Here is a 57,671-nt window from a genome sequence, read left to right as displayed (position 1 = left end):
CAATTTGGGAGGTTCCGGCATTGCCGGGCGCTACAAACAGTTTGGATGTTTTGGGGCTTTGTGAAATTTTAAGGGAAATGGCGTGTTCGCGACCGCCGGCACCCAGGACCAGGATGTTCATGATTTAAGTTTTGGCAAAAATAACGCAATTCAAATTTAATTTGGGTCTTATTTGCAAATGATCTGTGTTTACTGCTCGACACCGATTGCGCAATTTCCCACTAAGCCATTATGGAGTGTAGTTGTTATTTCGAGCGTATGCGAGAAATATGAAATTCAGATAGATTTTTCAGTCGCTTTAGTGTTTCAAAATTGACAACAAGCTTAAGGCAGGAACTCCCTGTGCGCCTCCCATAACTGTTCTTCCGAAAGCGATTTGAAATATTCGAACACCTTTTTGAGTCCTTCGGAGCGATGTACCTTTGGTTCCCAATCCAAGATTTCTTTGGCTCGGGAAATATCCGGCTGTCGTTGCATGGGATCATCTTGTGGCAATGGCTTGAAGATTATTTTTTGGTCGGTTCCCGTTAGCTTGATGATTTCTTCGGCAAATTCCAAAATGGTGGTTTCGTCCGGATTTCCAATATTGATGGGTTCTACATAATCGCTCATCAATAGGCGGTAGATTCCTTCGATTTGGTCGTCAATATACGTGAATGACCGTGACTGCGAACCGTCTCCAAACACAGTTAAGTCTTCTCCTCTTAAGGCTTGTCCCATAAAAGCGGGCACTACACGACCATCGTTAAGCCGCATACGGGAACCATAGGTGTTAAAAATTCGAACTATGCGTGTATCCAATCCATGATGCCTATGGTAGGCCATGGTAATGGATTCCATAAAACGTTTGGCCTCGTCATAAACTCCTCGCGGCCCGATTGGGCTGACATTTCCGAAATAATCCTCGTTTTGTGGGTGCACGAGTGGGTCTCCATACACCTCGGAAGTGGAAGCCACTAGAATACGTGCTCCATGATCTCTGGCCAATCCCAATAAGTTTAGTGTGCCCAATGAGCCCACCTTTAGCGTATCAATAGGGATTTTTAAATAATCTATGGGGCTTGCGGGTGAGGCAAAGTGAAGTATATAATCCATTCGCCCCGGTACGTGCACAAACTTCGTAACATCGTGGTGAAAGAACTCGAATCGTTTTAGATGAAACAAGTGTTCAATATTCTTAATATCGCCAGTGATGAGGTTGTCCATACCTATGACATGGTGTCCTTCGGCAATGAACCGGTCACAAAGGTGGGAACCTAAAAACCCTGCTGCTCCGGTAATGAGTGTTTTTTTCATTTTTTCTTATTCTTCTCCGGAGCGGTCTCTTTTTTCCCTTTTAAGGCATCTAATTTTCGCTTCAACAAGATTTTTTGTTTGAGGGTCGTGAAGTTATAATTATACCTGAAAAATATATAGGCCAGAAAAATAACAACACTGACCAACATAATTACCATTCCAGTATTTTTTGCTTTACTTCCAAGAATAATAAACAGCACTACAAAAATGATATTAAAACAGCCTATAATAAAACTTGCTTGCTTATGGGATAGACCCCAAAAGTCTATCAGAATATGATGAACATGATTACGGTCTGGGGAAAATGGCCCTTTTTTATTGGCAATTCTAATCGTAAATACTCGAGCTGTATCAAACAAAGGCACTATTAGAATACTGATTGCAATTAGCGGTGCGTTCTCCAGCAAGAATGGGAGCTCACCTTTACCATAAGCCGAAGGCTCTAAAGCTAAAAACTTCAACGTTAAAATACTTATCACAAACCCAACAATCAACGAACCAGTATCTCCCATGAATATTTTTTTGTTCGAGGAAACGTTAAACCCAAAAAAGGCCATTAAACAGGCATTCATGGTAATGGCAATCAATGCAAAAAAATACTCTTTGGACAAATAGAATATAGTGGTATAAATAACCATTATCACAATACCCACTATTGATGCTAGACCATCAATTCCATCAATTAAGTTATATGAATTGATAATAGTAAGCATTAAAAAGCCTCCAATTACTAAATAGAGGTAATATGGGATTTCGTATATGTTCAGAAAACCGTTTAAAGATTCAATCCCAAAGCTATCATTGACTAAAATAAAGGCAATAGCAATGACTTGAGCAATTAATTTGGAACCTGGAGAAAGCACTACCATATCGTCCTTTAGACCAACAATAAACAAGATTGTCAAACCTGGGATTATATATATAAACTCTAGATTTTCCGCTCTGTCTTTAATAAAGAAAAGGGAAAAGATAAGACAATAAAAAAATGCAATACCTCCTAAGGTAGGTGTTCTGGACTTGTGTGAACTTCGATGATCGGGATCGTCCATCAGACGTTTATGTTCAACAACCCCAATTATTTTTGGAATTGTCAAATATGTCAGAATAAATGAGCCGACAAACAATAATATAGCCGTTTCTAAAAAAAACACTTGATTTATTTTAGCCTGTTATTTTTGAGATATAATACTTAAACACACCATTGTAAGCCCACCAAAAGGTGTAATAAATTGTTTTAAAAAAGCCTAAATTTTGTGTCTGGTACAAAAATTTAATATGCTTCCATACAAGTTTATATTTTTTGTTGGTGTTTGAATTTTTTCTTTGTCTATAAAACGCCAACTCTTCATCTAATGGCATTGAAACAAAGCCCTTTTTAAGAATAGAAAGCCATAGGGCATAGTCCTGTTTTACCCTTAGGTCGGGCATATACATTTTACCAACCTTGTTAACATCATACATGGCTGTAAGGCAGCTGATTTCAGTTCTCTTAAGTAAATCTTTATATTCTATCGGAAAGTCACTAACATGAAATGTTTTGTTAATTACTTTCCCTGTTTCATTTATGAAACCATATGATGTGTGGGAAAATGCCGCATCCTCCCTAAGCATAAAATTCACATGCTTTTCCAGTTTATCTCTTAGCCAAATGTCATCGCTGTCCAAAAAAGCAATAATCTGGCCCGTTGAAAACTCTATTGCCTTGTTCCTAGTCGGTCCAGCACCTAAATTTTCTTTGTTCTGCAATAGAACTATCCTTCTGTCCTGATTTGCAAATTCCTCAACAATTTTGACAGAAGAGTCGCTGCTACAATCATCAACAACAATCATTTCCCAGTTTGAATACGTTTGCTGTAATACAGATCTAATGGCTTCTGCAATATATTTTTCAGAATTAAATGAAGGTGTTATGATAGAAATTTTTGGATCCAAAATAAAGTTATATATTATGAGTGTTTAAATTTAATAGAATCATGTTCCACAGAACTTGCCAAATATCCAAAATCTTTAACTAAGAAAATAAATAAATGAATATAGATTAGATCTGAGACTTTTTAATGTTGCATTTATATTCCAAATATTGATTAATAGTGAAAGCAGATAAGATACTGAAGAATACAATTCCTCTATGGCGATTAAGGATGTTTTCTGTAAGCAATAAAATGGCCATAAAGCACCAGAACAAGAACGCCGAAACATCTACTTTTCCAAAGTAAATATTACCTGCGATAATACTTGTAAACAGCAATAGCCCTATAAACCCCCAGCAAACCAGAGCGTTTAAATATTGATTGTGTGTGTTCAATGTATCAATAAAATACTTGAAATCATCGGAGTGGTTTATATTGTAATAGTGCCTATTAACAAGTTGCCAGTTTTTAGTACCTATACCTGTCCAAAAATTATCTTTAACGACGTCTTTACCAATTAGATATATCTGTGCACGTTTTCCAGTGGAATTTGAGATGTTGGCAATTTCCACCAAGCTCTTTCCATAGACATTTTTTAATTTACTAACCCTATTAAACGTTCCAGTGTTTGAATAAATGCCTGCCCCAATTAAAATTATTATCGCCAAATAAATAATCCCTTTAAACTGACCCTTGAATATTCGAGTTATTTGATAAAGGACAAAAACCATGAACAAAGATAAAAGTGCACCCCTGGATGATAACAGCAGTGTCGTGATTGTTAGAACCGCCATGATAAAGTAGTCAAGTGCCCTTCTCAGACCAAACTTTATATTATTAATCCGTTTCCATTGTCCATTAATGCAATAAACAATAAACATGGATAAAAATGTAGGATGTACGTCTGGGCTTAATCGTCCAGTAGTATAGAAATAATATTTCCATGTTGGATGAACCGGGTCGAGCTCATACCACCTACCTAACTCTATGAATTTTAGAAAAACCACAAAATACAGGTAGCACACATAAATAAAAATCCCGTAAAAAAAAATAATGTTTACTGTATTAAGATTCTTTTGTTCTATATCTCTGTGGTTTAATATTATTGGGAAAACAAGAATTGTTGCCTGTTTTAATAATAAATCCAAAGCCTTTGTTGGCTCCAAGGAATCGAAGTTTCTTATAAAGATCCAAACCAAATAAACCGAAACAGACAAAAAGTAAAACCATATTCTTTGGAGATTCTTGAGTTCTATCTTCTTTAAGTTTCCTTTTATTAGCCAAAAAAACAGGTAAAGAATTAAAAAAATACTATTAACGGATTCTTTGAAAAGAAGAGTAACCATCACTAGCCCTAGAAGAACACCTTCCAAATTTTTTGCCCACAATAAATCTAAAATATTACGCTTCTTTAAGAGAATCATTGGTCTTACAAAAATTTGGGTTTTGGGTCATAAATAAAAAGGAGAAAAAGAAAAGATCAACAAAAGATATTCCCCAAAAAACTGCATACTGGAATAAAGAAATAATTAAAATAGGAATTATATAATTAATGTTATATCTATTTATGTTAATTAAAACCATAAGAAAATACATTGACCCAATCAAGACACCATTTGTGGTCATTATTTGCATGAAAACATTGTGTGCATGAAAAACCTTTCCATTAATTTCAATCCACAATTTGTAGGAACCATTTCCAAGCCATGGGTTATCCCAAAAAAATTCTGAAAACCTTTGGAATACACTGTCCCTGCTGGACAAGTCCACTTTTTTCATTCCTCTGTTCATCTGCTGTAAAAGAACATCTACCTTACTAATCAGAAAAATGATTCCTGATATAAAAATTGAAATCACCGCAAAATATATCCATTTTGCCTTTCCCCTTAAAAACCTGATAACAGCTCTTATTATCCTTCTATAGTTTATCATCAAAAAGAATGCTGCCAAGGCCACGTAAACCGACCTTGTAAATGTTAAAAGTAGCCCTACTCCCAAAAAGCCATACAGGAAAAAGCCTTCTTTTTTATTTCTCGGACCCAAAAATTGTAGCATCATTAGAGACACCATAATTTTTATAGCAAACACACTAGAATTGCTACTTAGTCCCGAAACCCTGCTATAATATAATAGTCCGTTAAACCCGAAAGGATTTTGTCCTGCGACCGCTTCCCTAACGCTGGGTATAAAAGACCTTACCCCAATAAAATATTCCAAAACTCCTATAAAAACTTCAAAAACCACAAGATATATTACTATATAAAGAGTCCTTTTTCTTGTTTTCAAGGCAAAGAAATAGGAGACCAGCATAAAAATCGAATAGGGAATCAGTTCTTTATTTGCTAGGTTGTTTTCGAGAAACACATTGAATTTAATGGTTTGGTTCAAAAAACTTAACACGGGAATCAAAATCAAGATTCCGAACGAATAATTCAACCTAATTCGTTTGGGAAGAACAAAAAATAAGATAAGCAAATGAACAAATAATGGTACCGGAACAAGCGAGGGCAAAAAAACGAATAGAGCAATTAAAATGTCGACAATTAAAGGGTTACTTACCTTCATTACTCATCATGTTCAGAATTCCTAATTAAATCTTCCTTGTTTTTTAAGCCTTTCGTAATGCTCTATATTTCTTTGTGAAAACACCTTTGCAGGATGCCCGCCGGCAATGCTATATTTTGGAATACTTTTAACAACCACGCTCCCCGCCTGAATTATGGCGCCCTCTCCAATTTCCACTCCTCCTAGGATCAATACATTATACCCTAACCAAACATTATCCTCTATTCTGACATTCTTTACTATATGATTCTTTCCGTATGGAATTGATTCGCCATTATCATAATCATGGTTTATAGTAATAATCCTGCACTTTGGCCCGGAATGGAAATTGTTTCCAAAATAACACTTTCCACGACCCTGAATAACCATACCATTGAAATGAACATTCTTACCAACTTTAGTATTTTTTGTAAGTCTTGTGTAGCCATTAGCTTTTATAGGAGCATGAAAGTCACCCAAAAAGTATTTTGCCAATACCGTAAAGAAAAATGACCTTAACGCTTTGATAAAATTTTTCATTCGCCTACCCTTAAATTCCAAGGCATTTTGTACACTTTTAATACCTTAATTAAAATTATAATAAATAATAGTAAAAATGAAATAGCGGTCGCCTGAGCAGCTCCGAGAATTCCATTTTCTAAAATCAAATAATAATTTAAAATCATATTAACCAATGCTACACCTATCGTTAATTTGGCAACCACTTTGGTTTTTTTTAAATAGAACAAATAGTTAACAATCATTTTATACATTCCATTAAAAGCATATCCGAGAAGTACCCAAAAAACAATGGAAGCACCGGATCTAAATTCACGTCCAATAAAATAGTCATAAAACAATGGTGTTAATGCGCTTATAATCAAAATCATGAGAATCATTCCAAAACCATATAAATACGTGATAAAAACAATTTTTCTTTTGGTTTTATAGCTGCCTTTGTTTAAGCTTTCAAAAAAAAAGGGGACCCATGCTTGATTAAAGGAATTCTGGAAAAGGCCTATTACCATCCCTATCTGATAAGCTACCGCATAAATGCCTGTACTTTCCGCCCCTTCAATAAACAAAACAAAAAACCTATCGGAAACTGCAATGACGTATCCTCCGATTGAATGGAAAATCAACGGCAAACTGTATGATAGTGCCCTTCGCAAATAAGTATGGTCATACTCAAGCTTTTTCCCAATGTAACCTATTTTTTTTAAATAATATATAGCTACAAACCCAAAAATAATCATAACGAATATTTGGGGGCCTATCCTTCCAATCCATCCATACCCCAGAGATACCACTAAGTAAATGGACAATGCAACATCGATGAACGTTTTTGAAACCCTGAAGATTCCGTAATAGACTGTTTTGAAAGAAACTCTCCAAAGTGTCAAAAGAACTTCACTTATTTGACTAAAAAAAACAAATAGTGCAGATATAACTAGCAACACAGGTGGAAACGCAAGCTCTGTCTTTATCACAAACAGAAGCACTCCACTTATCAAAATGCTCAACAAAACAAAGATTATCCCGTATTTCACTGTGGCTCTGAAAATTGTCTTAACAAACACAGGCAGCCTTATACTTTCCTCAAAATAAAACCTGCTTATCGAGTTTACTACACTTAAGGCAACTAATGGAGTAAATAGCATATTAAGGCTATTGAAAATGTCTATGATTCCATAGTCCGCCTTGGAAAGGTAAACCGTTAAAACCGGCAGCAATAAAAATGGGATAGCAGCGTTTAACAAATTGAAAAAAGTAAAAAAAGAAATGTTCTTGGCCAGTTTCATACAATAGTTGTTAAGACACTCAGTCAAATCCTAATTACCCAATATCGTTTTTGATATCGTCGATAATATTATTTAATCTTTCTTTACAATTGTCAAGTTCTCCAATAAAAAAAACAAGCTTGTCTTTATTAAATTCAATTTTTCCCTTTTGAATTGCATCTACCAAGGTTTCGACCGAAAAATGTTGGTTTAACAGAAGCTTTTGAGCCAAATACCCATAGTTGTCAAAAGAGTCCGAAAAAAATGCTGCCTTATATACTTTCCTATCCAAATAGATTGCCTCCAAGACTACAGATGATTCATTGGCTACCACTATACCATTGTCACCAACATCCTCCCAAATTGATGCGTTTTCAGACTTCAAAGTATTTAACTGACCCCAAACTTTTCGCTTGTCTGCGGGATGTGGCCTTATGGTAACCGTATAACCTAAATCAATTAATGAATCGGTCAATTCCCCAACTTTATTAGGGTCATCGAGCATATTTGTGCAAATCAGAACTCTTTTTGCCGTGCCCTCATTTTTATAATCAGAAGGGTCTAATGTAGAGAATCTAGTATCAAAAAGCATATATGATTTTACTCCTAAATCGTTTTTGTACTTGTTAAAACTGTCGCGGCTAAACAATATATTGTAGTCGTGATATAATGATGGAAAATTTATGGAAACAGACGCATGTTGTATATACACCGTTTTTACACGCTTTTCCTTTGCCATTTCTTGTAGAATCACATTATATGGAGTGTGGTCGTTAAAATTGATTAGACAATCGCATTGATCCAATAACTTATCGTACAAATTACAGCACCCTATTAGTTTAAAAACACGTACAAGGTTTTTACCCATGACAGGGTCGTTAAGTGAATTATGCAAAATATTTGCGGTTTCGGGGACTTTAAGTGCCTCAATAAACAGCCTTCGGTTTGATACAAAAACATCTACATCCCTTTCCCTTGTTTTATTTCCTATGTGCACGGCCTTGCTATCGACCCCATTAACCCAAAGACTACGGAGTACTGTCATATGGTTCTTGGAAAATACGAAAGCAAGAAAATATTCCTTGTTGGTCAATTGTATTGGCGGAAAAAATAGAGTTATCAGTTTATGGGCCTTTAGGAAATAAAATATCTTTAACAGATAAATTACTGTGATACTAGCCGGATAATTAGAAGGTTTATCAAACTTTTGAATCAAGTAATACAATGACCTGTAATATCTATATGAATTGCTGATTTTTGCAAAATCAATATTTCTCACCATTTTTTACAGTATTACTTTTAGCATTAAATGTTTTTAAAGCGTTAAGGGCTTGCCTTGGTCAAAGAATCCTTTTGCTTGCAATTTATTTTTCTTCGTCTGTTGGTTGAATTTGATTTTTTCTCCCTCTTCCAACAAATGTACAATGTCTCTTTTGTTAACTGTTATAATCTTTTCCATAAATTCTCGAAAAAGGCCTCACCTCTTATTTAAATACTTCTTACTGTGTCAGGGGCCCTCAGGAAGCAATCTCTTGGGCCAACTTTGAAAAAGACCCGTATAACTTATTTCGTCACTTAAATAAGCAATTTCGCTCCATTACGTTTTAAGGCTGTATATTATTTCTTGTGCTAAAAGAGTTTTAATTTTTTATTGCTGAATTTTATAAGACTTAAGAGCCAATCTCTGCAACTCCAGTCAAGGTTTCGCCTATAAACCATCCTAGTTTATTCTTTCACCATTGTGAAGTCTAAGGGTGTGCCCCTTTCAATATCTTGAGAAAATGTCTTGCCTAAAATTTTATTGAGATATTTTGGGTGCATCCCATAACCTGGCCTAATAGATTTGACATTGTTTTCTGTAATTCTTTCGCCCGCTTTTACATCACTGACCAAAAATAAAGAACGTGCGAATTTTCTATTTTTTTTTACTTTTTCAGAAATTTCATATGAAACCGTACCTAATAACCTTTCCGTATCCCGAACCTTGTCAACCATATCTTTGAACTCATTCACGTCCAATGAAAAGTCTGCATCCGGACCTCCAATGGATTTGTCAAGAATGAAATGTTTTTCAATGACCCGTGCTCCTAAGGTAACAGCTACCGTAGGGGCCAAGCTGCCATACGTGTGGTCACTAAATCCAACCTTAACATTGAATCTTTCCTTTAAATTGGGTATTGTCTTAAGGTTTGCTAGCTCTAACGGAGCAGGATATGAGGAAGTGCATTTTAATAAGATTATTTCACGGTTACCCATTCTATGGCATGCGTCAATTGCCAATTGTATGTCTTCTAAATTTGCAATTCCTGTGGACATAATCATTGGTTTGTTCTTTGACGCCGCATACTCTATTAGGGGGATGTCTTGGATCTCAAACGAAGCAATTTTGTATGCAGGAACATTTAATTCTTCCAAAAAGTCAACCGCAGATTTATCAAAAGGAGACGAGAAGCAAATCATTCCTTCACTCTTTGCCAATTTAAAAAGTTCTTCATGCCACTCCCAAGGTGTATAGGCCTCTCCATACAGCTCATAAAGCGTCTTTCCATCCCATAAAGTTCCCTCATGAATTTGAAAGTACTCGTTGTCACAATCGATGGTTAATGTGTCAGGAGTATATGTTTGGAGCTTTATCGCGTTAGCTCCGGCCTCTTTTGCCGCAATTATTGTTTTCTTGGCTATCTCAATATTGCCATTATGGTTAGCCGATAATTCAGCAATGATAAAGCAAGGGGACGTTTCATTTATTTCAAATTTATCTATTTTCATGTTTTTTGTGTTATCATTCAAATTGCTGATTCACTTTAAGAATTTGAGCATCTGATTTCTGATGTAAATGTAATTCTAATGCGCCATTGGGCGTTTTAACAATCAAAGGCGATACTGATAAAATAGTGCCGTTTTTTGTTTCATAATGAAACCCAAGGTTACTATAGGCACTTGATTCAAAAACTATTCTCGTTTGGTTGACGATACTAAAGGCCCCAGGATAAGGCGGTGACTGTGCGCGAATCCAATTATGGATTCTCTTTCTATGCCAATCCCAGTTTATCAATCCATCTTCTGGAGTTCTTTTTCCAAAATAAGTACCCTCCTCAACCTTCTGAGGTTTTGGTTTTAAATTGTTCTTACTAATGCTCTCTAAAACCGAGTTAAGCAAAACTGGATATGCCTTAGCGTATTTTTCCAAAATGGTTGTACCTGTATCATTTGGTTCAATTCTTATTCTATGTTGTTCAAGAATGTCTCCCGTATCACATCCCTCGTCAATAACGTGGGCCGTAATTCCAGTCCACTTCTCATCGTTTATTATGGCCCAAACATGTGGTGTTCTGCCCCTATACTTTGGTAATAGAGACCCATGTATGTTGAATGCACATTTTTTAGGTAAATTAATTAAGTCCGCTTCTATAAGAAATAAATAATTTACGGATATCAAAACGTCGATGTCGACATTTCGAATAAACTCTGAACAATTTCCACGTCTTGGGTTTCCTGTGTAGGTTCTTATGCCAGATTTTTCGCAAACGTTGATAATCTCAGAAGACCTTTTATCTGTCATAACAAAAATCAATTGGTGTGACCTTTGCAATTGGCTCAATGCAATTCTTCCCAAACCTCCACTAATCAAAAGCCCTAACCTCATTGCCCCGATAATTTTGAATATATAATAACATCCTTAAAACCACCATCAAAATAGCAGTGATCAATTAATCTTGCGTCCAAAAAATAATTACTCTTTTTTAAAGTTTCGTACAAATGTGGCCGCAAATCAAATGCATAAACAAAAATCTTATGAAGAAATAATTCTTTAAATGCCACTTCCTCAATCAAAGACAAAAAGATAGACCAGTTTTTGTGAAAACCGATTTTCTCCAAACTTGTATCCATTATAAATGAAATCTCTGCATGTTTATCTATCCAACTAATGTGAACTAGCCCACCATAACCAATACAAATATCATCTTTAAGAAACGAGAAAAGTATTTGATTAGGTTTTTCTTGTATAAACAGTTTAGCGACAACGAATTTAAAATACTTATCTTGATTTTCTTTGGTTAGTGGTTCAGATTGTCTTAAATGGTAAATCTGTTCATTTCGCCACTTCATGATATCAAACCTGTCTTCGTATCTAATCGGCACTAATGCAAAGTCTTCAAAGAAGATGCTACTTTTTTCTAGAAATGGGTATACTTTAGGAAATTTCATTCTGACTAAGCTGATATTTTAATTCAGCCAATTTCCAATCCATCTCTGTATCAATGTCCTGGACATGGAGTTCATCCAGTTCAATAAAAGTTGTGTTTGTTGGCATCAAGGTTTTCTGATTTAAAATGGCTTGGGGTTTAAAAAAATAGTATTGACCTGCGTCATGGTAGGTTACTTCTAAATCTTGGCTTCTTGATTTTTCAAATTCAGGATAAATATACTTTAAGTATGTTCCTCTTATCTTAAAGGCCCTCTGAACAGGAAATGAAAATCTCACAATCGGAATAACGGCCTGACTTTCGTCATTTAATTTTAAAAGAGCATTTTTTAAGCTGACGGAGGTCACAAAAGGGGCGCACGGGTAAAGACAACATACATGCTCAAAAAGCTTACCTTGTCTATTATAATTGTCTAAACTTTCTTTTATAACATCGAATGTAGTTGCAAAATCATCCGAATTCTCTTTGCTTCGTAAAAAAGGAACTTTTGCTCCATATTTGACAGCAATCGAAGCAATTTCTTTATCATCCGTTGAAACCATAACCTCATCGAACAGATTACTCATTAATGCAGCCTCAATAGAATATGCAATGATGGGCTTTCCCAAAAAGGACTTTATGTTTTTACGTGGAATTCTTTTACTTCCACCCCTCGCTGGTATGATACATAGGTTACTCATTACAAAAAATCAAGTACCTTTTCAATCACAAATTCTTGCTCTTCTTCATTCAAAGTAGGATACATAGGCAAACTTATACATCTTGAATAGTAAGCTTCTGCGTTTGACAAATCAGCGTCACTATAGCCAATTCGATCATAGTAGGGCAGCTTATGCACTGGAATGTAATGAATCTGCGCGAATATGTTGTACTGCCTTAAATAGTCATAGAGACCTTTTCGGTTTTCTACCTCAATTACAAATAGATGATGCGCATTGTAACGGTTTTGAGGAACTTTCTGGTATTTTATCTTTCCTTCAAAGGCCTTTTTATACCGCTCCGCAATTTCATTTCTTTTATGCACGCCAACTTGGTTTTTTCTCAATTGCGTTATGCCTAAGGCAGACTGAATATCCGTTAATCTGTAGTTGAATCCCAATTCTTGCATTTCATAAAACCATCCACCATGATTTTCTTCCATTTTCTCTTTGGTTATTCCATGGGTTCTCAACAAAGAAAGCTTATTGTAAATCTCTTCATTGTTAGTCGTAACCATTCCTCCTTCACCACAAGCTATATGTTTAACAGGGTGAAAAGAGAATACACATATATCTGAAAAGATTGAGTTACCACACATTTGCTCATTACCCGACGAATCTATAAAATACCCTCCAGGAGCATGACATGCATCTTCAATGATCCAAAGACCAAACTCATCCGCAAGTTCTCTAAATTCCTCCAAATTAACTGGTAATCCTGCGAAATCTACAGGAATTATTCCTTGAAAAAAACCCTTAGGCTTACTTTCCAAAAGCTTTCTTGTTTTATCTAAAGACAATAGATATGTATCAGGATCAATGTCCGCAAACCATACTTCCGCTCCTACATATCTGGCACAGTTAGCGGAAGCAGCAAAAGTTATTGGAGTAGTTATGATTCGGTCGCCTTTTTTAAGGCCCATGGAAAGTACCGCAAGGTGAAGCCCTGCAGTGGCATTGCTTACTGCAACCGCATATTTGGAGCCCACATATTCTGCAAATGCTCTCTCAAACTCTTGAACTTTTGGTCCTTGCGTTAAAAAATCCGCTTTTAAGGTGGAGACAACCGCTTCAATATCATCATCGGATATGTCCTGTCTTCCGTAAGGTATTGGATCCATCGGTTTCATCTATACAGAAAATGTTGGGTCTACATGGTTTTTTATTAGCTCTCTTAGAGTTTCCACACTTTCCCACACCTCATTGTTACCTGAGTTGTAGCTGAAACCTTTTGGCACTTTCTTGGCGTTGAATGATTTAATGAAGTCATCCATCTGCCAATTTGGAGTCGAAGGTAAAATAGCATAATACTTACCTAAATCGTAAGTATAAAATGAATCAGATGGAGTTATCATTTCCTCGTGGACCTTTTCACCTGGTCTTATTCCCACAATAGGTTTATCACAATCGGGCCCTATCGCCTGTGCAACGTCCATTATTCTATATGAAGGTATTTTTGGGACGAATAGTTCTCCTCCCCAAGCATGCTCCAAGGCATGCATGACCATTTCAACACCTCCTCGCAAGGAAATATTAAACCGTGTCATCTCAGGGTCTGTAATTGGCAAAATGCCATCCGAATCTTTCCTTTTGATGAAGAAAGGTATCACCGAGCCATTAGACCCCATTACATTACCATATCTTACAACAGAGAACTTTATTGGATTATGCCCTTTAATGTTATTTGCTGCGATAAATAGTTTGTCCGAAGTAAGTTTCGTTGCTCCATATAAATTAATTGGAGCACAAGCTTTATCGGTAGACAAAGCAACTACTCGTTGGACATTTGTCTCAAAACAAGCATCCACAACGTTTTGTGCCCCACCTATATTCGTTTTGATACATTCTTCAGGATTGTATTCAGCCAAGTGCACATGTTTCATTGCTGCCGCATGTATGACAAAATCAACTCCTTTGAACGCCCTTATCAATCTATCTTTATCTCTTACGTCTCCTATAAAAAATCGAATTTGTGGGTATTTCTCTTGAGGATATTCCTGAGCCATTTGAAATTGCTTTTGCTCATCTCTAGAGAAAATAATTACTCTACGAACATCAGGGTGTTTTTCAAAAATATGTTGGGTTAAAGCTTTGCCCAGTGAACCCGTTCCACCAGTAATTAAAATTGATTTTCCTTCAAAAGTCATTCTGTTGTAGTTTTATTATAATCCTGCTTAAGTTTAATCCCCTTTTCTTTTTCTATTGTCCTTCAAACCCTTGCACATTTCAAAACATTGACAAAACTAGAATAAATATTCTGTTTATCTTGAATCAATATGATTGAAGTTTCTTTCCCGCATCAAAGTTGAATCCTTTTTTGAAAGAACTATTTCTTTTTTATTCAGCTTCCATTTTATATTCAAGTCAGGGCAATCAAAATGAAGTCCTCCCTCCGCTTTGTGGTTATAGTAATTATCACACTTGTACATTACTTTTGCCGTATCGCTCAACGTTAAAAACCCATGGGCGAAACCTCTAGGTACAAATAACTGTTTTTTGTTCTTGTCGCTCAACTCCATGGAGAAATGCCGCGCAAAGGTAGGAGAATCTTTACGAAAGTCAACTACAACGTCTTGGATTGCCCCTTCAAGAACTTGTATTAGCTTAGCTTGGGCGTGCTCCCCTTTTTGAAAATGGAGCCCTCTTAACACCCCTTGTTTGGAAAAAGATTGGTTATCCTGTACAAAATTTACTTCCCTGCCAATAGCTTCACAAAAATCCCTGTGGTTGTAGCTCTCAAAAAAATAGCCCCGCTCATCTTCAAAAATCTCGGGTTCCAAAATAAAACACCCCTTCAGCTTTGTCTCAGTCGCTTTTATCATGCTCCTTTGTTCAATACACCCAACAATCTTTCACCATAACCGCTCTTCATCAGGGGCTCGGCCAAATCTTTCAGTTGCTTTTCAGTGATATATCCCATTTCATAGGCGGCCACCTCAATAGATCCTGTAATCAATCCTTGACGCTCTTCAATGACTTCCACAAATTGAGATGCCTGCATCAAAGCCTGAAATGTTCCTGTATCCAGCCAAGCTGTGCCCCTATCCAATATGCTTACGTTGAGCTTACCTCTTTTTAAATATTCTCTGTTCACATCGGTAATCTCCAATTCGCCTCGTGTGCTTGGTTTGATTTTTTTGGCTATGGAGATAACTTCATTGTCATAAAAATAAATCCCTGGCACTACATAATTGGATTTGGGTTCCTTTGGCTTTTCTTCAATACTAATGGCTTTTCCTGCTTCATCAAACTCTACCACACCATATCGCTGTGGGTCGTTGACCCTGTACGCATAAATGATTCCTCCGTCGGGGTCATTATTTGCTTGCAACAGTTTGGACAAGCCTGCACCGTAAAAAATATTGTCCCCCAAAATAAGGGCTACCTTGTCCTTTCCAATAAAGTCTTCCCCTATGATGAAGGCTTCCGCCAATCCGTTGGGAGATTCTTGCACCGCATAGGAAAAGGAACAGCCGTACTTTTGTCCGTCACCCAACAGTTCTTGGAACAATGGGAGGTCCTTTGTTGTGGATATAATCATTATATCCTTGATGCCCGCATACATTAAGGTGGACAATGGGTAATAAATCATTGGCTTGTCGTAAATAGGCATCAACTGCTTGCTCACCGAAAGGGTAAGTGGGTGCAGCCTACTGCCGGTTCCTCCTGCCAAGATGATTCCCTTCATTGTGTTTTATGCTTGATATTGCCTTTTATAATATTCCAAATAGTCTCCCGAGGTAACATGATCCAGCCATTCCTGATTGTCAAAATACCAATCTATGGTCTTTTCAAGACCTTCCTCAAATGTTACGGATGGCTCCCACCCCAATTTTTGGTTTATTTTGGTGGCATCAATGGCGTACCTTAAATCGTGTCCCGGGCGATCCTTTACAAAGGTTATCAGTTTTTCTGAGAAGCCTTCTTGCCTTTTGAGTTTTTTATCCATCAATCGGCATAACAGTTTGGTCAAATCAATGTTCTTCCACTCGTTAAATCCCCCAATGTTGTAGGTCTCTCCCTTTTTTCCTCTATGGAATACCAAATCAATTGCCTTGGCATGGTCTTTTACATACAACCAATCACGGGTATAATTTCCATCACCATAAATGGGCAACGGCTTATTTTGTATGATATTGTTAATGAACAAAGGAATCAATTTTTCTGGAAATTGATTGGGACCGTAGTTGTTGGAACAATTGGAAATAACATACGGTAATCTATAGGTCGCTCCATAAGCTCGCACAAAATGGTCGGAGCCTGCTTTTGAGGCGGAGTAAGGCGAGTTTGGATCATACGCTGTGCTTTCGGTGAAAAATCCCTCTTTGCCCAAGCTGCCATACACCTCATCGGTGCTTATGTGATAAAACAAGAAATCTGGATTGTCCTTCGCCATTTGTAATGAGGCATTCAATAAATTGACGGTACCCAAAATATTGGTCCGCACAAAAGATACTGGGTCCGAAATGGAACGGTCCACATGGGATTCTGCGGCCAGATGGATTACACCGTCAAATTTATGTTTAGAGAAAAGTTCATTGATAAAATCGGAATGGGCGATGTCCCCTTTAACAAATGAGTAGTTCGGGGCTTCCTCAACATCTTTTAAATTTTCCAGGTTTCCCGCATAGGTCAGCGCATCCAGATTAATGATGTTGTAGTGATCATAATACTTGGTCACGAACCGTCGAACTACATGGGAACCGATAAACCCGGCTCCACCAGTGATTAAAATATTTTTTGGAATACCCTTGTCCATGTAAGCTCCTTTATAACCCTATGTGCCTGTTTCCTAAAAAAGAAAACTCTTTGTTAATCATGAAAGAACACTATTCCTTGGCCGCTTTGCAAAAGTACGATAATTCGTGTCCAAAACAAGCTTGACCTTGCCCGTTAGCGCGTTTTCATCCAGTATTTGCTTGGCAAATTCATACCACGTCATTGGTTTCCCATCTGTAAAATGATATATTCCGAAGGGCTTTTTTTCCAACACGATTTCATTTAAAATAAATTTTGCCAATGCCTCCGCGTCGGTCGGACAACCCGTCTGGGCATCTGTAATGTACAAATCTTCTCCCGCCAGCGCTTTTTTCAAAATTGTACGATAGAAATTATGACCGTATTTTTTGCTGTACAGCCAAGATGTTCGAATAATAAAATGGTTGGGTAAAATCTCTTGAATAAACTCCTCTCCCTTTAGTTTGGACCTACCATATTCGTTGATTGGGTTGGTTTTATCATCAACAGTATATGGGCCTTCTTTCTCCCCATCAAAAACATAATCAGTTGATATATGAATCAAAGTAGTTTTATAATCTTTACAAGCCTCGGCCAAATTTTTCACCCCTTCCGCATTGACCTCAAAAGCCTTTTCGGGGTACTTCTCTGCATCCTCTACATGGGTATATGCGGCGCAATTGATACAGAAATCATAGTTTTCTTTTGAGAAAAGTTTCTCCAGTTCTTTTGGTTTGGTGATGTCCAGTTTTTTGAGTGTTTTGAAATCAAAAGAAGCCTCTGGAAAATCATGGGCCAGTTCTTGAAATGTGAGGCCCAATTGACCCCCGGATCCTGTTACCAAGATTCGCCTCATTACATTTTCTTTTATTTTCCCAACCTTAAAAACTACTTAACGCTCTAAATACTGGTCTATTTTTGGTTATATGTTTTGAGGTACCTGTTCAACTCAAGTAAGGCCAAAACTCCAAAGACCAAGATCAACAACAATAGGGGAAGTTTAAACTTATAACTGTTCCAAATTCCCTTTAGTTCCACCCCTCTTGTGGGAAAATCACTTATTACATTGATAATCGTGGATTTATTGGCCCGTTCTTTGTTCAAGGCGACCAATCTCTCTTTGAGTACATCTTTTTCTTGTACCAACTCCAACTCCCTGCCTTGTGACTGTGAACTTTCCGCAAGATTAATGTTGGTTCCCTGCATAGGTTTGTCCGCCTCCTTGACCATTACTGTCTTGTACAGACTCTGTAGCGAATCAATCTCGGCAAGCTGGTTTTTGTAGATTTCTTCCTGAAGGTCCAAGTTCTCATCGTTGATTCTTTTCTGAAGCTTAAAGTATTGATTGACCGCAATCGAATTGATCATGGCCGGTTGCGCTTTTTTGGCCACCTTATTGTCCGTACTTATTACAGAGATTTGATGGAACCGAGCATCCATCGAATTGAAGTTTTCCAGATAATTTTCAAAGTCTATAGCTTTAACCGTTGTGGTGTCCAACTCCCGGATAAACTCATCAAAGAGTTTTATCTTCTGGTTCTCATCAGAGTACGAGTCGGTAAAAATTTCCTTAATACTGGCCGCTTCGTGCTCGGTAATGTTCAATGCCGTCGCCAGGGCTACGGAATCCTGCGCCTCTGCCAAATCATTATAAAAGGCTATATTGTTATACAGTTGTTGAACACTGTTAAAATTGGGCTCCACAACCATTCTGGAAATATACTTTTCCGGGGTCACTTTGTCCAAAATAAATCCTCCAACCCCTCCAATGATAAGGGCTGCCCCTAAGACGATGATGTTTTTCTGTACAAAAATGAGGAACAGCATTGCCAAGTGGAAAATTCCCTTAAAAATGCCACCGATGAAATTGAAGAACTTCTGAAAACCCCTCCCGATCATCTGGAACAATTGTCCCAAATCTATTTCATCTGAATTATTCTGATTTACTGGTTGGTCTGCCATTTCCTATGAATTGAATATTTGTTTTAAAATCCTGTCCGTAATTAAATATGTGGGCTTGACCCCTGTTGTTCCCAGTCCACCAGAAGCCAAGGTGCTTCCAGTTTCCAAAGGATTGTCCGATGCATAATAGGCGTAACGTACCTTAACATCCTTTTTTATGCTTTTTCGTATTTGGGATGCCGATTGAATCGCTTTTTGATAGTGGACCCCCTCCATTTCCAAACCTATCACGTTCCATGTGGATTCATGGAAAAATTGGAGGATGTCCCTATTCTGCAAGGATGTCCCCAAAACGGTAACCATGGTGCCTTCCATTACTTTTAGGCCATGACCCTCAAAATCCGAGCCGTTAAGCTCGTTTTTAAAGGGGTAATTGTCAGCCGTTCCTTCAAAAATATGTGCCGAGGGAATCATTAAATCGCCTTTACCGCCTTCCAAAATACCAGCCTTTCCCATTATGGAAACCGAATCAACATTCAGGAAAATCTTTTCATCATCTTCTTCCATGGGCTTTAAAAGTTCATCTATGGTTTCATAGGCTTGTTCCCCAAAGGCATAGTCCATCACAAATATAACGGGTTTTTCTTCCTCCGAAATATCCTCTGGCAACTTATAGCAGCAACTCTGCTTTCCGAACTTGGCCGTATCAAAGATTTGAACGTCAATGTTTGCTCCCGATTCGTCGTCCAAGAAGATCATGCCGTTCTTTTCGGCAAGATCTTTTACTTTTTTATTGAGGTTTTTATGCTTCTCGGAGCCCAATGCCTCATAAATATCCAAGGATTCGTTATCTGGAAATTCTTGTGTCAATGCCTTTTTGGCAAAAAGCGAGTTCATAACACTGTGCATGTTGGCACTGATGATATGCAGCGGCCTATCCAATAAGTTGTGCTTTTGTAAGGTGCGCTTGATTTTATCGGCCCACTTTTCCCCATGGATGTGGTGCCCCAAACGCTCCCGCAACAAAGGGCTGAAGGTAATCGTCCTTTTATTGCCCGTAGTCTCTTCTTCAATGGCGAGTTTTCCCAACCAATACATCACATTTAAGAAACGATCGGGATCCTTCGCGGTCTTTAATTTGTTTTGGATATCGACCACCTCATCAAAGGTCCTGCCCAAAATATTGGCGCAATGGATCAGGGCCACCTCCCGTTGATCATTATCCTTTTCCTCGCTCAGCACAAATTCGGTAAGCTTGTCCCAATCTCGGATGGTGGCATTGCCATCATCCACCAGTACCCTTTTGGAAATTTTGCCCGATTCCACGAACAAAAAGGTAAGGTGGGTCAAAATATCATAGATATCGCTTCTGCCGCGTGTGATCTCGATGTTCATCTGCTCATCGTCTATGCGGTAGCAGTTTCTTCGCCTTTTGGGCGGTACAATGGGTTTTAAGTGTGATTTGGCAAAGCCTTCATCGGAAGTCAGATTGATGAAACGGCACTCCTCAATGCCTTCAGGCAAGCGTTCCAGGACATAGATCAGTCCGTTGAGTTCCGCCTTGTCCTCCGCAATGGTGCCGTAAATTTCGGGCCTGAGCAACAAAAGTGCATTTCGAAGTGCGTTGCCCGAAACGCCCGATGGTTTGTAAAACCCACGGTTGAGCAAATGGCGCATAGTGATGTACAAACGCTCGATCGCGTTGGTGGACTCCTGTGCCCTGGTTGTCTGTTTTACTTCTGTTGCCATCATAACTTCTGGCAAAATAAGTGATTTCCTATAAAAATTAAACAGTTCTGGGTCAACTAATTTTAAAGGGATGCAATCCATCGGCCACTTTACGGTCGTTGGCAAGGCGCTGCACCTTGTTCTGTCCGCCCAATTTACCTATGGATTTCATATAGTCTTGAAACCCATTTGGTTTGATGCTGCTGATCTTTAGGGGTTGAAGGATGTGCCCCTCGATCAGATCAAAATAGTAGCTGTTCTGCTTTTTCATGCTTTCTTCGATGATCTCGGAAAACCTTGCCCGATCTGATGGTTCCCTCTGAAATTCGATAAACCATTCGTGATAGGGAAGTTCTCCCGCTTTCGGGTTGGTCTGGGGTGCTACGGTAAATTCGTTTACCACCGCATCCGTTTGTTTTACGGCCAATTGCAGTGCCTCTTCAACTTCTTTTGCAATTACGTGTTCCCCGAAAGCGGAAATAAAGTGCTTGATTCTCCCCGACACCACAATTTTGTATGGGGCTTTGGAAACAAACCGAACGGTATCGCCTAGATCATAGCCCCACAGTCCCGCATTAGTGGAGATTACCATCGCATAATCCACATCCAATTCCACATCCGCTATGGTCAATCGTTTGGGGTTTTCATCAAAAAATTCATCTGCCTTTACAAACTCATAAAAGATTCCTGCATCCAAAAGCAGCAACATTCCCTTTTGCTCTTGGGAATTTTGATAGGCGAAAAAGCCTTCACTCGCGGGAAAAAGCTCGATACTGTCCACTTTTCTTCCGATCAGGTCCTCGAACTTGGCCCGGTATGGTTCGTAGTTGACCCCGCCATAAATGAACAATTGGAACCCTTTGAAGAGATCGCCCACCTTTTTGCCCGTCCTGGCGTTGAGCCTTTCAAAATACATCTGCACCCAAGAGGGTATTCCCGCAATAACGGTCATGTTCTCCCTTTCGGTCTCCTCGACGATTTTGTCCACCTTGGTCTCCCAATCCTCAATGCAATTGGTCTCCCAGCTTGGCAACCGGTTTTTTTGGAGATAGTTGGGCACATAATGGGCGGATATTCCGGAGAGCCTGCCTAATTTAATGCCGTTCTTTTCTTCCAAAACGGGGCTGCCCTGTAAAAAAATCATTTTTCCATCCACAAAATCGGCCTTTCCGGTTTCGTGGATGTAGTTGAGGATGGCATTCCTTGAGGCCTCGACCTGGTTTTTTATGGATGGTTTGGTAATGGGGATATACTTCGCTCCCGAAGTGGTGCCCGAGGTTTTGGCAAAATAAATGGGTTTTCCCGGCCAGAGCACATCACTCTTGCCATCAATGATTTGTTGGATATATCCTTTTAGTTCCTCATAATCCCGAATGGGAACCCTTTCCACAAAATCCTGATGGGAACGGATCGAATTAAACTGATGGTCCTTGCCAAAAACGGTATCCTTGGCTTGGGCGACCAGTTGGTCAAACACCTTTTGTTGGGTTTTTACGGGCCGGTTTACCCATTTATCGGTTTTTTTGGCTATCCGATTCGCAAATATTTTTGCTGCAAACGCTTTTAGGGACATTTAGTTGAAATCAATATAGTTTTGTGGATCAACAGGCTTTCCTTTTCTCCAAAGCTCAAAATGCAAGTGGGGCCCTGTTGTGAGCTCTCCCGTATTTCCAATGGATGCGATTACTTCCCCGGCCCTTACCAAATCGCCTTGGGATTTGCTCAGGGAACCATTGTGTTTATATACGGAGGTTATTCCCTCTTGATGCTCGATAATGATTACATATCCTGTTTCCGTGGTCCATTCGGCAAATAAAACCGTGCCATCTGCAATGGATTTTACCGGTGTTTCCCTTGGAGCGACCAAATCAACGGCATAGTGTTTGGATTTTTGGTCAAATCCTTGTGAAACAGTCCCGTTGACGGGCGAAAAGAACAGGGTTCCCAAGTTCTCCACATCCCTTTCAAAAAGGTTGTACTTGTCTTCCAGTTCCACTTCTTCCCTCAATAAAAGGTCCTGCTTGATCGGGCTAAGGTCCACTGAGGCCGGATCCAATTTATACTGGTCAAACAAGGAATCGCGATTTACTTGATTGTTCTCGATATCCCCCCGTAGCACCTTTCTCACATTGTCCAAATACCGGTTGGTATAATTAAGGACGGTAACCAATGAGTCCGTTTTATAGGTAAGCTCGGTGGCCTGTCGTTTTAACTTTGTGGAAGAATAGCCCGGAATATATTCCCTTAGCGGGGTAAAGGCTATGATCAAGGTGGTGACCCCTATCAAAACGATAATAAACAAAGTTCCGGTAACAAAAACGTTAAGCCTGTTGAGCTTAAAGGATATCTTTTCCTCAAAGGTGCTTTCGTTAAGAATTACCAAGCGATACTTGTGCAGCAGCTTGCGCTTTATCTCTTTTCTTTTCTTTTTGTCCTTTGCCATGGTGAACAAAGATAGGCTTAGATTTTAATATGCGTGTTAAGCTTTTTTAAAAAGCTGACGGGGATAAGTTCCTAAAAATCATTTTCAAATGCTAATTTTCGTTAATCGAATGTGCTCTTCAACATCTTTTTAGTACTTTTACATTTCTAATTAAAGCATTTGAAGATATGATTGCTCAAACTATATTTCTTGGTATGTTAGGTCCCTGGCAGATTGTTTTGATCGTTGCCGTGGTAGTTTTGCTTTTTGGAGGTAGAAAGATTCCAGAACTTATGAAGGGCCTTGGAAGCGGAATCAAAGAATTCAAAAACGCTACCAAGGATGACGAAAAACTGGAAGGTGAAACAAACGAGTCGAAATCCTAAATTGATTCTTGTGGTCTGGAATGCACTGTGTTTTTAATGGTTTTTCAACCATCGACAACATCTTTTCAGCATTCAACGCCACATATTACCCCTTTCACAACAAAAAATTACCACCCCACTTACCATATTCTATTTTAGCGGTTGAAAATAAACTGTTAAGCCCCCTATGCTTAACCTCCAAATGAACCCGATCGTTCATTTGTGCAGATGGAGTGGTAATGAAAAGACTTATCTCACTTTTATTCTTCCTATGCCCTTTTGGGATATTTTCCCAAGAATTTGCCTTGTCCCATATTGATGGGACCTCCTCCTCTTTCCATAGGTTTGCCCCTTCACAAAGCAGCGGCTCCATTTTAGTAAACCATCAAGGTGGTCTGGGCCAAAAAAAACCGGTCGGGTATCCGGGTGAAAAAGCAAAGACCGAAAAACTTATTGCCAAAGGCAACGATTACTTTGATAAAATGTGGTATGCCGGAGCAGCCCGCGTTTTCGACATTGTTCTTGAAAAAACAGAAGCGGGGCACACCCCGGCTTTGCTGTCAAAGGCAGGTGATTCACATTACTACACGGGAAATCTTGAAAAGGCTTACGAATGGTACCACGAGCTTTACGGGCAACATCAAGAGGAAATGCATGGGGATACCTATTTGAAATATGCCCAAAGCTCAAAGGGGGCAGGAAAGTATCGCAGGGCCGCAACCTTGACAAAGATCTTGCGGCAAAAAAGGGACGAGCCCTTAAATGAGCTCAATACAATAGACCCTCGTACATGGGAAGGCAGTTACACTGTTACAATCAAGAATCTGGGCATTAACTCCCGGTATTCTGATTTTTCCCCCATGTTCCACAACGGTTCCGATATTGTCTATGCCTCTGCAAAGGACACCTTGTTTTTGACAAGTCGCCGTTACCGTCGTACCAATCAACCTTTCCTCGACCTTTACATTGCAAAAAGCAAGAACAAGGAAGGGGACCTTACCTCCCCACAAAAATTCTCCAAAAAAATAAACACCAAATATCATGAGGCCTCCATGGCATTTTCTCCTGACCAAAAAACCATTTATTTTACAAGGAACAACTATGGCAAACGTTTAAAAATGGGAAAAAACGGTATAAATCACCTAAAAATATATCGTTCCCGATTTACCAATGGTGCATGGGGCAAGGCAGAAGAGCTTCCCTTTAATGGCGAAGATTATTCTACGGGCCACCCGACCATTAGTCCAGATGGCACAAAAATGTATTTTGTATCCGATAGGCCAGGTGGTTTTGGTGAAACAGATATTTATGTGGTTGATATTATCGAAAACGGGGGCTTTTCCAAGCCAAAAAACCTTGGAAGGACCATCAACACCAAAGACAAGGAAATGTTCCCTTATGTCGCCGATAACGCCCTTTATTTTTCTTCCAACAGGCCCATGGGCTTCGGCGGTTTGGATGTCTACAGATCTGATGGGGCAAATGGGGGGTTCGGCATAGGGGTCAACCTGGGCAAACCCATCAACAGTAACAAAGATGATTTCTCCTATATTGTCGATGCCACGGGAGAGCGGGGCTATTTTGCATCCAATCGCAAAGGGGGCAAAGGGGATGACGATATTTACTCCTTTAAATACACGCTCAACCTAAATGCCATTGTCGGCACCGTTGAAAACGGGTTGACAGGTGAAGTTGTGGACAAAGCCAATATATCCTTGTACAGCGACGAAGGCAAGTTGATAAATGAGGCCGTCTCGGACACAGCCGGCAACTATTTGTTCAAAAACCTTGGTTCAACAACAAACTATACCGTGGTGGCCAAGAAAAAGGGGTTCGTTAGCGACAGTCTACCCGTGGAAACCAAGGAAAACGAAAACATATCGATAACCCAATACCTAAAGCAACTTGTTGGGGAAAAACCAATTGTTGACCTGTTTGAGCCCAGCGATGTGTACTTTGATTTTGATAGTTTTAAGATCAGCCCGCGTTCCGCTCAAGAATTGGACAAGCTGGTCAACGCATTAAAAGAGAACGAAAGCCTGTCCTTAAAAATCGCATCCCATACCGATGCCATTGGTCCAGAAGCCTACAACAAATATCTGTCCGACAAGCGCGCCAAATCTACCCGTGATTACCTTGTTTCCCAAGGAATCGACCCTTCAAGGATCATTAGTGCCATTGGTTATGGCGAAGAACGTTTGTTGAACGATTGTTCCAACGGCACACCCTGTGCCCCGGACCAACACCGTTTAAACCGAAGGTCTGAATTTATTCTGGTTTCCGGATAAACGGGCCCAAAACGTTTTGATCAACCCCTGATTTTTTCCTTTCCCCTTATCAAGTGCAGTTCGTCGATATTTCTGTCCTTCTGTCGGTTTGTGGCAATATGCAGTTTGTCGATCAAAATGCTATCCTTGCGGATTCTGGGCTTTGGCCCAAGACTTTTAACTTGTTTTTACCACCTTTTGTCCGTTTGTTTTCGATTCCCTTCCGCTAAATCAAACCTTTGGCCTGTCTTTAAACCTTAAATCATACTTTATGAAAAAACTATTACTTGTTAAAGAGATATATATTGAAGGGTTTCGCAACCTGGGACACTTTTTAATTGAAAAATATTTCAAAATATTCGCCTGGTTCAGTTTTATCCTGTTCTTTATAGTGCTTTATGCCTTTATTTACAGGTTATCCACAGGCTTTGCATTTGATTGACCCCTAAGCTTTTTAAGAACAAAAAAGGCCCGAACTATAAAAGTTCTGGCCTTTTTGCTTTGTGTAAAACCATGTTTTTCTAGTCAGCCGCAGGAGGAGTTGGCTCAAAGTCCACTGTTTTCAATATCGCCTCCAGCTCAAACATGTAATCCCTTTTGGCTTCTGAAGGGGCAAAGGTGAACCCCTCGATAATCATTTTGCGATTGTTTTCCTTATCGTTGATGATATAGGTTAAAAATGGGCCTGCCATCGGATATCCGTGGATTTCCCAAACTCCTTTTACCTCAGCTGCCTTTTTGCCTCCAATCTCAGCAGGAAACACATAGGGCGCAAAAGCTTTCTCCGTGATCATGTAGGTGTTCTCATAAGGCCCGGGAATATACTTTTTACCTATGGAATCCCTCATCTTCACAATGTCCTCAACAAAAGTGGAATCGTTGCTAAAGTAATCCCAGGGCATTTCGTAGGCAATGATGTTCATGGTGCCTTTCGGAATCTGAATGTCCATCCAAACAAAATTGTCCTCTCTCTTCCCGACCTTGTACAAGGATGGCACCTTTAAACGAATACCAAACGCTTCTTCCAATGCCCTGTCCTTGCTCAAGGAGCGTTCAAAACGCCTTTGCGCTTCGGCAATCTCATTTGCCTTGAATGCTTTTATGGCCCTATCGGCCAAGGAATCCAAGTTTTGGATCATCACCTCCTCGGTTGGTCCGGTAACCACGGCTACTTTCTGCGGTTTTGCGTATGCATTGTCCTTTATGTGCGCCAAAGAAGTTGAATCTTGCTCAACATATAGGATGGACCTGGAATGGGTGGTTGTGCCCTTAAAAACTTTCGGAGGCACCTGGGTAAGGGTAAATTTTGGCTCTATCTGTGGCAAGCCAATAATCTGCGCGGCAAATTCGTCCCTTATTTTTTCCCCAACGGGGCCTCTCCAAAGCTCGGTGTCCATAATGACCATCAAGGAGTTGATGCCCCCTGTGGAGGGTGGAAGAAATTTTTTCTTTGAACCTGAGTCTTTACAGGATCCCAATGCCAACAAAGCTGTGGCAATCAATAGTGTTCCTAATTTTTTCATCTTGTGTTAAATTTACGAAGAACAATCACACAATTTAAGTTTTGTGCCCGGTTTTAGGTTATTCCCACTAATACCGTTCCATTCTCGCAAATTCTCTATGGAAACTCCAGGATATTTTTTGGAAATCGTCCAAAGGGAATCCCCCGAGCGTACCGTATGGATTTTAGACCCGCTTACAACAGTTCCCGAAGGCTTCGGGCCATTGCTCTTTGAATCATTTTTGGCGATGTACGGCTTTCTTGGATAAATGGTCAAACGTTGGCCAATGCGAAGATTGTTGCTTCGCAATCCGTTCCATCTTTTAATTTGACTCACCCCGACGCCATAACGCTCCGCTATCTTGCCCAAATAATCTCCGCTCTTCACCCGATAACGAATCTGATCTTTGGCCGTAACCATATTCGGCAATGGCTTTTCCTGGGAGTCCAGTTCCTTCTTGACATAGGCATAGATTTCTTTTTCATTGGATACAAACTTGCCGATTTTGGATTTTGGCAAGCGCAACGCATAATCCTTTCCCTCAACTTTTGGTATGATGTTGAGTTTATATGCAGGATTCAACATTTCCAGTTCCTCCGTGCTAATGTCCACCAGCTTGGAGATTTGATCAAAGGTGATCAAGTTTTTTACATGAACGGTATCCGTTTCAAAATAGGGGCGCTCCGCTTTTTTGTATTGCAGCCCATGCTCCTCGGCATATTCAAAAATGTACATGGTGGCCAAGAAAGCTGGGAGATACCCTGCCGTTTCACGTGGAAGAAACCGTCTGATGTTCCAATAGTTCTCATATCCACCGGAACGGCGTATGGCCTTGTTTACATTTCCCGGGCCCGAGTTGTATGCTGCCAATGCCAAATCCCAGTCCCCAAAAATACCATAGAGCCTGGAAAGGTATTTGCTCGCGGCCTTGGTGGCCATTATAGGGTCGTGCCTTTCGTCCACATAGCTGCTTACGTCCAGTCCGTACATTTTGCCCGTACTGTACATAAACTGCCAAAGCCCCTTGGCGCCCACTCTGGATCTTGCCTTTGGATTAAGGGCGGATTCCACGATTGCCAAATATTTAATTTCCAAGGGGATGTTCTGGTTGTCGAGCTCTTGTTCGAACAGGGGAAAGTAAAATTGGGAGGCCGTAATCATGCGCTGCATCAAATCCCTTCTTCGTGTTAAAAAGGATTTGATCACACTCTCCAAGGATGGATTATAGGTAATCTTGAACGGTGTTTTTGCATCCAATCGGGCCAATCGGGCCTTTAAGGTATCCGTTGGCAAATCCACCACAACAATGGAATCGTGCTCTGGACCTTTCTGAATTTCCAACAACATATCGCTGAAGAGATCCGCATTGCTGTGCAACTCGTTCAACCAAAGGCTGTCATATCGCCAAGCTTCTTCCAAATCGCGCAGCTTAAATTTCCCGTCTTCGTGGGTTTCCAAGGCCATGAGTTGGCCATCAATCTTAATGTGGGATACTTGAACAGCCGGATTTTCATCCTTTTGAAGTGCTGTGGAATCCAACTCCGTTTTTATAGTGTCTATTTTTTGTTGCGCACTAACATAGGGGGCTGCGGACAGTACTGCCGCCAGAACAGCTATTTTCAATTTTTGGCTCATTTGGACAAGGTTTGATTTTTGGGGCAAACGAAAATGGCGTTTTTTTGTGAAACAATAAAACCCAAGAACAAAAATATCCCTCATTTTAACGTTTCCCCCAATAACCCACAACGTGAAACTTAGTCCAATATTGCAGCGATGCCAGGTAGCGTTTTCCCTTCCAGACTTTCCAGCATGGCCCCGCCCCCTGTGGATACGTAGCTAACTTTGTCCTCGAAACCGAATTGCTTCACCGCGGCAACCGAATCACCGCCACCAACAAGGGAAAAGGCTCCGCTTTGCGTGGCCTGATCAATATAGTTGCCCACGGCAATGGTTCCCTTGGCAAAGTTTTCCATTTCAAAAACACCTACGGGTCCGTTCCATAAGATTGTTTTGGAGGCCAAGATCACTTGCTTGAAGATCTCCAGTGTTTTTGGACCAGCGTCCAATCCTTGCCATCCATCAGGGATTTTGTCCACATCCACGAATTGGGTGTTGGCACCATTGTCAAAGTCGTCGGCAGCCAAAACGTCTACGGGCAGGTACACTTTCACGTTTTTGGCCTCGGCTTGTTTAAGAATCTCCAAAGCCAATTCCATTTTATCATCTTCGCAGATGGAATCCCCTACCTTGCCACCCTTTGCCTTCACAAAAGTGTAGGTCATGCCCCCGCCTATGATAAGGTTGTCGACCTTGTCCAATATGTTTTCGATAATCGTGATCTTGGAGGATACTTTCGCTCCTCCCAAAATGGCGGTAACCGGTCTTTCCCCAGTTTCCATCACTTTATCTATCGCTTTTATTTCCTTCGCCAGCAGATACCCGAAGCATTTGTTCCCGGGGAAGAATTTCGCTACAATGGTTGTTGATGCATGCGCGCGGTGGGCTGTTCCGAAAGCATCGTTCACATAGACATCCCCATGTTTGGACAATTCCTTTGCAAAAGCCTCGTCCCCTGCCTCTTCTTCGGCATGAAAACGAAGGTTTTCCAACAAAAGTACCTCCCCGCTTTGCAATCCAGCAACGGCTTCATCCGCTTTTTTTCCAACACAGTCTTCTGCAAATTTTACCTGTACCCCGATAATATCGGAAACGGTTTCGGTGATGTGGGAAAGTGACATGTCCGGGTTTGCTTTTCCTTTGGGTCTTCCCAAGTGGCTCATCAAAATTGGAGATCCACCATCTTCCAAAACTTTAAGAATGGTAGGTTTGGCAGCATCGATACGGCTGGTGTCAGTTACATTGAAATCGCCATCCAACGGCACGTTGAAATCTACCCTGATCAATACTTTTTTTCCCTTGAAATTAAAATCGTCTATCGTCTTCATGTAGTGTGGTCTTTTTTGAGAGTCCCAAATGTAAAGATTTCCTGCTTTTTCAATGGACAGACCGGCCCCATAATTTTAAAGTTTCTCAATTTTTAACCATTTTAATTTGATATGTTACGCTGACTCCTGCTTGCGAAAGGGTTCCTGGCGGGATCCCTTGTTGTTCGTTTTGGCCGATAACCATAGAAGGGTTTTCGGTCCAAGTGTGGCCTTAAAAGCCAAGGCATGGACAATGAAACCCCATGGAAGAATCAAAACATAAACCAATTCCGTTTTATAAGAGTCAAGTCGTATTTGACATGCATCCCTTGGAAGCTTTCCAATCAAAAGTAGGGTCAAACCATTTTCAATTGTTATATGGTAAAATGATTATTAACCCCAAAACCTCAAATTTTATGCAACTCTTTTTGAAAAATGTAGGACTTGCCATTGGAATAGCTGTGTTGGCTTTTTCTTGTAGCGATGACAATGGTAATGACAATGTAGAGAAAGAATCGTATAACACGACCTTTAAAATCACAGACGCCCCAGTGGACAACGCTGAAATTGAATCCGTTTTTGTTACGGTCTCCGATGTAAGGGTCAATGGCACATCGCTGGAGGGCTTCAACAAGACTACTTTTGATTTGGCCGCCCTTGTCAATGGTCAGACGAAAACCTTGGGCAACCTGCAATTGGAGGCTGGCGCTTATTCCGATCTTGAACTGGTACTGGACTATGAAACCGATATGGACGGAAATTCCCCGGGCTGTTACGTAGAAATGGCAGATGGTTCCAAGGACAAGATAGTATCCTCTGCGAGCAACATAGACATTGTGGATACTTTTGAGGTGTTTGCCTCGAATACCAATGAGGTCGTTATCGATTTTGATTTGCGAAAGACCATAAAGGAAAATCAAGGTACGTTGGAAACGGATTTTGATTTTGTGACGACGTCCGAACTCTCCGCAGGAATACGGGCCGTAAACAAAGAAACTACTGGAGAAATCGAAGGGACCGTAAACGATGCAGAAAACACTTCGGACAAAATTGTGGTCTATGCCTATGAAAAAGGCACCTATAATGCAGAAGTTGAAACTCAGGGGCAAGGAGAAAGCAATGTGCGCTTTGCCAATGCCATTACAAGTGCCGAGGCCAGTGGACTTAACAATTCCTTCAGTCTTAATTTTCTTTCGGCCGGGGAGTACGAATTGGTTTTTGTATCCTACACACAGGATGGCAATCAATTTTACTTTAACTCTACATTAGAGGTGGAATCGACCACTGGTCTCGACCTATCTGCTTTGCAGGTTACCTCCGCTTTACAGTTAAGCGCCAATGTAACAGTGATCGGAGCCACATCCTCTTAAACACTAGATCGATCTGTAGTGAAAAAGCCCCCGACCGGGGCTTTTTTTATTCACTTTACCTGCCTCCATTGGCCTGTAAGTCCGCCAAGCAAGCAGCGTCCAGTTCAGGGATATCGCCGCCACTGATCATGTTGACCAGGCCTTCACCGGTCTCCGCGGTCCAGAACATCAAACAGTCCTCGGCCGTACAATGTCTGCCATGTTCCGTATCCTGATGCGCACTTTGTAATGGGGTGCCTGCATTGACCAAGCCCAACAAATGGCCAAACTCATGGTCAAGTACGGTGCTTTCCAACACCGTGGTACTCGGGGCCAAAGGCTGTCCACTGAATTCCCTAATGGTCTCGGCAAATATTACGAAGGAGGTGTTCCGGTAGGCTATCCCTAGGACAGAACCGTTCTCCGAATTTTCCGAATACGCCCCATCCAGGAACAATCCGAACACTTTGAGCGTAGAGCCCTGGTTGTAGGCGGTGCGCATGTCATCCTCAAGGTTACGGACATCGGCTATGGAATATGTGTCCTGTCCCGGGGATGGGATTTCAACCAGCTCGATGGTAATGCCGCCGGATTTGCGGAGCCGTTCGACCAAAAAGTTTTCGAAATGGTCCAAGGTGGATGCGCTTGGTTCCAATCCCTGCACATATTGGATCTCAATGTGCAGCTCGTCATAATTGACATCGTCCAATAAATCGCTTGCGGACTCCCCTACGGATTTCCGGTTTTCCGTTATGTTGTCGGACGCTTCTTTTCCGTCATCGTTTACATTGGGGCCACTATCAGATGAGCATCCCAATAAACATAATGTCAGAAGCAATATACCCAATTGTTTCATACAAAAATCCCTTTTAAACAGTTCCATGGTATTATAACGTCAATTGTAACAATAATTGTATCATATAAGGGGCGGGCCACAATTCCATTACGGATTAAACCCGTTCCATTTCCCTGCCCGACCCAAATTGCCCACAAATTTAAAAAGGAGGCCAGAAATCAGTTGACAGCCCTTGGAGCCTTTTTTGCCACGACATTCCATGTTCCTTAGTGGGTGTGGCAAATACGTGATGGGTCATTGTTCTTGTTTATCACAAATTGCCGGTGAGCAGCAATCCCCGCCCTTGTTTTAGATCAAGCACATAACGGCCCCAATGCTTAAAAATGTATCTTTGGGACATGCTTTTTAAAAATGTTTTAGGGCTCGAGCACATCAAAAACCATTTGGTGACCACGGCAGAAACGGGTCGCGTGGCCCACGCACAATTGTTTGTGGGCCCCGAGGGTTCCGGAGTGCTGCCCATGGCGCTGGCATACGCCCAATATTTGCTATGTGGCAATATGGGTGGGGAAAATGACGGGGAAAACACGGTGTGCAATACAAAATGCAACTCCTTGACGCACCCGGACCTTCACTTTGCATTTCCCGTTTCCAATTCGGACAAAGTGAAGTCGCATGCAGTGAGCGATCATTATTTGGAGGAATGGCGACAGTTTGTAAAAGATCAGCCCTATGGCAACCTGTTCGATTGGTACCGGCACATCGGTATTGAAAAAAAGCAGGGCCAAATCGGGGTGGATGAAGCTCAGGATATGGTTAAAAAACTATCCTTGAAACCTTATGAAGGAGGCTATAAAATCCTGATTGTTTGGATGGCCGAAAAAATGAACACCTCTGCCGCCAACAAGTTGTTAAAGTTGATCGAGGAACCTCCGAACAAAACCCTATTGCTCCTTTTGGCCGAAGATGAAGAGCAAATTATCAACACCATTCGTTCCCGTTGCCAAATTTTAAATTTTCCTCCCTTGGCCGAACAAGTGATTACCGATGAACTTATACAGCGGGGAGTGGCACAGACCGAAGCGCTTACCATTGCGTTGGAAGCGAACGGCAATTTTAACAAGGCACTTGATCTTTTGAACAAAGACTCTGAAGATTTGGTGTTCGAACGTTGGTTTGTGCAATGGGTAAGGAGCGCTTTTAAGGCCAAGGGCAACAAAGGTGCCGTACAAGAACTGATTTTATGGAGCGAGGAGGTCGCCAAAACGGGGCGCGAGGTCCAAAAAAAATTCCTGAACTATTGCCTTACCACGATGCGCCAGGCACTTTTGCTCAATTACAAAGCCAATGAGCTTGTACACGCCAAAGTACACTTGGAGGGCTTTGATCTGGAAAAATTTGCCCCTTTTGTTCATGAGAACAATATTTTGGATATTGTAAAGGAGTTGGAGCTGGCGATTTTTCACGTGGAACGCAACGGGAATTCCAAGTTGATTTTCACAGATCTCTCCATTAAACTTACTCGGCTTTTGCATGTAAAGGCCGCCTAAATAAAACTAATCATGGATAATTTACTCTTCAATGCCACGGAAGTACTGCTGCTGATATTTTTGACCATTACTTTTTTACAGAGTGGAATCGACAAGCTTTTAGATTGGAAGGGCAATCTGGGTTGGTTGACGGAACATTTCTCCAAATCCATTTTTAAGGGAACGGTCCCCGTGCTTCTCAGCATTGTTTTGGTGCTTGAGTTGCTTTCCGGTATACTTTGTGGCATAAGTATCCTCCAATTTGCCATAAATGGAGAAAGTGCTTTTGCTTTCTACGGAGCCACTATTTCTGCCGCGACTTTATTGATGCTTTTGTTGGGCCAACGGGTCGCCAAAGACTATGTTGGGGCCCAAACCATTGTGGTGTACTTGATTCCAACCCTGTTTTTGGTGTATTTGATGCAATAAAAGTGATTCCTACAATCCTGTTTGAAATTAAAAAAAGGAAAAAACCGTAGAACAAAAACACTCCCTTTTGGAACAGATCAAGCGCTATTTTGAATCAGAATTTGGGATTTCCCCATCTGATTGGGAGATTTTTTCTTCCAAATTGGAACGACATGAATTCCCAAAAAAAAGCACACTGCTTCGATTGGGGGATGTGGAAAACCACTTGTCGTTCATTGAAAAAGGAATTGTCCGCCTCTATATTCCCAATGAAGATGGGGAACTCACTTTTGGTTTTGTCTTCAAGGATGCATTTGTAAGCGCTTATGACTCTTTCCTAACCCAAAAACCATCCGAATATGTGGTGGAAACAATTACGGATACCGTGTTGTGGCGACTTAACCACAAAGACCTACAAGAGGTTTATGCTGCTTCCGCAGTCGGAAACTTAATCGGGAGAAGGGCCAGCGAGGAGCTTTTCTTGAAAAAATCGAAAAGAGAACTTTCCCTGCTACGGGAGAGCGCAGAACAACGGTATCTAAATATTTTTGAAGAACGCCCAGAGTTGATACGTCGAATACCCTTAAAGTATATTGCTTCCTACATCGGTATTACCCCGCAAGCGTTGAGCCGCATCCGAAAGCGTATTTCTTAACCTGGGTTCATTGCCATTGAAGCGGTAATGATGGAATTTTGACAAAAAAAACCATGAAACCACTCCTTGTGCTTATTGCCACCTTTGTTATTTCTGCATCAATCTTAAAATTTACACGCGGACAATGGGATTATCAACTTGCCGGTAGCATTGCCATGGCCGCTATGTTAGTGTTCACTGCCATTGGACACTTTGTTTTTATAAGGGGCATGGCCGGGATTGTTCCCTCATTTATGCCATTTAAAAAGGAGTTGGTACTGGTAACGGGTGTTATTGAAATCATCTTTGCCGTTGCCCTTCTGTTTCCCCAGTATCAGGTTCAAGTGGGTTGGCTCCTTATTGCCTTTTTTATTTTGATTTTACCCGCGAACGTAAAGGCCTCATTACATCAAATCAATTATCAAACAGGGCAATTGAACGGCCCGGGAACAGCGTACCTTTGGTTTCGAATTCCACTACAGTTGTTTTTTATCCTCTGGGTTTATTTTACATCCATCCGATAAAATAAAAAACCCACTCCAAATGAGTGGGTCTTCTTAACCTATTTTTATTGCGTTTAGTTCTTGTACTTGTCGTTCAAAATGGTGAGAATGGCATCCGTTACATCTTTGGCTTGATCGCCGTAAATTACCGAGCCTCCGTCGCCACCGCCCAAAATGTAGGTGTATCCGTTGGCCTTGCCATATGCCCTGATCTCTTTTTTTACCTTTTTCACCAAGCTGTCCATTTCGGCCTGGCTTTTTTGTTGCAACTGTTGCTCTTCTTGTTGCAACTGCTGACCTATTTGCTGACCTCTTTGCTGCAATTGGGAATATTCCTCTTGCGCATTTTTCTGGGACATGCTCTGTGCCTTGCTCTGAAATTGTTGCAGTTCCATTTGGAACGCTTGGGAAATACTGTCCCTTTTTTTGGTCAATGCCTCGGCCTTAGTTTGGAATCTGGCATCGACATCAACTTTCTCTTGATAATCGTCCATGATCCTTACACTGTCGACATAGGCAATTTTGTTTTGCTGACATGCCATGGCTGAAATGGCAATAGCAAGCACTACTAATTTTCTCATCATTTACTTTTTATCGATGCGCAAAAATAGAAAAGCTTTTGGAATGCTGGTCATTAAGTTTTTTCAATCGCTTGTTTGGCTCGAAACACTATATAAGAAATTTTTATGGAAACTCGTGCAATCCATTGATGTCCTTTATTTTGACGGCCTTTGGAAACAAGTCGGTTTAAGCGCTTCTTTTCTGTTGAATACAATTCCACATCCAGCTCGTGTTTTGGGCAGCAGGGGCCTTTAAAATGGCTTATTTCTCCTTTTTAAGGATGTAAATCAACGAAGAATGCTCTTTAGTGAAGATAGCGGCAAGATTGGACCACAAGCCAACAAAAAATGCGCTGACCAAATACCATCTATTGCCTCGATATTTTTCAGAAAGCATGGAAACATAAAAAGCATCAAACCACATGGGTTTCATTTTGATGACTTCCAATTTGTGAGGGGCAAAAAGTTTGGAAATGGATTTTTTTGAAAAATGCCAAAGGTGTCTTGGCACATCATAAGCTGCCCAGTATGATTTGTAATGTTTGGCATCAAATGATTTAAAATTGGGAACTGCAATAACCAAAACTCCGTCATCTTTCAAAAGACCTGCCAATGATTTTATCTGTTCTTCCAAATTGGGCAAATGCTCCAAAACATGCCACAGCGTAATGACTTGAAATTTTTGCCCCGACAGATGTTCCAATCTTTGATGAAGTTCAATTCCCTTTTCCTTGGCCAACTGCCTAGCTTTTTCATTTGGCTCAACTCCAACGGCCTTAAACCCTGATTTTTGGGCTGTAATCAAAAAATCGCCAGTCCCAGCACCTAAGTCTAGCAGCGTTTTAGCTTTATGTATCTGATTTTCAATTATTTGAGTTTTATAATTGAGGTTTTTACCCTTAACCAACTGGTATAGCCTATCCGTGAACGAAGATTTGGAGTCCGTGTGGGAAATATAGTCCTCACTTTCGTAATACGGAGTTAGGTTTGTGGGTTGAGGCCGGGTCACCAACATATCCAGATCCTTGTCCCAATGCAATTCAAATGATTCGCCCGAAACGGAAAAGTCCTTAGTTTTTAAAAACAATTTCATTGTAATTATCTATATCCAAACATTCGCTTTTAAAATTCCGAAGATAGTATAAAACCGCATTCCTTTAAACCGAACTTTACAATACCTGTGGATCATTATTAAAATCCCAATCAACAGTAAAAAAACATTGGTTAGGTTTTTTTTTTGGAAAAGGCCTATCCGCTGTTGCGAGAACATCCAGTACAGGTTTCTTGATTTTAAAATGTATAATCCCATACCAAAACACTTTTGTTTGGATTCCTGCTTTCACAGGAATGACAATTTTTAGCGAAAACCACATTAGGCTCAAAGGTATTCCACTCAGCCTTGTTTGGGGGTCATTTCATAGAAACAGAAAAGGCGGTAAGGTTTGTATTATTTGCTTTGACGTTATAGCAATCTGAAAACAAAAATAAACCCTTTACGAATCCCTTGAAACAAAAACAACACTGTTCCACGTGGAACAGTGTTGTGGGTTATCTGCCCAAATATACCAACAGCACACTAATATCAGCTGGTGATACGCCGCTGATCCGTGAAGCCTGCGAAATGGTTACGGGCTGGATCGATTCCAGTTTTTCGCGTGCTTCGTAGGACAGGGATTTTAGTTTGGAATAATCGAAATTGTCAGGGATTCGGACGTTTTCCAATCGCTGCAATTTATCCGCATTGGTTTTTTCCTTTGCTATATAGCCCGAATATTTGACCTGTATTTCGGCTTGTTCCAACACCTCGGAATCCAATTTATTTTCTTTTACAAATTCGGAAACAGTATCCAATTGGAGCATGTGGTCCATAGTTACCTTTGGTCTGGAAAACACCTTGAAAAGTTTATCGGATTGTTTCACCAAAGCCGAATCCAAAGACGCTAAGATCGGATTTATTTCCTCCGTGGTGAAGCTTGTCCTTTTAAAGAAATCCACGAGGTTTTCGGACTTTTTCATCTTCTCCTCCATTCTTTTAAGGCGTTCTTCTTTGGCCAAGCCGATTTCATACCCCTTGGGCGTAAGTCTTAAATCGGCATTGTCTTGGCGCAACAAGGTTCTATATTCTGCTCTTGAAGTAAACATTCGATAGGGTTCCTCGGTGCCTTTGGTGATCAGATCATCTACCAATACCCCGATATAAGCTTCATCTCTTTTAAGAATAAACGGTTCTTTCCCATTGATTTTAAGGTGCGCATTTATGCCAGCCATTAAACCTTGGGATGCTGCTTCCTCATAGCCAGTGGTTCCGTTGATCTGTCCAGCAAAATATAAATTATTGACCAACTTGGTCTCGAGCGTATGCTTTAATTGCGTTGGGGGAAAATAGTCGTATTCAATAGCGTAGCCCGGTCTGAAAAATTTGACGTTTTCAAAGCCTTTTACGGATTTGAGCGCTTTGTACTGAACATCCTCTGGCAATGAAGTTGAGAAGCCATTTACATAAACCTCTACGGTATTCCAACCTTCTGGCTCCACAAATATTTGGTGGGAATCCTTGTCCGCAAAACGATTGATCTTATCCTCAATGGAAGGGCAATACCGCGGCCCGACACTTTTGATCCGACCATTGAACATAGGAGATCTTTCAAAACCCTCCCGAAGCAAGTCGTGCACCAATGTACTGGTATGTGTCATGTGGCAATCACGTTGCGTCTTCAAGATTGGGGTGTTTAAATAAGAGAATTTCTCAGGTACATCGTCTCCCGGTTGCACGATCATTTTAGAATAATCCAAGGACCTTCCATCCACTCGTGGAGGTGTTCCGGTTTTCATCCTGCCACTATCAAAACCGAGTTCGACCAGTTGTTCTGTAATTCCGGTTGCAGCTTTTTCCCCAGCTCTACCCCCTCCTAATTGTTTCTCTCCAATATGGATCAGACCATTCAAAAAAGTACCATTGGTAAGCACTACGGATTTTGCCCTAATCTCTAAGCCAAGACTTGTTCTTACCCCCACAACCTTGTCTCCCTCGATCAATAAACCATTGACCATTTCTTGATAGAAATCTGCATTTGGGGTATTCTCCAAAGCCATCCGCCACTCCTCTGCAAATCGCATACGGTCGTTCTGCGCTCGCGGGCTCCACATAGCTGGCCCTTTGGATTTATTGAGCATCTTAAACTGTATGGCAGACTTGTCGGTTACGATTCCGCTATACCCTCCAAGAGCATCTATTTCCCGTACAATTTGTCCTTTGGCTATTCCTCCCATTGCGGGATTGCAGGACATCTGACCAATGGTTTGAAGGTTCATGGTCACCAACAAAGTACTTGAGCCCATGTTGGCGGCAGCGGCCGTAGCCTCTGCCCCAGCATGCCCCCCTCCTACAACAATAACATCATATTCCTTTTCAAACATACCTATGGTTCCACGTGGAACATTTTTATTTTTTCTTCTTCCTTTTCACGCATGATCAGCTTCTCCTCTTTGGTCTTGTCCCCAAAACCGGCCAAGTGAAGAATGCCATGACTCATAACCCTGCGAAGCTCGTTTAAAAACCCAACATCAAACTTTGCGGCATTCTCTCGTACCCTGTCGGTGGATATAAAAATATCTCCCGAAAGCGTTTTCCCATCCTTATAATCGAATGTAATAATATCGGTAAAAGTGTCGTGGTTTAAATACTCTTTGTTGAGTTGTAAAAGATAATCGTCTGTGCAAAATATATAATCAATTTGACCAACAACAAAACCTTCGGAAACTATAATCCTATTTATCCAATCGGCATACTTGGATCTGTTGTGGAATACAAACTCACTTTTAAAATGAAACTCAATCATTATCGAAATAAACCTTTACCTTCTTTTCAAAATTTTGCCGCAAAGGTAACGCTTGTCTATTTAATATTTCAATGCTATTCTGGTATTCTTGAAGCAGTTCAGGCTTGGTAGTAACTGGATTGGTAAATTGATTCACATTTGTTTTGCTTTCGCGCTCCTTCTTTTCCCCTTGCATCATGGATGCGTTTTCCAACTTCATCAATTGGTGTTGAATGTTGTTGGCCTTACTTCGGGTGCGTTGGGTGATTCCGTTCTCCAACAAATCATTCTCAAAGTCCTCCATTTGTTGAATCAATTTGTTTGCAAGATTCCTGTCAGACTCACGCATCATATCCTCCAACTGTTTTTCGAGGTTTTGCCGTAAAAACTGCTGCTCCTTATAGATCTGGTATACTTCCTCAAGATCCATTTCCCCTAAACCATTTCCTTGTTTGGAACCTTTGTTACCTCCTTCTCCTTGCTCACCATCTTGTCCTTCCTTTCCTTGTTTTTGACTGCCTTTGTGGCCTTGTTGTTGTCCTCCCTCGTTATCACCTTGCTGTTCACCTTTACCTTCGGCTTCTTTGCCCTCTTTCCCAGAACCGTTCATTTTATCTTGGATGCCCTGTTGTCCCTTGATAATGTCGGGCAATTGAAAATCTTGCCCCTCTCCTTTACCTTGACCGGGCATCATGTTCTGCTGCATATTATCCAATACGTTGGCCAAGAAATCGGCCAAGGCATTCGTAGCATTTATTACGTATTGCTGATACGATGCTCCCTGGTAAATTTGATTATCGGCGATGCTTTCCAAAGATTTATCAATGTTGTAGTATACTTCGGTTATCTGCTCGTTCACAAATTCAGAAAGTTCCGCTCTTCGTAAAGAAAGTGCGAACAGGCTATCGTCCACATGCTCGAACAATCTTTTCAGGCTTTGTTGGTCCCTGACGATTTTGGAAAACTGGGACATATCAACGTCCGCTCGCTGTATGTTGTCGAACAAATTTTCTTGCTTAAAGGAAAAAGTGATCAAATTATCCAAAATCTGGCGTAACATTTCGGCGTCCTCCGCATCGGAAGAACCGCCGCCCATGGAACTGGATTTCATGGATTGGCTTATTTCCCGCATTTTTTGTGCAGCTGACTTTTGTTTTTTGGAAGCCTTATTGCCTGCTTCTTGCTTTTGCTTGGCTTGGGAAGATTCTTCAAGACCCTGGTGTTTTTTAATTTCTTCAAGAGCATCTTTTTGATCCTGCTTTACCCCATCCGTCTTCTTCTTATCAGTGTCAAGTTCCAATGGCTTTTGGAGCTTCTCATTATCTTTTTCCAATTCGCGAATATCCCTTTCCAACGCGTTGAAATCTTCATTCAATTGCTGTTGCTCCTTGCCACTAAAATCCTTCCCCAATTTCAACTCGGACAGCGTCTCTTGTTTTGTGGCCAACTCCTCCAACTTCTTTGAAATTTGGGAAGCCTTTTCCGTAACATAATAACGTTTGGTCAATTCCAAAATCTGTTCAAGGTTCCTAGTGTTCTTCCCCTGGTTCTTTCCTAATTCTTCCAATCGCTTTTGAAGGTCTTCCTTATCAATTTTATCCGCAACCTTGTTAAGCTCCTCAAGCAATTCAGCATTCTTTTTCGCTTCTGCTTCTTGACGCTCCAAACGTTCTTGAAGCATCTTCTTCATCTCAGAATTTTCGGAATTCTTATCAATACTTTTATTTAAATCCTGACTAAACTTCTGCATCAGTTCTTCTTGGAATTGCTGTTGCTGCAAAAAGTTCTTTATCTGACTCTTCTCTTCAAAGCTTAGCGACTTTTCCTCCTTTTGTAGCTTGTTTATTTCCGAGAGTTTCCCTTCCTGTTGCTTTAAATGTTGCAAAGCTTCCCCCATTTTTTTCATAGTGGAGTTTTGAAACTCCAACTCTCTGTTATTCAATTCATTAACATCGTATAGAGATGCTTTGAAAACAGTACTTTTTGTGACTTTTCCACCCCTAACCCCATCATTATCAACTACTTCAAAATATAACTTATACTTTTTTCCAGGCTGAAGGGACAATCCCGAAGGAAACGTATAGTAAAACTGGTAGACATTGGTCTTGGGCGATTCGAGCGAAACCCGTTGGATATTCTTCATATCGTCCGAAGGATAACATACCAAACGGATTTCCTTTAAACCATGATCATCGGCAGCCTGCCCTATATAATAAGATTGATTTGGCTGCAAAGAATCCAGCACTTGATTCACCTGAACGGTTGCCTTTTCATCCTTGATGACATTCAACCGATAAGCCAATTTTTCAAAATCCTTGACCCGTTCATTTGATGTGCTCAGCTCATAATCCAGATCATTGAACATCCGCCTTGTGTTTGAAAATAAGTTGTTGGATTTTTCAAAGGAAACAGTGGTGTCCTTTGTCATCATTTGTATATCGTCCACATAGTTTCCCTGTATCTTCCAAGTGACCATGGTTCCTTCGGGAACTTCAGCATTTCCTGTACCTGTAATTAGCACGGTAGGCAGATTAAGATAATTGGGATAGTCCAATTCCATGGCAAAATCGACCAAGGCCGGAGTACGGTGACTTTTGATGGAATAACTTCTGGAATTCCAACCGTTGGCTGTCAGGTAAAAGTTGGTTTCGGGAACGGGTGATTGAAATGTATACTCAAAAAACTCCCCGTTTTTTTGCATGAGCAATTGTTCACCATTTACAACCATTTGAACATTATCTGGACGAATTTCCCCAACTGTTTTAACTTGTATGGTCAAGGGTTGATTGTCCAATACTTCCAGATGATCGTTCATCAGCTGGAAAGAAAATGGCGCCGGTCTTTCGTAGGCCATGTCGTAATGCATTACCCTTTGGTGCGAGTTAAAGAAAGAAACGATATCACCCGTGATCCAAATAAAACAGAACAGGGCCAAAGGAATGAAAATATACTTGGCGTACTTATAACCGTCCTTAAAACTTACCGCTTCGGCAAAAGGAACCGGACCTAAATTTTTGGCCCTTTGCTCAATGCTCGCCAGCAAAAGATCTGACTTGTGTTGGTTCTCGGATAATTCGAGCAGGTTTAGCAGCTTGTCATCCACATGGGGAAAATGTTTGCCAATCAATAAAGAGGCCTCCCTATTGCCAATACCCTGCTTGATCCTAAAAAGATAGAACAAAGGCATCGCGATGTATCTGTACAACAGGTAAAATTCCACTACGACAAAAAGAAGGAACAGAGTGAGCCTCCACGACCCGTTCAGCCACAAAAGGTATTCAAAGTACGTAATGGCCATCCAGAACAGGGTTCCTAAAGTTAAAAACAAGAAGACTCCCTTTATCAATTGTTTGGTATAAAACCGTTTGATAAAGTCTTGCAGCTTAACGAGAATGTCTTGATATGCGTTCAAAATCGACACTAATTACAACCAAATTACCCGATCCTTGGTAAATCAAAAGAAAAAATTTGTTAAACCTTTATATTACAAGACCGGCAGAGTCAGAAAAAGACGAAATAAATTCCCTTTCCCATTCATTGTCGGGAATGTATCTTTGTGGTACAATCATACCCAATTATGAATCAAAACGTACGTGTTCGATTTGCGCCCAGCCCTACCGGGCCATTACATATTGGCGGGCTGCGCACCGCCTTATTCAATTATTTATTTGCCAAAAAACATGGTGGCGATTTTGTGCTACGTATCGAGGATACAGACCAAAACCGGTTTGTTGAGGGCGCGGAGGAATATATTATCGAGGCCTTGAACTGGTGTGGAATTCCTTTTGATGAAGGTCCGGGCAAAGAAGGTGGTTTTGGCCCATATCGACAAAGTGAGCGCAAGGGCCTCTACAAAGCCTACGCTTTGGAACTTATTGAAAAAGGTAAGGCCTATTACGCTTTTGATTCTGCTGAAACTTTGGACCACCATAGAAGAGACCATGAAGCGAAAGGGAAGACATTTATATACAATTGGCACAACCGTTTAAAATTGACAAACTCACTTTCGCTATCCGAGGAAGAAGTGAAAGCAAAATTGGAGGCCGGTGAGGATTATGTCATCCGCTTTAAATCTCCAGAGCATGAAGCCTTGTATTTGAACGATATCATCCGAGGTGAGATTAAAATTGACACCAGCATTTTAGATGATAAGGTGTTGTTTAAAAGCGATGGTATGCCCACCTACCACTTGGCCAACATTGTGGATGACCATTTAATGCAGATCAGCCATGTAATCCGTGGAGAAGAATGGTTGCCTTCCTTGGCCCTTCATACACTTTTGTACGATGCCTTTGGATGGAAAACCCCAAAATTTGCACACCTGCCCTTGATCATGAAACCAGTCGGAAAAGGAAAATTGAGCAAACGGGATGGCGAAAAAGGGGGCTTCCCCGTATTTCCGCTCACGTGGAACCAATCGGAAGGATACCGCGAGGCAGGCTTTTTCCCCGAAGCGGTGGTCAACTTCTTGGCCCTGTTGGGATGGAATCCCGGCACCGAGCAAGAAATTTTCAGTTTGGAAGAACTTGTCAGCGCCTTTACCTTGGAACGTGTGAACAAATCGGGCGCTCGGTTCGACCCAGAAAAAAACAATTGGTATAATCAGCAGTGGTTACAAAGAAAGTCCGATAAAGAACTATCCGAATGGTTCGCTGCCGAACTGGCAAAAAAACAAATTTCGTCGGAACAGGATTACGTTCAAAAAGTAGTGTCCTTGATAAAGGAGCGCGCAAGTTTTGTAAAGGATTTTTGGGAACTGGGAGACTATTATTTTGAGGCACCGTCTTCATACAATGAGAAGGCTGTCAAAAAGCAATGGAAAGAAGGTACTCCGGAAATCATGGAACAGCTGGCATCGGTCCTGAACAACGTTCAAAAGTTTGAGTCTTCAACCATAGAAGAAGAAGTGAAAGGATGGATATCCGACAACGAACTTTCCTTTGGAAAAGTCATGCCTCCCCTCCGCTTGATCATCGTTGGGGACATGAAAGGCCCTCATTTGTTCGATATCATGGAACTTATTGGCAAAGAGGAGAGTATAAACCGTATAAAAACCGCCATCGCCCAGCTATAGCATTGATGGATATGTAACATTAATTGACGAATGGCTACTCATACTATGGCCAAGTTTCGTAATTTCCAGTTCTAACATAAAATCATAAACACTATGGGCAACTATCTTTTTATACCTATTGCTTTTGTAGCGCTTGTCATTCTGTTCAAGTTCTTCTTTATTGTAAAACAACAAACGGCAGTGGCCGTGGAACGTTTTGGAAAATTCCATAGCATACGGAATTCCGGACTGCAATTGAAAATTCCTATTATTGACCGTATTGCCGGTCGTTTAAGTTTGAAAATTCAACAGCTCGATGTCATCGTCGAGACCAAAACATTGGACGATGTTTTTGTAAAGTTGAAGGTTTCCGTTCAATACGTGGTGATCCGCGATAAGGTTTATGAAGCATTTTACCAATTGGAATATCCACATGATCAAATTACATCTTACGTTTTTGATGTTGTTCGTGCCGAAGTTCCAAAAATGAAACTGGATGATGTCTTTGTAAAAAAAGATGATATCGCAAACGCCGTTAAATCCGAATTGCAAGATGCCATGTTCGATTATGGTTTTGATATCATTAAGACCTTGGTTACCGACATTGACCCGGATGCCCAGGTAAAAGCGGCCATGAACCGCATCAATGCATCGGAACGGGAAAAAATAGCGGCCCAATTCGAGGGTGATGCCCAACGTATTCTTATTGTTGAAAAAGCGAAAGCCGAGGCAGAAAGCAAAAGGTTACAGGGGCAAGGTATTGCCGATCAACGTAGGGAAATTGCCCGTGGACTCGAAGAATCCGTGGAGGTTTTGAACAAAGTGGGCATCAATTCGCAGGAGGCATCTGCCCTTATCGTGGTAACCCAACATTACGACACCCTACAGGCCATTGGTGAAGAAACGGATACCAATTTAATTTTGTTGCCGAATTCCCCACAGGCAGGTAGCGATATGCTGAACAACATGGTGGCTTCCTTTACGGCAAGTAATCAAATTGGCGAGGCCATGAAGCGCAAACAAATCGAAAAAGATTCTTCTTCTGACTCTTAAATGTTATTTTAATAGAAAAGAAGGGCTCCACTAAAAAGGAGCCTTTCTTCTTAATAAAGTTTTGGGAACCATATTCCAATTGTCCGTTGTCTATTTTGAACATCATACTTTGTCCTGAGCGTCAGTTTGAGAACTTTTTTAGACAAAAAGCACAATGGATTAATCCAATTTTTTAAGCAATTTTCTTGCAATAAAGGATATCGCAATTTTTTGTAGTAAGGGTGCCATTACACCAAGAATATTGGTTGGGTAAAGTTCTTTTTTGGTGTTTTGAACCGCAAGCTTCACTTTTTCCTCCTCAATCTGTCTTTGTAACTGTAGGATTTTAAGGTCGCGATCAATTTCTTTGAATGATGTGTATTGTGTCTGAATCATAATTCATCAAAATAAAATTTAGAAAACTCTTTTAAAAGCGGCTTTTCGATTTTGCTTCTCAACAGGAACATAATTATACCTATCAGTACATAAAATCCACCCACTACCAAAAAGCCCTCTGCTGTATTGCCAAGCATACTGCCTAACCAAAACGCAGCACTCAATGAAAGAAACAGTATGGCAATAGAGGCTATTCCGCCGATTAACAGCAGTTTGGTCGCCATCGTAATGCCCTTCATCATGGACCGAAAACTTTGGAGTCGATAAAAATCCAGACTGTTCTTTACGTAAGACCTAACGCCATCCTCTACATCATCTATCTGTTCTTTAATATCCTCGAATGCCATATATTACTTCTGTAATTGGGCGTTCTTCTTTTTTAGGTCTTCCAATTTATTCTCCAAGGCTACGAGAATATCATCCGCTTTATAGCTCATGTTGGAAAGTGTGTCCTCTAGCTTTTCCTCAAACTCTTCCTTTTTGGCATCGGCTGTCTTGCTGAACTCCTCTTTGGCATGTGTTATACTTTGGGCAATATCGTCTTTTGCCTTTACTGCACTTTTCTTAATTTTTTTTCTGGTCTTTTTTCCTTTGTCCGGTGCATACAAAATCCCTATTCCTGCTCCAACAACGGCTCCAGTTAATAATGCGGTTAATACGTTTCCAGTGTTATTTGACATACTATTGTAGCTTTTTAATTAAACATCAGTGAAAAATGATCAAGTCTCGTTTGAAAGCTGAAAACCTCCTGACCCAATCGATTTACCCTAAAATTAAGATAGGTACTGAACAAAAATTGATTCAATCGCTGCAAACCTTGACGCGTTAGCTAAATTTTGAAGGTAAAATGAGAATAAGGGCTTCTATGCGCAGATTACGGCCCCGTCCAAGCAATTGATCACATCAATTAAAAAGTGCGGACATAGCTTTCCTGAAGAAGCTGTTTTTAATAAGAATCCTCGATGGACGGGTTGATTCAAATAAGGAAAAATTATGCTAGCTTTTTTGCTCCAATTTGGCCCAAGTATCCCTTAAGGTTACCGTTCTGTTAAAGACCAAATTCTCTGGAGTGGAATCTTTGTCCACATTGAAATAACCCAATCGCTGAAATTGTACTTGATCACCGATTTTTAAATTCTTCAGGCTTGGCTCCAGATAACCGGTAACTTTCTTTAAGGAATCCGGATTCACAAAATCCATAAAATCCTTATCCTTATGGCTATCGGGTGTTGGGTCGGAGAACAAACGATCGTACAACCTAACTTCGGCGGTTATGGCATGTGGTATGGAAACCCAATGCAAGGTCCCTTTAACTTTTCGCAAACTCTCCTCGGTTCCGGAACCACTTTTACTTTTGGGGTCGTAAGTACACTGCACTTCTATAATGTTGCCATCGTCATCCTTGGTACAGCTTTCAGCTTTGATGATATATCCATTTTTTAAACGGACCTCACCCCCAAGCTTTAGTCTAAAAAACTTACGGTTTGCTTCTTCCCTAAAGTCTTCTTTTTCTATATACAATTCCCTTGAAAATGGCACTTTTCTACTGCCTGCCGATGGGTCTTCGGGATTGTTTTCCGCCTCCAACCATTCCTCTTCTCCTTCCCTATAATTGGTAAGTACCACTTTTAATGGGTTAAGTACCCCCATTACACGAGGAGCTATTTTATTGAGATGCTCCCTTACATGAAAATCAAGCAGGGCAACATCGACAACATTGTCCCGCTTGGCAATGCCAATGGTATCCGCAAAATTTCTAATGGACTCCGGAGTAAAACCCCTTCTTCGCAAACCGGAAATTGTGGGCATTCTGGGATCATCCCAGCCTGATACAACGCCCTTTTCCACCAATTGCAGCAATTTACGCTTGCTCACTACGGTATGGCTCAGGTTCCTACGGGCAAACTCCCTTTGTTTGGGGCGCAATTTATCAGAAGATACCACTTGGTCCAAAAACCAATCGTAAAGCTCTCTGTGGGGTAAAAACTCCAGTGTGCACAAAGAGTGCGATACCTGTTCAATGTAATCGCTCTCACCGTGCGTCCAATCGTACATCGGGTAAATACACCAATCGGTATTTGTACGGTGGTGCGCCTTGTGCAAGATTCGGTACATTACGGGATCACGCATCAACATATTGGAAGAGGCCATATCGATTTTGGCGCGTAGCACATGTGCTCCGTCCTTGAACTCCCCTTCTTTCATCCCCTTGAAGAGCTTTAAGTTCTCTTCAACAGAACGATTTCTATAAGGGCTTTCCTTACCCGGTTCGGTCGGTGTCCCTTTTTGGCTGGCAATTTCCTCCGAAGATTGGCTATCAACATAGGCCTTGCCATCCTCGATCAACTTTACGGCCCAATCGTACAACTGCTGAAAATAATCGGAGGCATAGCATTCCGTGGCCCATTCAAAGCCCAGCCAACTTACGTCCTCTTTAATGGCCTCCACATACTCCTTCTCCTCCTTTGCCGGGTTGGTATCATCAAAACGTAGGTTTACAGGTGCATTATAGCGCAATCCCAGGCCAAAATTGAGGCAAATGGAACTTGCGTGCCCAATGTGCAAATATCCATTGGGTTCGGGAGGAAAACGAAACCTCAGGTATTCCTGTTTGTAACCCTTTGTAAGGTCTTCCTCAACAATGTGTTCTATAAAATTGAGCGATCGAGCTTCTTCTGCCATACCAATAATTTGATGCGCAAATGTAGTAAAATCCCGTGTTGATAGCTATTATTCGTTCATCTGTGTATACAAAATAGGCGATTTCACAACACTTTGGGTATAGCCTACAACAATATCTTTCCTTTCATCGAAATTAGAGACATATTTGTTATTGAATACTATATGAAAAAGAGACGCCTGAACAACGTCTTTTGAACGAATTACAATTAAGGGGCACAAACTAACAGGGCTTATGGCCCATAACCTCTTAAATACCAACGGTGATGAAAAAAAGTAGTTCAACGTATAGCATTCTTGTTCTGGCCTTGGCTTTTATGCTGCTTGGTGCTTTTGGTGCGCAAGCTCAAATACTCTACAAACCCGAGCCGGCAGCCAACCCAAACCTTGGGGGAAATATGGCATGGACAGCTGTTTGCGCTTCCAATGGTTTCAATGAATACTATGTAAGCTTCAATTGGGACCCTCCTATGGTAGATAGCAACAACGAGTTTGTGCTGGAGCTATCGGATGCCGAGGGATATTTCTCTTCTCCCATTGAACTGGCCCGAGTTGGCGACAAGAACACAATTTTCGACTTTGAATTCATGTTTGCCCTTCCTACTGATATGAGGGGGGATAACTTTAAAATGAGAGTGCGGAGTACCTCTCCCGCAAAAACCAGCCCGGCTTCTGAGGCCTTTTCCATGTACTATATCGACTACAATTCACCGTTATTGATCAGTCAAAATGGAAGTGGAAACATTCCTTCAGGAGGCCTTATCCAATTATGCGGCGGTGGTTCCGTAACCTTAAAACCACATAATATCCCCAATGCCGCAAACTACATTTACAATTGGTACCGCAGTGGTACGTTGCTTGCGGAAAAATCAGAAAGCATCACCGTTTCTGAACCGGGCATATATTATGTGGAACTGGATTATGGTGATTGCTCGGGCACGGCCAACACCTTATCCAACACCATTGAAATTTCTACAGGAACAAGTTCCGGTTTGGCCATAAATGGTGAAAGCAATGTGCAAATATGTCCTGGGGAAACACATGTACTGGAGTCCAGCATCAGTGGACAAGGGCTTACCTATACTTGGTACAAAGACGGAAGCATTGTCGGCGGACCGACCGTAGATGCCAGCACATTTACCGTTGATGCAGGTATTAGCGGTTTTGAAGGTTCCTATGAGGTGGAAGTATCCGGTTATGGGATTTGTACCGAACTATCCGACCCTGTAACTGTTTCGGGCACAGGCTCTTTTGATATTACACTGAACAATGAAGAAAACATTGTGCTGCTTCCTTCGCAGACCAAAACATTGTCCGTTGGCACTACTGCATCAAGTGCAACATACCAATGGTTCAAGAACGGTACTGCCATCCCGGAGGCAACGAGCAACACATTGACCATTGATGAGATAGGGGAATACTATGTAGAGGTTACGGAAAATGGCGGTTCTTGTAGCCCTGCTCCGGTAGCTTCAACAAAAATTACCATTGTATCGCCCGACGCATTCGAATTTGTGGTAGACTATATTGGAACATATTCCTCTTGCGAAAATACCGATGCTACTTTAAGCCTTACCACTATTAATGCCGTAAGTGATAATGGTGCCACTACCAACGTGACCGCAGATTTACAAAACGCTTTTGATTATCAGTGGAAATTGAATGGTGCCGAAGTTTCAGGAGAGACGTCCAAGACCATCACAATATCCGATCAAGAGGACAATGGGGAATACACGCTGTTTGGTTCTATTGATGCTTTTGAGGCATCGTCCAACAGCCTGCAGGTAAAGCTGGCATCCAACGAAACACTCCAAATAACGGCCAATGGCACTGTGCTGTGTGAGGGAGGCGAAGCCATAGTACTTGAGAGCAGTGCAGACCTATCCAATGAATCTTTTAAATGGAAGAAAGATGGTAATACCGTTGATTCATCTTCCCAGAGTTTAACCGTTACGGAAACAGGTGTTTACCAACTTGTTATTACTTCCAACGAATGTGCATTGATATCCAACGAAGTAACCATTAGTGCATTTGATGAATCACTATTGGTGCTCGATAAATCCAAAGACCTCATCATTGTTGAGGGAGAGACCCAAACTCTTACCGCTAGCGGTGCAGATTCCTATGAATGGTATGATGCCGGTAACAACCTAATTTCTTCGAGCAGTTATTATGACTTTACCGAAGAAGGGCAGTACCTGTTGATTGCCTCCTTCGGGACATGTACCCTAAGCAAAGTGATTACTGTGACCTACAGGGATGTGTTTGCCATACCCAATGTTATTACCACCAATGGCGATGGTATTAACGATTTATGGGTATTGCCCAACTCATATTCCAGAGACCCCAACGTTCTTGTCACCATTTTTAATGAGCGGGGAGAACAGGTGTTTAGCCAATCCGGCTATGAAAACAATTGGCCACAATCCACCACATCGTTCAACAAACAAAGCATGATTTTCTATTACAAGATTACACGTGGTGGCAAAAGCCTGAAACAAGGAACTATCACTGTTATTAAATAAGCAGCAATGCAAACCAAGAAACCTCTACTATTACTTGCCTTCTTGCTACTTGCCCTCTCTGGAATGAGAGGACAGGAAGAAGGCAACTATGTGCCCTATAACGTCCCTTCCCAAAACCTTTTAAAGTTCAACCGGTTCTTATTGAACCCAACTTTTTCCACGGTTAGGGAGGACAAATCGTACATCAACCTTTTTCACAGAAACCAATCGGTATCTTTTGATGACAACAATCAGGTGTACTTCTTGAGCTATAGTGGTAGGGTGAGCGATAGAAGTGGTGTCGGTCTTAGCTTGTTTACCAACCGCGAAGGCCTTTTTAACAACTTTGGTGTACACGCCAATTATGCCTATGGTGTGCGATTGGGCCAAAAGAATACTTTTACTTTTGGAGCCAACGTAAGCTATTACCAAAGCTCATTTAATCAGGACAGGGTAAATTCCGTAGAGGTAGACCCGTTTTTGAATACTTTGGAGAGCAGTTCCTTGGTAAGCTTTCAACCCGGCTTTAATTTTTCCCTGGGCCGTTTTGACATTGGTGGTTTTGCAGAAAACCTATTTGACTACAACTTGAAAACAAGTGAGTCGGTAACCGATTTCAATGAGAAAACATACTCTGGGCATCTACAATATACCCATCAGTTTGAAAGCGGAAGGGGTATTATGGAAAGTGCCCGTTTAATGCCCTTGGCCAGAGTGCGCAAAGTAGGTGAAGAAAACATCACATTAGGTGGGAACTTAATTCTTGACCTGCCTAAATTAGGCTGGGTGCAAGCAGGGTACGACGACTTTTATGGGGCATCGGCAGGACTTGGTTTTAATCTTACCAAAAACATATCTCTGGGTTATACCGTGGAAAAAGGCCTCTCCAACGAATTTGAAAATTTTGGTGTTACCCACGAAATATCATTGGCATACTCCTTTACGCCCAATCTTACAGAAGATCGTGTAATGCTCGAAACAGAGGGGGAAGAATTGGTTTCCAATGATGAAGAAGTACCACAGGACAGTCTTAATATTACCGATAAGGATCTTGAAATTGCCCAGCTAAAAGACAAACTGGCCGAAAACGACGCCATACTGGATGAGTTGTTGATGCGTCAAGATTCCATAGAATCAACGCGCAAACAAGACTTGGAAAGACGTTTTGAGACCGTAATGAAAATGGTCCAACGCGAAACCCGGGGTCAAAACCCCGCCTTGGAGCAAAAAGCCAAAGAAGTATACTTTGCCAATATGGACAGCGCCGATATCGTGACCCAAAGAAAACAACCTTTGGCCAACCACGGACTATCCAACAACACCTCAACCAAAAAGGTCATCAAGATCAACGAAACAAAAGGAAATGCCAGGGCAACTTATGCATCAAACTCAAGTGCAAAAAAGGATAATACCTATAGGCCTTCAAAAAGCAAAAAAACCGGTTTCAAGTCCCATGCCGTACCCAATGTGGAAAGCGGTCATTATTTGATTGCCAATGTTTTTAGAGACCCCAACAACCTAAATGCTTTTATTGAAAAACTAAGGGCTCAGGGAATTGATGCTGACTATTTCCAAAACCCAAAAAACGGTCTTAACTACGTTTACATTGGGGACTTTGGCAACAAAACGGATGTTTTGGAAGCTTACCACAGCAAAATGAACGGCACATACCAAGGTGATGCCTGGGTAATGAACGTGAACAATGGTAACTCTCAAATAGCGGGGTATTCGGGAGTGGTCAACAAACGCAGCTCCAAATACGGAAACAATCTATTGTCCAAAAATGTGGCCAACAGTTCCCGAGGAAAGGGCAGTGTTGTGATCAGATCCCAATCCGTTGACGGACTACCAGAAGGCTTTTACATCATTGCCAATGTTTTTGAAAGTTCATCAAGCGCCAAGGAATTTGTAAAAGAACTGAATTCCAGGGGATTGCATGCAAGTTATTTTATAAACCCAGAGGACAAGCACAGGTACGTGTATTTGAAAAAGCACAAAACTTGGAATAACGCCTTAACATCTTACTATACCAAACTAAACGCTTCGTATAACGACGATATGTGGATTATGCGAATCAAGTCAAACACAACCATTTAAAAACCACCATACTATGAAAAAATCACTACTCAGGTGGGGCACATTGATCTGTATACTCTTGTTTTCGTATACAGGTATTTCACAAATTAAAAACACCTTTGATGTTCGTTATGAAAACAGACTCAAAGGTGACATAACGTTTATCGCGAACAATATAGTAAATAGGGATACCTCTTCAGAAGACCCTGAAGACCCCTATAACCTTACAGGGTCAAGTTCCGAGTACAACGATAGGCTGAACATGCAGTACATTGATATTGATGCTGATCCTTCAACATTCAGCTCCAGTAGTGCAACATTGGCCGTTCCAGACCCCAGCTGTTCACAAATCAGGTATGCCGGGCTGTATTGGTCCGCCGTATATACGGATAGTGATCGAAGTGATTTCAACCAAGTAAAATTTAGGGTTCCCGGTGGTTCCTATGTTGATTTGACCGCGGACGAAATCCTATTTGATGGTTATAATGATGGCGATTTTGGGTATTATGCCCCTTACGCCTGTTATAAGGATGTGACTTCCATTGTTAGTGGACTCACCAATCCACAAGGTGATTATTTTGTGGGCAACGTAAGGGCCAGTTCCGGCAGCTCCATCCAAGGTGGTGTTTCTGGAGGATGGACCATGGTCGTCGTCTATGAAAACCCGACCTATCCAGGAAAATTCATCACTACTTTTGATGGTTATGCGGGTGTTAAGTCCGGAGAAACCGTGGACATTCCCTTTAGTGGGTTTACCACATTGCCCCCTCCTTTTCCCGTTAATGCCAAATTGGGCGTGGCAACTTTGGAGGGCGACAATAGAATTAGCGGGGATCAACTCGCCTTTAAGGCGGATAGCAATGGTTCTTTTACAACATTGTCCAACAGCGCAAACCCCTCCAATAACTTTTTCAACAGTAATATTACCAACGAAGGAAGTATTGTTACCACCCGAAACCCCAATAGTGAAAACACTTTAGGATGGGATGTGGATATGTTTACCATTCCCAACCCGAGCAATTCCGTTATTCCCAATGATGAAACGGGAGCCACATTTAGGGCTTCGTCCACGCAAGATAAGTACGACATTTTCTTCACCTCAATGGATGTAGAGATTATAGAGCCCAAGATAAACTTGGCCAAAACGGTCGAGGATATTGCGGGCAACGATATTACCGGACAAGGGGTACATCTTGGACAATTTTTGGATTATGTGCTTGCGTTTGAAAATGTGGGCAACGATGATGCAGTCGGCTATACCATCAGGGACGTACTGCCTATCAATGTAACCCTCGACGAGTCCAGTATAACCATGCCAACAGGCACAACCTATACTTTTGACCCGGCAACCCGAACCATTGTTTTTACTATCCCCGATAATATTGTTGAAGAGGATGATCCAGCTGCCTCCATTCGCATGCGGGTACAAGTGGCCGAAAACTGTTTTGACTTCATCGATGCCTGTACCGATATCATCGAAAACTTGGCTTATTCAACTTATAGTGGTGCAATAAATACGGCTTCTATAACCGACGACCCCAGTGTGTACGATTTTGACGGCTGCGGTTTTCCCTATCCCGGGGCCACCAATTTCCTTTTGGACGACCTTAGTGCCTGTAATTTTACACGGACCGTTCAGCTCTGCGGCGAAAACGTACTTTTAGATGCAGGTGACAATTTCGACAACTATATCTGGTACCGCGACGAAAACGGGAACAACACTATTGATATTGGTACCGATACGGTGATCACGGACAGTGATTCCGACAACGACCCGAGCACCATATTGGTTGATGAAACCGGAACTTACATTGTTGATAAGCAAGTTGCCGACCCCTGTAAGGATTTTGCCGAAATAATCGTTGTGGAGCTTTTTGGCGAAACACAGAGCAATCCCATTACGGCTTTGATCAACGATACCTCCAACACCATAGACGGGGATATTCTGGTATGTCCCAACGATGGTAGCGAACTGCCGGAAATTTTCTTGTGTGGATTAAATGACACCGAACTCATTCAAATCAACATTCCAGATGCCCAGAGCATAGTTTGGGAAAAGTTGGATGAAGCTAGCTGTACGGAAGCTACCGATGGATGTGCCAACACCAATGCCAGTTGTACTTGGAACACGGTTGATACGGGCAATGACTTTTTAGCCTCGGATTCCGGCCAGTACCGATTGGTCATCAACTATCAGAACGGATGTTTTAGTCGATTCTATTTCAATATCTTCAAAAACCCACTAGACCCGCAATACACTTCCAAGGATATTATCTGTGATACTCCCGGGAACATTACGGTAACCAATATGCCTTTGAGCTACGAGTACCAACTTGTAGACCAAACCACGGGCAATGTATTGGTTCCCTACGGACCAAGCCCAAGCTTCGATATTACGACAAATGGAGCTTATATGGTAGAAATGAGACAAGAAGGCGTAACCGATGGTTGCGTATTTGTACTCGACAATATTGGTATTCTCGAAAGGGATTTTCAAGTGGCCATTACCTCCCAAAATACAAGTTGTAACGATTTGGGTGCAATCTCCATTTCCGTTTTGGATGTGGAGCCACAATACTATTACACCATTTCCCAAGGCGGCGTAGAGGTGGATACCCATGGTCCGTCCACAGACAATAATTATACCTTTGAAAACCTAAATAGTGGGGTTTACGATGTTGCTGTTTCCACCGACGATGGATGTGCCTACACGGAACAGGTCACCATTATTGATGAATCAAACCTGGAACTGACCGCAAGGATTTCACAGCACATTACCTGTAAAGAAGGAAACATCATAATGGATTCCAAAGGGGGTAAAACCCCTCACCTTTATGCTATCTGGTCCTTTGTGGACAGAAACGGGGTCACACAAATTTCATACCCCTCAGTAGCGGATATACCTGCCTCTGAATTCCAGACAGAACAAATTTTTGACGTAGTTGGTGCTGCGGGAGCCGGTACATATACCTATGTGGTCGTGGACAGAAACAACTGTTACGACATTTCCAATCCCGTTACCATTGAGTTTAGGCCCGCTGCGGAGTATAATGCAACATCCGTTACGGATGTATCGTGTTACGGAGAGTCCACAGGTACAATTTCCTTTAATTTGGTAGACGATAATGGGTACCAACTTACTTACTATTTGTTTGATGCAACTGGTTTTGACGAAGAAAACTACGACTTTGCCAATGCCTTGGCCACCAACTCATCAGGAAACTTCCCTGGTTTGTCCAGTGGTGATTACGTAGTGGTCATCAACCAACGAAAAGGAAGTGCCGCTTGTGATTATTATGAGTATCACAGCATCGACGCACCAACAGCTGCCCTGGATTTGGATGCCGTTATAGTACAAGAGTACAGTTGTATGCAAGACGGCATTATCGAAGCCCAAAATGTAACAGGTGGCGCCGCTCCTTACCAATACAGCATAGACGGGGTGACTTTTGACAGTTCTCCTACTTTCTCCAATCTAACAGATGGCACCTATACCATAACTGTAAGGGATGCCAATGGTTGTATATTTTCCGATGCTATTACAATAGCCCCATTGGACCCACCGACAGACTTGGTCTTCAATTCCACGGTTCCAGGATGTCCCGATCAAACTTCGGATGTAACAGTAACCGTTGCTGGGGGAACAGCTGCCTTTGTTTACGAAATTATTGCCCCTTCTCCCATAGCGCCAAATACCACTTCCGGAGATACAGCCACTTTTAATGATCTAGACCCGGACACTTATACCTTCAGGGTTACCGATGCCACTGGATGTGTTTACACGGAAAGCTATACCATTGCCCCAACAACGCCAATAGGTGTTGTGGGCCAAGTAATGGCCAATATAAGCTGTATTGATGCTGAAGATGGGGAAGCCCTTTTCACGGTTTCCGGATTTAATACCTCATACGATTACACCATAACCGGGCCTTCGGCATATTCCAATATAGGAACAGCCCAAACCAATGCTTCCGTTTCAATAAGTAATTTGGAGGCCGGCACTTACAACATTGCAGTAACAGACAATGAAACCAATTGTACCGATACGGC

49 protein-coding genes (2 of these 49 cut by a window edge) are annotated in these 57,671 nt (G+C 41.3%); 13 read left to right on the top strand and 36 right to left on the bottom strand.

Annotation, left to right across the window (positions count from 1 at the left end; genetic code table 11):
* The 23 genes from purD to VM932_RS00600 all read right to left on the bottom strand — a co-directional run.
* Positions 1–121, bottom strand: the 5' end (the start) of a protein-coding gene (gene purD / locus VM932_RS00710; RefSeq protein ID WP_326276660.1) for a phosphoribosylamine--glycine ligase. Its footprint begins 1,151 nt before the window's first position; the window shows 121 of its 1,272 coding nt (coding positions 1–121); the start codon lies at positions 119–121; the stop codon falls past the left edge of the window.
* 203 nt (positions 122–324) lie between these two features.
* A complete protein-coding gene (locus VM932_RS00705; RefSeq protein ID WP_326276659.1) occupies positions 325–1,296 on the bottom strand; it encodes a UDP-glucuronic acid decarboxylase family protein in 972 nt (323 codons plus the stop codon).
* Positions 1,293–2,447: a glycosyltransferase family 4 protein gene (locus tag VM932_RS00700; RefSeq protein ID WP_326276658.1), complete on the bottom strand. Its 1,155-nt coding sequence runs from the start codon at positions 2,445–2,447 to the stop codon at positions 1,293–1,295. Before VM932_RS00700 ends, VM932_RS00705 begins: the two co-directional genes overlap by 4 nt.
* Before the next feature lie 10 nt (positions 2,448–2,457).
* Positions 2,458–3,228, bottom strand: coding sequence for a glycosyltransferase family 2 protein (locus VM932_RS00695; protein WP_326276657.1), 771 nt, complete (start codon positions 3,226–3,228; stop codon positions 2,458–2,460).
* A 106-nt stretch (positions 3,229–3,334) separates the two neighbouring features.
* The gene (locus VM932_RS00690) at positions 3,335–4,630 is read right to left on the bottom strand and encodes an O-antigen ligase family protein (protein WP_326276655.1); all 1,296 of its coding nucleotides are present in this window, start codon (positions 4,628–4,630) and stop codon (positions 3,335–3,337) included.
* Complete coding sequence (locus VM932_RS00685; RefSeq protein WP_326276654.1) at positions 4,608–5,492, bottom strand: O-antigen ligase family protein; 885 nt, start codon at positions 5,490–5,492, stop codon at positions 4,608–4,610. The genes VM932_RS00690 and VM932_RS00685 overlap by 23 nt, the downstream gene beginning before the upstream one ends.
* A gap of 300 nt (positions 5,493–5,792) precedes the next feature.
* Positions 5,793–6,290, bottom strand: coding sequence for an acyltransferase (locus VM932_RS00680; RefSeq protein ID WP_326276653.1), 498 nt, complete (start codon positions 6,288–6,290; stop codon positions 5,793–5,795).
* Entirely contained in the window at positions 6,287–7,552 is a 1,266-nt protein-coding gene (locus VM932_RS00675) for an oligosaccharide flippase family protein (protein ID WP_326276652.1), read from the bottom strand. Before VM932_RS00675 ends, VM932_RS00680 begins: the two co-directional genes overlap by 4 nt.
* A gap of 34 nt (positions 7,553–7,586) precedes the next feature.
* On the bottom strand, positions 7,587–8,576 hold the full coding sequence (locus VM932_RS00670; protein ID WP_326276651.1) for a hypothetical protein: 990 nt from the start codon (positions 8,574–8,576) through the stop codon (positions 7,587–7,589).
* Between the two features lie 680 nt (positions 8,577–9,256).
* Entirely contained in the window at positions 9,257–10,300 is a 1,044-nt protein-coding gene (gene pseI / locus VM932_RS00665) for a pseudaminic acid synthase (RefSeq protein WP_326276650.1), read from the bottom strand.
* Positions 10,301–10,313: 13 nt separating this feature from the next.
* Positions 10,314–11,177 carry a methionyl-tRNA formyltransferase gene (locus tag VM932_RS00660; protein ID WP_326276649.1) on the bottom strand — a complete coding sequence of 288 codons (864 nt, stop codon included), beginning with the start codon at positions 11,175–11,177 and terminating at the stop codon, positions 10,314–10,316.
* On the bottom strand, positions 11,174–11,740 hold the full coding sequence (locus VM932_RS00655) for a GNAT family N-acetyltransferase (RefSeq protein ID WP_326276648.1): 567 nt from the start codon (positions 11,738–11,740) through the stop codon (positions 11,174–11,176). The genes VM932_RS00660 and VM932_RS00655 overlap by 4 nt, the downstream gene beginning before the upstream one ends.
* Complete coding sequence (gene pseF, locus VM932_RS00650; protein WP_326276647.1) at positions 11,727–12,419, bottom strand: pseudaminic acid cytidylyltransferase; 693 nt, start codon at positions 12,417–12,419, stop codon at positions 11,727–11,729. Before pseF ends, VM932_RS00655 begins: the two co-directional genes overlap by 14 nt.
* Positions 12,419–13,567: a UDP-4-amino-4,6-dideoxy-N-acetyl-beta-L-altrosamine transaminase gene (gene pseC, locus VM932_RS00645; RefSeq protein WP_326276646.1), complete on the bottom strand. Its 1,149-nt coding sequence runs from the start codon at positions 13,565–13,567 to the stop codon at positions 12,419–12,421. Before pseC ends, pseF begins: the two co-directional genes overlap by 1 nt.
* Positions 13,568–14,584: a UDP-N-acetylglucosamine 4,6-dehydratase (inverting) gene (pseB, locus tag VM932_RS00640; RefSeq protein WP_326276645.1), complete on the bottom strand. Its 1,017-nt coding sequence runs from the start codon at positions 14,582–14,584 to the stop codon at positions 13,568–13,570.
* 114 nt (positions 14,585–14,698) lie between these two features.
* Positions 14,699–15,259 (bottom strand): dTDP-4-dehydrorhamnose 3,5-epimerase, encoded by a 561-nt coding sequence (gene rfbC, locus VM932_RS00635; RefSeq protein WP_326276644.1) that lies wholly within the window; start codon positions 15,257–15,259, stop codon positions 14,699–14,701.
* Positions 15,256–16,125: a glucose-1-phosphate thymidylyltransferase RfbA gene (gene rfbA, locus VM932_RS00630; RefSeq protein ID WP_326276643.1), complete on the bottom strand. Its 870-nt coding sequence runs from the start codon at positions 16,123–16,125 to the stop codon at positions 15,256–15,258. Before rfbA ends, rfbC begins: the two co-directional genes overlap by 4 nt.
* A gap of 6 nt (positions 16,126–16,131) precedes the next feature.
* Positions 16,132–17,196 carry a dTDP-glucose 4,6-dehydratase gene (gene rfbB, locus VM932_RS00625; RefSeq protein WP_326276642.1) on the bottom strand — a complete coding sequence of 355 codons (1,065 nt, stop codon included), beginning with the start codon at positions 17,194–17,196 and terminating at the stop codon, positions 16,132–16,134.
* A 57-nt stretch (positions 17,197–17,253) separates the two neighbouring features.
* Positions 17,254–18,030 (bottom strand): dTDP-4-dehydrorhamnose reductase, encoded by a 777-nt coding sequence (rfbD, locus tag VM932_RS00620; RefSeq protein WP_326276641.1) that lies wholly within the window; start codon positions 18,028–18,030, stop codon positions 17,254–17,256.
* Positions 18,031–18,086: 56 nt separating this feature from the next.
* Entirely contained in the window at positions 18,087–19,136 is a 1,050-nt protein-coding gene (locus VM932_RS00615) for a hypothetical protein (RefSeq protein WP_326276640.1), read from the bottom strand.
* A 3-nt stretch (positions 19,137–19,139) separates the two neighbouring features.
* Entirely contained in the window at positions 19,140–20,828 is a 1,689-nt protein-coding gene (locus tag VM932_RS00610) for a DUF6909 family protein (protein ID WP_326276639.1), read from the bottom strand.
* A gap of 49 nt (positions 20,829–20,877) precedes the next feature.
* On the bottom strand, positions 20,878–22,377 hold the full coding sequence (locus tag VM932_RS00605; protein ID WP_326276638.1) for a GH3 auxin-responsive promoter family protein: 1,500 nt from the start codon (positions 22,375–22,377) through the stop codon (positions 20,878–20,880).
* The gene (locus tag VM932_RS00600; RefSeq protein WP_326276637.1) at positions 22,378–23,247 is read right to left on the bottom strand and encodes a M23 family metallopeptidase; all 870 of its coding nucleotides are present in this window, start codon (positions 23,245–23,247) and stop codon (positions 22,378–22,380) included.
* Positions 23,248–23,414: 167 nt separating this feature from the next.
* Here VM932_RS00600 and tatA point away from each other — a divergent pair, with 167 nt between their 5' ends.
* From tatA to VM932_RS00585, 3 genes are all read left to right on the top strand, one after another.
* Complete coding sequence (gene tatA, locus VM932_RS00595; protein ID WP_326276636.1) at positions 23,415–23,612, top strand: twin-arginine translocase TatA/TatE family subunit; 198 nt, start codon at positions 23,415–23,417, stop codon at positions 23,610–23,612.
* Positions 23,613–23,830: 218 nt separating this feature from the next.
* Complete coding sequence (locus VM932_RS00590; protein ID WP_326276635.1) at positions 23,831–25,879, top strand: OmpA family protein; 2,049 nt, start codon at positions 23,831–23,833, stop codon at positions 25,877–25,879.
* Positions 25,880–26,129: 250 nt separating this feature from the next.
* Entirely contained in the window at positions 26,130–26,300 is a 171-nt protein-coding gene (locus VM932_RS00585) for a DUF6747 family protein (protein ID WP_326276634.1), read from the top strand.
* 79 nt (positions 26,301–26,379) lie between these two features.
* Here VM932_RS00585 and VM932_RS00580 read toward each other — a convergent pair whose 3' ends face one another.
* From VM932_RS00580 to VM932_RS00570, 3 genes are all read right to left on the bottom strand, one after another.
* Positions 26,380–27,381, bottom strand: coding sequence for a DUF4837 family protein (locus VM932_RS00580; RefSeq protein ID WP_326276633.1), 1,002 nt, complete (start codon positions 27,379–27,381; stop codon positions 26,380–26,382).
* 12 nt (positions 27,382–27,393) lie between these two features.
* Positions 27,394–28,995, bottom strand: a complete 1,602-nt coding sequence (locus VM932_RS00575) for a LysM peptidoglycan-binding domain-containing protein (protein ID WP_326276632.1) — start codon at positions 28,993–28,995, stop codon at positions 27,394–27,396.
* A gap of 119 nt (positions 28,996–29,114) precedes the next feature.
* Entirely contained in the window at positions 29,115–30,305 is a 1,191-nt protein-coding gene (locus VM932_RS00570) for a phosphoglycerate kinase (RefSeq protein ID WP_326276630.1), read from the bottom strand.
* A gap of 395 nt (positions 30,306–30,700) precedes the next feature.
* On the opposite strand from VM932_RS00570, the gene VM932_RS00565 reads away from it, so the two are divergent.
* Positions 30,701–31,654, top strand: a complete 954-nt coding sequence (locus VM932_RS00565) for a DUF4382 domain-containing protein (RefSeq protein ID WP_326276628.1) — start codon at positions 30,701–30,703, stop codon at positions 31,652–31,654.
* Positions 31,655–31,709: 55 nt separating this feature from the next.
* On the opposite strand, the gene VM932_RS00560 is transcribed toward VM932_RS00565, so the two are convergent.
* Positions 31,710–32,489, bottom strand: a complete 780-nt coding sequence (locus VM932_RS00560; protein WP_326276627.1) for a membrane metalloprotease — start codon at positions 32,487–32,489, stop codon at positions 31,710–31,712.
* A 338-nt stretch (positions 32,490–32,827) separates the two neighbouring features.
* On the opposite strand from VM932_RS00560, the gene VM932_RS00555 reads away from it, so the two are divergent.
* The 4 genes from VM932_RS00555 (at position 32,828) to VM932_RS00540 (ending at position 35,524) form a co-directional block, all read left to right on the top strand.
* A complete protein-coding gene (locus VM932_RS00555) occupies positions 32,828–33,979 on the top strand; it encodes a DNA polymerase III subunit (RefSeq protein WP_326276626.1) in 1,152 nt (383 codons plus the stop codon).
* A gap of 12 nt (positions 33,980–33,991) precedes the next feature.
* On the top strand, positions 33,992–34,387 hold the full coding sequence (locus VM932_RS00550; protein WP_326276625.1) for a DoxX family protein: 396 nt from the start codon (positions 33,992–33,994) through the stop codon (positions 34,385–34,387).
* Between the two features lie 67 nt (positions 34,388–34,454).
* Positions 34,455–35,021 (top strand): Crp/Fnr family transcriptional regulator, encoded by a 567-nt coding sequence (locus VM932_RS00545; RefSeq protein ID WP_326276624.1) that lies wholly within the window; start codon positions 34,455–34,457, stop codon positions 35,019–35,021.
* A gap of 53 nt (positions 35,022–35,074) precedes the next feature.
* Positions 35,075–35,524 (top strand): DoxX family protein, encoded by a 450-nt coding sequence (locus VM932_RS00540; RefSeq protein WP_326276623.1) that lies wholly within the window; start codon positions 35,075–35,077, stop codon positions 35,522–35,524.
* A 53-nt stretch (positions 35,525–35,577) separates the two neighbouring features.
* On the opposite strand, the gene VM932_RS00535 is transcribed toward VM932_RS00540, so the two are convergent.
* The 5 genes from VM932_RS00535 to VM932_RS00515 form a co-directional block, all read right to left on the bottom strand.
* A complete protein-coding gene (locus VM932_RS00535) occupies positions 35,578–36,084 on the bottom strand; it encodes an OmpH/Skp family outer membrane protein (protein ID WP_326276622.1) in 507 nt (168 codons plus the stop codon).
* 241 nt (positions 36,085–36,325) lie between these two features.
* Positions 36,326–37,156 (bottom strand): class I SAM-dependent methyltransferase, encoded by an 831-nt coding sequence (locus VM932_RS00530; protein WP_326276621.1) that lies wholly within the window; start codon positions 37,154–37,156, stop codon positions 36,326–36,328.
* Between the two features lie 455 nt (positions 37,157–37,611).
* Positions 37,612–39,480 carry a tRNA uridine-5-carboxymethylaminomethyl(34) synthesis enzyme MnmG gene (gene mnmG, locus VM932_RS00525; RefSeq protein ID WP_326276620.1) on the bottom strand — a complete coding sequence of 623 codons (1,869 nt, stop codon included), beginning with the start codon at positions 39,478–39,480 and terminating at the stop codon, positions 37,612–37,614.
* A 2-nt stretch (positions 39,481–39,482) separates the two neighbouring features.
* Positions 39,483–39,902: an rRNA maturation RNase YbeY gene (ybeY, locus tag VM932_RS00520; RefSeq protein ID WP_326276619.1), complete on the bottom strand. Its 420-nt coding sequence runs from the start codon at positions 39,900–39,902 to the stop codon at positions 39,483–39,485.
* Entirely contained in the window at positions 39,895–43,302 is a 3,408-nt protein-coding gene (locus VM932_RS00515; protein ID WP_326276618.1) for a hypothetical protein, read from the bottom strand. Before VM932_RS00515 ends, ybeY begins: the two co-directional genes overlap by 8 nt.
* A 156-nt stretch (positions 43,303–43,458) precedes the next feature.
* Between VM932_RS00515 and gltX the strand changes: the two genes are divergently transcribed.
* Both gltX and VM932_RS00505 read left to right on the top strand, forming a co-directional pair.
* A complete protein-coding gene (gene gltX, locus VM932_RS00510; protein WP_326276617.1) occupies positions 43,459–44,955 on the top strand; it encodes a glutamate--tRNA ligase in 1,497 nt (498 codons plus the stop codon).
* 93 nt (positions 44,956–45,048) lie between these two features.
* Positions 45,049–45,987, top strand: coding sequence for an SPFH domain-containing protein (locus VM932_RS00505; RefSeq protein WP_326276616.1), 939 nt, complete (start codon positions 45,049–45,051; stop codon positions 45,985–45,987).
* A gap of 159 nt (positions 45,988–46,146) precedes the next feature.
* Here the strand turns inward: VM932_RS00505 and VM932_RS00500 are convergent, their stop codons facing one another.
* The 4 genes from VM932_RS00500 to VM932_RS00485 form a co-directional block, all read right to left on the bottom strand.
* Complete coding sequence (locus VM932_RS00500) at positions 46,147–46,362, bottom strand: DUF6327 family protein (RefSeq protein ID WP_326276615.1); 216 nt, start codon at positions 46,360–46,362, stop codon at positions 46,147–46,149.
* Positions 46,359–46,709: a hypothetical protein gene (locus VM932_RS00495; RefSeq protein ID WP_326276614.1), complete on the bottom strand. Its 351-nt coding sequence runs from the start codon at positions 46,707–46,709 to the stop codon at positions 46,359–46,361. Before VM932_RS00495 ends, VM932_RS00500 begins: the two co-directional genes overlap by 4 nt.
* A gap of 3 nt (positions 46,710–46,712) precedes the next feature.
* Positions 46,713–47,042 carry a YtxH domain-containing protein gene (locus VM932_RS00490; RefSeq protein WP_293166241.1) on the bottom strand — a complete coding sequence of 110 codons (330 nt, stop codon included), beginning with the start codon at positions 47,040–47,042 and terminating at the stop codon, positions 46,713–46,715.
* 316 nt (positions 47,043–47,358) lie between these two features.
* Positions 47,359–49,044, bottom strand: a complete 1,686-nt coding sequence (locus tag VM932_RS00485) for a glutamine--tRNA ligase/YqeY domain fusion protein (RefSeq protein ID WP_326276613.1) — start codon at positions 49,042–49,044, stop codon at positions 47,359–47,361.
* A 263-nt stretch (positions 49,045–49,307) separates the two neighbouring features.
* On the opposite strand from VM932_RS00485, the gene VM932_RS00480 reads away from it, so the two are divergent.
* The 3 genes in view from VM932_RS00480 to VM932_RS00470 are tightly spaced (at most 13 nt apart) and all read left to right on the top strand, a layout consistent with a single transcriptional unit that may run on beyond the window.
* Positions 49,308–51,566 carry a T9SS type B sorting domain-containing protein gene (locus tag VM932_RS00480; RefSeq protein ID WP_326276612.1) on the top strand — a complete coding sequence of 753 codons (2,259 nt, stop codon included), beginning with the start codon at positions 49,308–49,310 and terminating at the stop codon, positions 51,564–51,566.
* Between the two features lie 6 nt (positions 51,567–51,572).
* A complete protein-coding gene (locus VM932_RS00475; protein WP_326276611.1) occupies positions 51,573–53,642 on the top strand; it encodes a PorP/SprF family type IX secretion system membrane protein in 2,070 nt (689 codons plus the stop codon).
* A gap of 13 nt (positions 53,643–53,655) precedes the next feature.
* On the top strand, positions 53,656–57,671 hold the beginning of the coding sequence (locus VM932_RS00470) for a T9SS type B sorting domain-containing protein (protein WP_326276610.1). The gene runs 9,604 nt beyond the window's last position; 4,016 of the gene's 13,620 nt are visible here — the first part of the coding sequence; it begins with the start codon at positions 53,656–53,658; its stop codon lies beyond the right edge, outside the window.

Origin of the sequence: Flagellimonas halotolerans, assembly GCF_035818535.1 — a bacterium.
GTDB classification, from domain to species: domain Bacteria; phylum Bacteroidota; class Bacteroidia; order Flavobacteriales; family Flavobacteriaceae; genus Flagellimonas; species Flagellimonas halotolerans.
This window is presented reverse-complemented; position numbering and strand designations above follow the sequence as displayed.

Bases quoted from the DNA above. Each gene is read 5' to 3' on its own strand.
- VM932_RS00580 (WP_326276633.1), bottom strand. From the start codon at position 27,381: ATGAAAAAATTAGGAACACTATTGATTGCCACAGCTTTGTTGGCATTG.
- VM932_RS00490 (WP_293166241.1), bottom strand. From the start codon at position 47,042: ATGTCAAATAACACTGGAAACGTATTAACCGCATTATTAACTGGAGCC.
- VM932_RS00615 (WP_326276640.1), bottom strand. From the start codon at position 19,136: ATGGCAGACCAACCAGTAAATCAGAATAATTCAGATGAAATAGATTTG.
- VM932_RS00485 (WP_326276613.1), bottom strand. From the start codon at position 49,044: ATGGCAGAAGAAGCTCGATCGCTCAATTTTATAGAACACATTGTTGAG.
- VM932_RS00680 (WP_326276653.1), bottom strand. From the start codon at position 6,290: ATGAAAAATTTTATCAAAGCGTTAAGGTCATTTTTCTTTACGGTATTG.
- pseI (WP_326276650.1), bottom strand. From the start codon at position 10,300: ATGAAAATAGATAAATTTGAAATAAATGAAACGTCCCCTTGCTTTATC.
- VM932_RS00655 (WP_326276648.1), bottom strand. From the start codon at position 11,740: ATGAAATTTCCTAAAGTATACCCATTTCTAGAAAAAAGTAGCATCTTC.
- rfbC (WP_326276644.1), bottom strand. From the start codon at position 15,259: ATGATAAAAGCGACTGAGACAAAGCTGAAGGGGTGTTTTATTTTGGAA.
- VM932_RS00600 (WP_326276637.1), bottom strand. From the start codon at position 23,247: ATGGCAAAGGACAAAAAGAAAAGAAAAGAGATAAAGCGCAAGCTGCTG.
- VM932_RS00500 (WP_326276615.1), bottom strand. From the start codon at position 46,362: ATGATTCAGACACAATACACATCATTCAAAGAAATTGATCGCGACCTT.
- VM932_RS00555 (WP_326276626.1), top strand. From the start codon at position 32,828: ATGCTTTTTAAAAATGTTTTAGGGCTCGAGCACATCAAAAACCATTTG.
- ybeY (WP_326276619.1), bottom strand. From the start codon at position 39,902: ATGATTGAGTTTCATTTTAAAAGTGAGTTTGTATTCCACAACAGATCC.
- pseC (WP_326276646.1), bottom strand. From the start codon at position 13,567: ATGAAACCGATGGATCCAATACCTTACGGAAGACAGGACATATCCGAT.
- VM932_RS00690 (WP_326276655.1), bottom strand. From the start codon at position 4,630: ATGATTCTCTTAAAGAAGCGTAATATTTTAGATTTATTGTGGGCAAAA.
- VM932_RS00570 (WP_326276630.1), bottom strand. From the start codon at position 30,305: ATGAAGACGATAGACGATTTTAATTTCAAGGGAAAAAAAGTATTGATC.
- VM932_RS00585 (WP_326276634.1), top strand. From the start codon at position 26,130: ATGAAAAAACTATTACTTGTTAAAGAGATATATATTGAAGGGTTTCGC.
- VM932_RS00705 (WP_326276659.1), bottom strand. From the start codon at position 1,296: ATGAAAAAAACACTCATTACCGGAGCAGCAGGGTTTTTAGGTTCCCAC.
- rfbD (WP_326276641.1), bottom strand. From the start codon at position 18,030: ATGAGGCGAATCTTGGTAACAGGATCCGGGGGTCAATTGGGCCTCACA.
- mnmG (WP_326276620.1), bottom strand. From the start codon at position 39,480: ATGTTTGAAAAGGAATATGATGTTATTGTTGTAGGAGGGGGGCATGCT.
- VM932_RS00575 (WP_326276632.1), bottom strand. From the start codon at position 28,995: ATGAGCCAAAAATTGAAAATAGCTGTTCTGGCGGCAGTACTGTCCGCA.
- VM932_RS00535 (WP_326276622.1), bottom strand. From the start codon at position 36,084: ATGAGAAAATTAGTAGTGCTTGCTATTGCCATTTCAGCCATGGCATGT.
- VM932_RS00540 (WP_326276623.1), top strand. From the start codon at position 35,075: ATGAAACCACTCCTTGTGCTTATTGCCACCTTTGTTATTTCTGCATCA.
- rfbA (WP_326276643.1), bottom strand. From the start codon at position 16,125: ATGAAGGGAATCATCTTGGCAGGAGGAACCGGCAGTAGGCTGCACCCA.
- VM932_RS00670 (WP_326276651.1), bottom strand. From the start codon at position 8,576: ATGACAGTACTCCGTAGTCTTTGGGTTAATGGGGTCGATAGCAAGGCC.
- VM932_RS00560 (WP_326276627.1), bottom strand. From the start codon at position 32,489: ATGAAACAATTGGGTATATTGCTTCTGACATTATGTTTATTGGGATGC.
- gltX (WP_326276617.1), top strand. From the start codon at position 43,459: ATGAATCAAAACGTACGTGTTCGATTTGCGCCCAGCCCTACCGGGCCA.
- VM932_RS00610 (WP_326276639.1), bottom strand. From the start codon at position 20,828: ATGATGGCAACAGAAGTAAAACAGACAACCAGGGCACAGGAGTCCACC.
- VM932_RS00605 (WP_326276638.1), bottom strand. From the start codon at position 22,377: ATGTCCCTAAAAGCGTTTGCAGCAAAAATATTTGCGAATCGGATAGCC.
- rfbB (WP_326276642.1), bottom strand. From the start codon at position 17,196: ATGGACAAGGGTATTCCAAAAAATATTTTAATCACTGGTGGAGCCGGG.
- VM932_RS00530 (WP_326276621.1), bottom strand. From the start codon at position 37,156: ATGAAATTGTTTTTAAAAACTAAGGACTTTTCCGTTTCGGGCGAATCA.
- VM932_RS00550 (WP_326276625.1), top strand. From the start codon at position 33,992: ATGGATAATTTACTCTTCAATGCCACGGAAGTACTGCTGCTGATATTT.
- VM932_RS00505 (WP_326276616.1), top strand. From the start codon at position 45,049: ATGGGCAACTATCTTTTTATACCTATTGCTTTTGTAGCGCTTGTCATT.
- tatA (WP_326276636.1), top strand. From the start codon at position 23,415: ATGATTGCTCAAACTATATTTCTTGGTATGTTAGGTCCCTGGCAGATT.
- pseB (WP_326276645.1), bottom strand. From the start codon at position 14,584: ATGACTTTTGAAGGAAAATCAATTTTAATTACTGGTGGAACGGGTTCA.
- VM932_RS00480 (WP_326276612.1), top strand. From the start codon at position 49,308: ATGAAAAAAAGTAGTTCAACGTATAGCATTCTTGTTCTGGCCTTGGCT.
- VM932_RS00565 (WP_326276628.1), top strand. From the start codon at position 30,701: ATGCAACTCTTTTTGAAAAATGTAGGACTTGCCATTGGAATAGCTGTG.
- VM932_RS00660 (WP_326276649.1), bottom strand. From the start codon at position 11,177: ATGAGGTTAGGGCTTTTGATTAGTGGAGGTTTGGGAAGAATTGCATTG.
- VM932_RS00675 (WP_326276652.1), bottom strand. From the start codon at position 7,552: ATGAAACTGGCCAAGAACATTTCTTTTTTTACTTTTTTCAATTTGTTA.
- VM932_RS00590 (WP_326276635.1), top strand. From the start codon at position 23,831: ATGAAAAGACTTATCTCACTTTTATTCTTCCTATGCCCTTTTGGGATA.
- pseF (WP_326276647.1), bottom strand. From the start codon at position 12,419: ATGAGTAACCTATGTATCATACCAGCGAGGGGTGGAAGTAAAAGAATT.
- VM932_RS00475 (WP_326276611.1), top strand. From the start codon at position 51,573: ATGCAAACCAAGAAACCTCTACTATTACTTGCCTTCTTGCTACTTGCC.
- VM932_RS00495 (WP_326276614.1), bottom strand. From the start codon at position 46,709: ATGGCATTCGAGGATATTAAAGAACAGATAGATGATGTAGAGGATGGC.